The sequence below is a fragment of the Mesorhizobium sp. P170090 genome (assembly GCF_057786115.1).
Genome location: NZ_JBYNWH010000001.1, coordinates 174,166 through 229,078, shown reverse-complemented (window position 1 = coordinate 229,078; position 54,913 = coordinate 174,166). Strand labels below are relative to the sequence as shown.

Sequence of the window (54,913 nt, the reverse complement as noted above, 5' to 3'; positions counted from 1 at the left end):
GCCCGCTTCGAGCGGGCTTTTTCATTGATTATCGAAGTCTCAGCTGCGCGCCGCCCGGTCCGGCGTCATGCCATAGTCCTCCGAGCGTTCGACGGCGCGGTAGAAGTCGGCAAGCTGCTTGCCTCGCTCAGGCTTGAAGATGCGGCCGGCGATGACCACCGAGGCGATGCGGTCGATGCGGAAGGCGCGGAAATCGTCGCGCATCTCGCACCAGGCAACCAGCGTCCATACCTTGCCCCAGAACCACAGACCGAGCGGACGGATGTCACGCCCGGTGCCGCGGCCGGCCTCGTCGCGGTAGTCGATGGTCAGCACCTGTCGCTTCTCGACAGCGCGCTCGATCACGTCGATCGCCTCACGCGCGGCGTCGCTCACCACCCACATCGGCGTGTGGATCTCGGTGCGGGCGATGCGGTCCTTCTCGGCGTCGGGCAGGACGGCGCCGATCTTGACCAGCGCCTCGTCGGCCGCACGCGCCATGGCCGCGCCGCCAAAGGCCCGCACCATGCGGGCGCCGGCGACCAGCGCGACGATTTCGTCACGCGTGAACATCAGCGGCGGAAGGTCGAAACCCTCCCTCATCATGTAGCCGACGCCGGCCTCGCCGTCGATCGGCACTCCGGTCGACTGCAAATCGGCGATATCGCGGTAGATGGTCCGCTCGGAAACCTCGAGCCATGTGCCGAGCTTCTGGGCGGTGACCAGCCGGCCGCCACGCAGGTGCTGCACGATCTGAAAGAGCCTGTCGGCACGTCGCATCGTATGGTCCCTCGGCTGCTTGTCTATGAATGTCATGGGGCCAAAACCGGTTCCGGGTGACATCCATGTCCTGTTTTATGCTTGTCGTTCTCCCAAAAACCGCTGCGCACTTTTGGGCGACACGCATTATGGTTTAAGTCCTTCGCGCTTGCGCTGCACGGCGACGAATTCCGCGCCGAAGGACAACTTCTTCGTTGTCGGCGTGTTCACGTCGAGCACACGCCAGTACGGCGTGATATCGTTCAGCGTCATGCCGCGTTCGAGATCCTCATTGGCGGCTTCGGCGACGGTTCGCAGATGATAGCCGATGGTGACCGGACATGTCACTTGCGCCCCATGCTCGATGGCGAGCGCGGTGCGCAAGGCGCGTACATCCATCTCGAGGCCGTTGGGGATCGTGCGGATGAAATCATCGACCTGACGGGCCGTCGGCACCAGCATCGGCTGGCCCTCGACGACGTCGCCCATTGTGCGTGGCGTCGGCTTCACGCCGTTGACGCCCGGCGTGTTCAGCCTGTCGTTCCAGCTTTTCACCATTCATGTCTCCTGACACGTTTATGGCATGGTGCTCCTGACAGCATTCTGTCAGGAGCCTTCAGCATTGTCCGTAGCAGGCGCCAAAGTTTTTGCGCCAGCCCGAGGGGTCGCTGCCCGGGGGTCCATGTCAATGATCCGGGCGTTGCGGGGTCCGCATCCAAGCATTGTCATGTAAAACGCCTCAGATCTCGCGAATGCGGCTGTGACCCTCATACATATCCGGCCAGCCAATGTCCTTGCGGATGTCCGCCGGCAAGGAGTTCAGGAAGCGCTGGGTACGGACTTCATTGCGCATCGTGCGGATCTTGCCGACATAGTGCTGTACGCTGTTCAAAATACCAAAGCTGTTCATGACCATCTCCTCTTCTCTGATGGAGACACTATCGCATACCCCTCCTGACAGCAGTCTGTCAGGAGCATGTCAGCTCGTTGAAGAAAGCTGCGAGGTGCTTGGCGGTCGGTTCGGAAACGAGCCTTTTGTCAGGAATGGCCAAGTCGACCGAGACCATGCAAGAACCGCTTTGACAGCCTGTCGCGATGCTGCTCAAAGGCGGGCATGTCGAAACTCCTCGCGCTCGTCATCATCGGCATGATGGCCATTCAGCTGATCAAGCCGCTCGGCTGGCCGGGCCTGAAGCGGCGCGGCGATTTCTGGAAGCTGGCCCTGATCGCCATGGCGGCCATCGCGCTGGCGGGTGCGCTGGGGCACTGGGCATAGCCTTGAGGGTCAGGTCGGGTCCACCGTTCCCATGGCAATCATCCGGATGGCGTTGAGGCTGGGCACGAAGAAGTAATCGCCACCGCGCGTCGTCATGAATTCCGGCAGGTTCGCCGCAATAAAAGGCGTGCCGTTGGCCGGGCCGGCCGGAATGACATGCTTGCTCGATTCGGCGCGGTTGCCGGTCAGCGTGCAGGTGTCGTTGCCGGTTTCGGAATCCAGGCCGTAGCTCATCCATTGCTGCTGGATTATATTCTGGCTCAGATCCATTGGAAGCAGGCTGCAATCAACAGTATTTGGAAATACTCGCGTCAGTTCTCTGAAGCCCACCAGTCCGAGCTTGTGCCCCCTCAGGTCAATCGGCGAGCACCCATCCGACCAGATGTTCGGCCCAGGCGCGGTAACCGGCTTCCGAGGCATGAAAGCCATCGGAGGCAAAGCCGGCCTCAGGGTTGGTGATCGGCAGCCGTGGCGCCGGCACGGCGCCGCGCTCGAAACAGAGGCGCTCGCCCATGCGGTTCATTGCGGTAGCGCGGATTTCGAGTATCTTGCCGAGCAGCGGCGGCATGGCCGGCGCACGGGTGAATTCCAGCACCGGCGACCAGACGACGCGGGCCTCCGGCCATTTGGCGCGCAGCGCGTAAAGCAGGCCGCCGAACTCTTTCTTGAAGCGCGGCACCGAGTGGAAATTCTTGGTGTCGTTGGTGCCGATGGCCAGCACTATATGCGTCCACCGATCGGCCGACAGATTGGGCAGCACATGGTCGCGGATCTGGCCCGACGTTGCCGAGTTGAACCCGGCGGCGCGCCAGCGCACGGCAAGGCCGGTTCGTTTTGCGACCAGCATTGCAAGCTGCGCGGCAAGCCCGTTCTCGGAATTGCCGATGCCGACGGAAGCGGCCGAGGAATCGCCCAGCACCAGCAGCGAGATGGCCGGCGCCTTGCCCGATATTTCGTGCATGACCGGCCCTTGTGCCGGCAGCATGCGGGTGGTGCGGCGGCGCACGCCGAGGCCCTGCCAGACATAAACGGGGTAGGCGAGCCAGGTAAGAAGGGCCGGGAAGCGCATGGCGATACCGTTTAGAGATAAGCCGCAGCCTTAGCGCAAGTTTCGCCTGAGGTGAACGAGCTTCTAGTCGCAGCAGTTCGGCTTGTCCGCCTGCTTGTCCTGATATTCGTCATGCAGCCGCACCCAGTCCATCAGGCTATGATAAGGGCCATTTTCGCCGCGGCCCTTCGGTGTCATGTCGAGATAGTCGTAAGTGCCGATCTGGGCCTCGCCGCCGCGGGCGCGCGACATAAAGGTAAGGAATATGTCGCCGTTCTCTTCCTTGTAGAAAACACTGGTGCCGGGAAGGTCCTTTGACGTGCGCGGACGCGTCTCGAAATTGTAGGTGGTGTCGCCGGCCGCGATCTGCTTGTCGGTGAAGGAGACCTGCATGTCGAAGTTGAAATCCGAGGCGTAGGACGACACCCAGTCGAATTTCCAGCCCATACGCTGCTTGTAAGGCAGCAGTTCCGCCAGCGGCGCGCGCGCAACCACCACCAGCGACACGTCGTGGTGCCTGAGATGCTGATCGGCGCCGTCTATATGGTCGGCAAGGAAGGAGCATCCTTCGCAGCGGTGGTTCGATCCTGGCGTCATCATGAAGTGGTAGACGATCAGTTGGCTGTTGGCGCCGAACAGTCCGGCCAGGTTCTTCGGACCCTGCTCGGTCTCGAAGACATAGTCCTTGCGGATTTTCATCCAGGGCAGTTCACGCCGCTCGGCGGCGATGCGCTCACGCAACCGTGTCAATTCCTTCTCGCGCGCCAGATGCGCCTTGTGCGCCTCAAACCAGTCTTCACGCGAAACCACCTTGCTGCGAGTCATGAAGTTCTCCCTGTCTGTTCACCCAAGGACGTTTGGGGTGGGCAGAAACCGACATCGCCGTCAGCTTTTGCCGAAAGGAGATAAGGATGGACGAACTCCGTCCAAGCCGGGCTTTGCATAAACAAACCCGGGCGCACCGGCCCGGGTTGTATGACAACGGGAGGACTGCGCTCAGGCGGCCTGTTCGAGGCTCGCCGTCCATTGTCCCAGCGCCGCCAGATGGTTCATGTGGGCACGATGGGTGAAGGCGGCCTGGCCGGCGGCGACGTTCGATGCCTTGCCGCTCCAGGCCTTTTGCGGGGCGGCCTGCAAGGCGCGGCCATAGGAGAAGGTCAGCTTCCACGGATGCGGGCCGATGGCGTTGATGGCGTTGAGGTTGGCGGTAGCCTCCTCGTCCGACTGCCCGCCCGAAAGGAAGGCGATGCCCGGCACCGCTGCCGGTACGGTTTCGCGGAACAGTTTTATGGTCTTTTCCGCGACCTCTTCGGGGCTGCTCACCTTGCCCGACTTCCTGCCGGCCAGCACCATGTTCGGCTTCAGGATGGTGCCTTCCAGCACAACGCGCGCCGCATGCAGCTCGTCATAGAGCTTGATCAGCGTTGCCTTCGAGATGTCGTAGCAGGTGTCGATGTCGTGCGCGCCGTCCATCAGCACTTCCGGCTCGACGATCGGCACGATGCCGGCCTCCTGGCACAGTGCGGCATAGCGGGCCAGCGCATGGGCATTGGAGGCAATCGAATTGACCGAGGGCACGCCCTTGCCGCTGTCGATGTCGATCACCGCGCGCCATTTGGCAAAGCGGGCGCCGAGCTTGTAATAATCCGCGAGCCGCTCGCGCAAGCCGTCGAGGCCTTCGGTAACGGTATCGCCGGGAAAGCCGGCCAGCGGCTTGGCGCCGGCGTCGACCTTGATGCCGGGGATGGCGCCCGCCGCCTTGATGATGTCGACCAGAGGCGTGCCGTCGGCAGCCTTCTGACGGATGGTCTCGTCGTAGAGAATGACGCCGGAGATGTACTTCGTCATCGCGTCCTTGGCGCGGAACATCATCTCGCGGTAGTCGCGGCGGCTGTCGGCGGTCGATTCGACGCCGATGACGTCGAAGCGCTTCTTGATGGTGCCGGAGCTCTCATCGGCGGCCAGCAGGCCCTTGCCGCCGGCCACCATCGCGGCGGCAATGTCTTCGAGACGTTCGCTCATTTTTCTTCTCCTTGACGGTGTTGTTCCGCGCTTAAGGGAAGTCTACCGCCAAAGGAATGGCATCGGAAAGCTCGAATCGATTGAAAGTTTCCAGCGCCTCGTTTGACGCCCTCGTCCCGGTCAGGCTTGTTTCTTCAGCACGTCGACGCCGGGCAGCGGCTTGCCTTCCATCCATTCGAGGAAAGCGCCGCCGGCGGTCGAGACATAGGTGAAATCGTCGGCGACGCCGGCATGGTTGAGGGCGGCCACCGTGTCGCCGCCACCGGCGACCGAGACCAGCTTGCCGGCCCTGGTGCGGGCCGCCGCGTGCTTTGCCGCAGCCACCGTGGCGTGGTCGAAAGGCTCGATCTCGAAGGCGCCGAGCGGGCCGTTCCAGACCAGCGTCGCGGCGCGGTCGATCCATTCGCCGATCGTCTTCACGGTCTTTTCGCCGACATCGAGGATCATGCCGTCAGCCGGGACATCCGTAATGGCAACGGTCTCGCTGGCCGCACCCGCCTTGAATTCCTTGGCGACGACACCGTCGACAGGCAGGATGATGGCGCAGCCGGCTTCGGCGGCCTCGATCATGATCTGCTTGGCGGTCGCGGCAAGGTCATGCTCGCACAGCGACTTGCCGACAGCGGTGCCACGCGCGGCGAGAAAAGTGTTGGCCATGCCGCCGCCGATCACCAGCGCGTCGACCTTCTTCACCAGGTTCATCAACAGGTCGATCTTGGTCGACACCTTGGCGCCGCCGACAATGGCGACGACAGGGCGGACCGGATTGCCGAGCCCCTTCTCCAGCGCCTCGAGCTCGGCCTGCATGGTGCGGCCGGCATAGGACGGCAACAGCCGCGCCAGGCCTTCGGTCGAGGAGTGCGCCCGGTGGGCGGCGGAAAAGGCGTCGTTGACGAAGATATCGCCATTGGCGGCGAGCCGCTCTGTAAAGGCCGGGTCGTTCTTCTCCTCGGTCTTGTGGAAGCGGGTGTTTTCCAGCAGCAGCACATCGCCCTTGTTCATGGCGGCGACCGCACTGCCCGCCGTGTCGCCGACGCAGTCGCCGGCAAAGCCGACGGGGCGGCCAAGCACCTCCGCGGCAGCCTTGGCGATCGGCTCCAGCGAGAATTCGGGCGAGGGACCATCCTTCGGGCGGCCGAAATGCGCGAGCAGGATGACCTTGGCGCCCTTGCCGGACAGCTCGGCGATGGTCGGCGCGATGCGTTCGATGCGGGTGGCGTCGGTGACCTTGCCGTCGGCGACGGGCACGTTGAGGTCGACGCGCACCAGCACGCGCTTGCCGCTGATATTGCCGATATCGTCGAGTGTCTTGAAGGCGGCCATGCGGGTTCCTTTCCGTGGAAAATCGCCGGGACCATACCTCGCATCGATGACGATGCAAGGCTTGAGCCGGGGTGCGAGCTAAATTTTGAGATCAAGGCGAAGGCTGTCGTGATGATGCGGGACGTCAGCGTGAACCGATCGCTTGTCAGCCTTCGGTCGTTATCTTTTCCGCCGTCGGCTCAAGGGCCTTCTCATTGGCTGTCGCCTCTGCAGTCTGCGTCTCGGTCGGCTTGCGCCAGTTGCGGATGAAGGCGGAGACACGATCGCCGATCTCGCCGGCGCTCAGGAACACCGGAACCCGCGCCACCGGCGCGGTCGGCTCGAAGGAGAGGCCGAGACCGGTGATCTTGCCCTTGTCGTCGACGTCGCGGACGATCAATTCGATCGGGCCGATCAGCACCCGGTCGGCATATTCGGCATGGCCGCCGAGCCGCGCCGTCACCAGCGCGCCGACGGTGAGCTTCTGCTCGGCTTCGCTCAATCCCGGAGTGTATGCGGCCTCGAGCTCTGCGGCCGAGCGGGCGGGATCGACGGCGAAGGCGCCGAAGAAGTCGGCATCCTCGGGGTCGACCACGGCGCGGCTGGCGAACAGCTTGTCAAGCAGGCGCGGATAGCGGTCGGGCACGAAGATGTAGACCTGGTCGCCGGCCGCGAGCCGGCCCATGTCCTGGAAACGCATCGAGCGGCCGTCGCGCAGCACCAGCGAGGGCCGTGCCCAGCGCGGGATGCGCTCGCCGCGCGCCACCGGGCTGCCGGGCGCGACGCGGTAGGCGAGCAGTTCGTGGTGGGCGGAGCCCGGCAGTTCGAGTTCGACCTTGTCGAGCGGCCCGAGTCTCGCCGGCACGATCAGGCCGAGCCGGCGCGCCAGCGGACCGACCGACCAGCCCTGCACCACCAGCGATACCAGAACGATGATGAAGGCGACGTTGAAGATGGTGCGGCCGTTCTCCAGCCCTCCGAGCAGCGGAGTGATGGCAAGCAGGATGGACACGGCGCCGCGCAGGCCGACCCAGGAGACGAAGGCGATCTCGGGACGCGGCAGGCGGAACGGGATCAGGCAGAGCCAGACGGCGACAGGGCGCGCGACAAACATCAGGAACAGGCCGAGCAGCACCGCCGGCACCATGATCGCCGGAAACTGCGAGGGTGTCGCGAACAGGCCGAGGATCAGGAACATGATGATCTGTGCCAGCCACGACATGCCGTCCTGGAAGCGCTTCAGGATGGTGACGGCGCGGATGTCGGAGTTGCCGGCAATCAGCCCGGCGAGATAGACCGCCAGGAAGCCCGAGCCGCCAATGGCGCCGGCGGCGGCGAACACCATCAGCGACAGGGTCAGCACGAAGATCGGCAGCAAGCCATGGTCGAGGTTGAGCCGGTCGACGAGGCGCACGATGCCGAGCCCGCCAAGCACGCCGACGACGGCGCCGAGCCCCATATTGAGCAGGAAGCCGAGGATCAGGTCGGTGACCAGCACATGGGTCTCGGGATTGGCGTGGGCAGCGATGATCTCGACCAGCGTGATGGTCAGGAAGATGGCGATCGGGTCGTTGGTGCCGGATTCGACTTCCAGTGTCGCGCGCACGCGCTCGCGCAGATTGATCTCGCCGGCGCGCAGCAGGAAGAACACCGCAGCCGCGTCGGTCGAGGCGACCGCGGCGCCGAGCAGGAAGGATTCCAGCCAGCTGAGGTCGAGCAGGTAATAGGCGGCGGCGCCGAACAGGCCAGTGGTCAGGATTACGCCGAAGGTCGCCAGCGACACCGCCGGTCCGGCCGCCTGGCGCAGCGCGTTGAGCGGCGTGCCGAAACCGGAATCGAACAGGATGACCGCCAGCGCCAGCGAGCCGGCAAAATATGCCACGCGCGCATTGTCGAATTCGATGCCGAGACCATCGACGCCGCTGGCGAGGCCGATGCAGAGGAAGAGCAGCAGCAAAGGGGCGCCGAAGCGGAAGGCGATCAGGCTCGAGAACGCTGCGGCGACGACTAGCGCTGTGCCGACCAGCGTGACGAGATAGATCGCATGCTCCATCCGTGATTTGCCCCTCGAATTCCTCTTTCTACCGATTCACGGGAGAGTGGGGCGAAGGCATGGCCGGTGCAAGGCGCAAGGATGGCTTTTTGCCTGATGCCGCTGATTTTCCGGCGTTTGGCGGCTTGGCGCGCCTTGCCCGCCGCCCTGACGAAAAACGCCCGGACAAGCCGGGCGTTCGAAGCTGCGAGACGATGCCTTCAGGTCAGGCGATGGTCTTGCCAAAGGCGACCGAGGTGTCGGCCATGCGGTTAGAGAAGCCCCACTCATTGTCGTACCAGGACAGCACCGAAACGAAGTTGCCGTCCATGACCTTGGTCTGGTCGAGCGCCAGGATCGAAGAGCGCGGATCGTGGTTGAAGTCGATCGACACATTCGGATGATGGGTGACGCCGAGAATGCCCTTGAGCTTGCCGTTGGAGGCAGCGATCACCGCTTCGTTGATCTCCTGCACGGTGGTGGCGCGCTTGGCGATGAACTTGAAGTCGACAACCGAGACGTTGGGGGTCGGCACGCGGATCGAGATGCCGTCGAGCTTGCCCTTGAGGTCGGGCAGCACCAGGCCGATCGCCTTGGCCGCACCGGTCGAGGTCGGGATCTGCGACAGGGCAGCCGCGCGGCCGCGGTAGAGATCCTTGTGCATGGTGTCCAGCGTCGGCTGGTCGCCGGTGTAGGAGTGGATCGTCGTCATCATGCCCTTTTCGATGCCGACGGTCTCGTGCAGCACGGCGGCCAGCGGCGCCAGGCAGTTGGTGGTGCAGGACGCATTCGAGATGACGATGTGGTCCTTGGTCAGCTTGTCGTGGTTGATGCCGTAGACGACGGTGAGGTCAGCACCTTCGGCAGGCGCGGAGACGACGACGCGCTTGGCGCCGGCGGTCAAATGCGCGGCAGCCTTGTCGCGGGCGGTGAAGATGCCGGTGCATTCGAGCGCGATGTCGATGCCGAGTTCCTTCCACGGCAGTTGCGCCGGGTCCTTGATCGCGGTGACCTTGAAGGTCTCCTTGCCGACGGTGATCTGGTCGCCCGAGACCGACACTTCGTGCGGGAAGCGGCCGTGCACGCTGTCATAGCGCAGCAGATGCGCGTTGGTCTCAACCGGGCCGAGGTCGTTGACGGCGACCACGTCGATGTCCTTGCGGCCGGATTCATGGATGGCGCGCAGGATGTTGCGGCCGATGCGGCCAAATCCGTTGATGGCAACTCTGACGGTCATTTTACTCTCCCTGGGAGCTGGAGGCGGCAGATGGGTCCGCAGCTTCATAGCGGCGGATGGCACAAGAATCCAGCCGCAGAAGGCCGAATTTAAATCGATTAGGTTGGACCAGCCCCGCGAATCCGCCTTGGTGCGCGGGACTGACCCTGATCTTACTGGCCGTGCAGGCGGGCTTCCGCCGCCTTGGCCGCGGCTTCGGCGGTGATGCCGAAATGCGGGTAGAGCTGCTCGATGGTGCCGGAAGCGCCAAAGCCGGTCATGCCGATGAAGATGCCGTCGGAGCCGATCAGGTGATCCCAGCCCTGACGGATGCCAGCCTCGATCGCCATCTTGATCGGCGCGTTGCCGATCGTCTCCTTGCGGTAGGCGTCGCTCTGCTGGTCGAACAGTTCGAAGCAAGGCACCGAGACGACGCGGGTCGGGTGGCCATGCTGTTCCAGCAGTTCGCGGGCGCCGAGCGCGATCTCGACCTCGGAGCCGGTGGCGAAGATCGTCACCGCCGCTTCGCCGCTCGCCGCGGCCAGTTCATAGGCGCCCTGGCTGCTGAGGTTCCTGGCCGAGTGCTCGGTGCGCACCGTCGGCAGGTTCTGGCGGGTCAGCGCCAGGGTGGACGGGGTCTTTTCCGATTCAATGGCAATCTGCCAGCATTCGGCGGTTTCCACCGCGTCGGCCGGGCGGAAGACATTGTGGTTGGGGATGGCGCGGAGCGCCGCCAGATGCTCGACCGGCTGGTGGGTCGGGCCGTCTTCGCCCAGACCGATCGAATCATGGGTCATGACGAAGATCGAGCGGATGCCCATCAGCGACGCCAGCCGCATCGACGGACGGGCATAGTCGGAGAAGCACATGAAGGTGCCACCGTAGGCGATGAGGCCGCCATGCAGCGTCAGGCCGTTGAGGGCGGCCGCCATGCCATGCTCGCGGATGCCGTAGTGGACATAGCGCTGGCCGTAATCGTCCGGCGTGATGTTCTTGGTCTGGCTGGTCTTAGTGTTGTTGGAGCCGGTGAGGTCGGCAGAGCCGCCGATGGTTTCCGGCACCGCGCCATTGATGACTTCCAGCGCCATTTCCGACGATTTGCGGGTGGCGACCTTCGGCTTGTCGGCCGACAGCTTCTTCTTGTAGTCGGCAATGACGGCATCGAAATTCGACGGCAGCTTGCCGGCGAGGCGGCGCTCGAACTCGGCCTTCAACTCAGGCTTGGCCTTGGCCAGGCGGCCTTCCCAGTCGGTGCGCGGCTTGACGCCGGCCTTGCCGGCGGTGCGCCAGGCGTCGAGAATGTCGGCCGGAATTTCGAAGGGCGGCGAGTCCCAGTTGAAGAATTTCCGCGCGCCTGCGATCTCGTCGGCGCCGAGCGGCGAACCGTGCGCCTTGTTGGTGCCGGCCTTGGTCGGGGCGCCGAAGCCGATGGTCGTCTTGCAGGCGATCATCGTCGGCTTGTCGGAATGGCGGGCGGCTTCGATGGCGTAGGCGATCGCCTCGGGGTCGGTGCCGTCAATGTGGCTGGCGTTCCAGCCCGAGGCCTGGAAGCGGGCGACCTGGTCGGTGTTGTCTGCAAGCGAAACCGGACCGTCGATTGAGATGTTGTTGTTGTCCCAGAAGACGATCAGCTTGTTGAGCTTGAGGTGGCCGGCCAGCGCGATGGCTTCCTGGGAAACACCTTCCATCAGGCAGCCGTCGCCGGCCAGCACATAGGTGTAGTGGTCGACGAGGTCGTTGCCGAAGGCGGCGTTCATGATGCGCTCGCCGAGCGCGAAGCCGACCGAATTGGCGAGACCCTGGCCGAGCGGGCCGGTCGTCGTCTCGATGCCGGTGGCATGGCCGTATTCGGGATGGCCTGCAGTCTTGGAACCCAGCTGGCGGAAATGCTTGATCTGGTCGAGGGTCATGTCCTCGTAACCGGTCAGATGCAGCAGCGAGTAGAGCAGCATAGAACCGTGGCCGGCCGACAGGATGAAGCGGTCTCGGTCCGGCCAATGGGGGTTCTTCGGATCATATTTCAGAAAGCGGGTGAACAGCACTGTGGCGATGTCGGCGCAGCCCATGGGCAGGCCGGGATGGCCGGACTGGGACTTCTCGACGGCGTCCATGGAGAGAAAACGGATCGCATTGGCCATCCGGTCATGTTGTTCACGCGACGTCATGGTACCTCCGGGGTGGGGATTTGTGGGCTTGGCAGAGCCCAGGAAAGAGTGCGCGACACATAGCAGCCACGGGCTTTTAGTCAACAAATCGGCTGCACATTTGCCGGTCTTGTGATGGCTTTGAGACCTTATGGGGCGACCTACATTAGCGTTAGCGGGGGACAGTCGCGAGAGCTTTGTTGACGTTGCCTTCACCCGGTGCCTAATGTTTCCTTGTTAACGCGTTCTGAACGCGAAGCGATTCGGTGATGGGCAGGGCACAGGACGAAGGCCATGACCGGCGAAACCACACTCAAGGAAGTCATCCACAGGCTGGGCAAGGCCATCGAGGGGCTGGAAAACGCCGTCGCGGCCAAGCTCGAGCACGAGCGCGACTATTCCGAAGCCGAGGCTGAGGTGCAGCGCATGAACGCCGACCGTTCACGGCTGGCGCAGGAACTCGACAATTCCGAAGCCCGCGCCGAACGGCTGGAAGATGCCAACAAGGAAGTGTCGCGCCGCTTGGTGACCGCCATGGAAACCATCCGCGCGGTGCTGGACAGGTAGGAGCTGCAGGCCATGGCACAGGTCACGGTTTCCATCGACGGCAAGCAGTATCGCATGGCTTGCGACGAGGGTCAGGAAGAGCACCTGATCGACCTCGCCGAGCGGTTCGACCGTTATGTCTCGCATCTGAAGGATTCGTTCGGCGAGATCGGCGACCAGCGGCTGACGGTGATGGCCGGCATCATGGTGATGGACGAGCTTTCGGAGCTGCAGAAGCGGGTCAAGGGCATGGAGACCGAAGTGCAGACGCTGCGCAAGACGCGCGACGAAGCGCTGACCAAGGCCGACAAGAACGACACCGTGCTGACCAGCGCGCTCGGCGCGCTCGCCCAGCGCATGGAAGACCTGGCCACGTCGCTGGCGGTCAACAAGGCCTGAGCCTTCCCCGCACAAACGAAAGATTGTCGGCCCAACGTCGGTCCGTAGAACGAAAGTGCTCGTTCCGTCGCCAATAATAGTTTCCTATTGTCCTGCAGCCGCGATTTTTGCGCTAAGATGCGGGAATGCCGGAGCGTTGACGCCGTCCACGGCCGCTCCTGACGAAATCTGTTGCTGGGGAAATAATGCCATGAGCCTTCGTATCAACGACATCGCGCCTGACTTCACCGCCGAGACCACGCAAGGGCCGATCAAGTTTCATGACTGGATCGGCGACGGCTGGGCGATCCTGTTCAGCCATCCGAAGAATTTCACCCCGGTCTGCACCACCGAGCTGGGCACGATGGCGGGGCTCGAAGGCGAGTTCAAGAAGCGCAACGTCAAGGTCATCGGCATTTCCGTCGATCCCGTTGCGAGCCACGACAAGTGGCAGGCCGACATCAAGACGGCGACCGGCCAGACGGTGAATTACCCGCTGATCGGCGACAAGGACCTCAAGGTGGCCAAGCTTTATGACATGCTGCCGGCGGGCGCCGGCGAGACGTCGGAAGGCCGCACGCCGGCCGACAACGCCACGGTGCGCTCGGTCTATGTCATCGGGCCGGACAAGAAGATCAAGCTGGTGCTGACCTACCCGATGACGACGGGCCGCAACTTCGACGAGATCCTGCGCGCGGTCGATTCCATGCAGCTGACCGCCAAGCACCAGGTGGCGACGCCGGCCAACTGGAAGCAGGGCGAGGATGTGATCATCACCGCCGCAGTTTCGAACGAAGATGCGGTCAAGCGTTTTGGCGCTTTCGAGACGATCCTGCCCTATCTCAGGAAGACCAAGCAGCCGTCAGCCTAGGTTTTCTCCGTCGGAGCTATTTCGGGCTTCAGTCCTATTTCTGGCAAGGCGTGCTTGACCGGCGCGCTTTGCCAGATGACCATGCTGTTGTTCAACCCGACGGAGAAAACGGTTCCTGTCGGGCAAGGGGCAGGGGGGCCGGACATTGGACATCGCTTCGGCCAAACCTGAGGTCGCCGGCTTCTACGACAAGCCGACCGGCGCCATCCAGTATGTCGTCACCGACCCGGTGACGAGACGCTGCGCCGTCATCGACCCGATCCTCGACTTCGACGAAAAATCCGGCGCGACGGCGACGAAGAATGCCGGCGCCTTGCTGGATTTTATCCGCGAAAACGGGCTGGAGCTCGAGTGGATTCTGGACACCCATCCGCATGCCGATCATTTCTCGGCGGCGCACTATCTCCGGGAAAAGACCGGCGCGCCGACGGCGATCGGCGACAGGATCGTCGAAGTCCAGGCGCTGTGGAAGGCGATCTACAACTGGCCGGATTTCCCCGCAGACGGCTCGCAGTGGGACCGGCTGTTTGGGGAAGGCGAAACGTTCATGATCGGCAACCTGCCGGTCAAGGTGCTGTTCTCGCCCGGCCACACGCTCGCCTCGATCACCTATGTCATTGGCGACGCAGCCTTCGTCCACGACACGCTGTTCATGCCCGACAGCGGCTCGGCAAGGACGGACTTTCCCGGCGGCAGTGCCGCGCGGCTGTGGCATTCGATTGAGGGCATTCTGGCGCTGCCGGACGATACGCGCGTGTTCGTCGGCCACGACTATCAGGCCGGCGGGCGCGAGCCGTGCTGGGAGAGCACGGTCGCCGAGCAGAGGGCAAAGAATATCCACCTCGTTGCGGCGCGCAGCGAAGCCGAGTTCGTCGCCTTGCGCGAAGCGCGCGACAAGACACTGCCGATGCCGCGGCTGATCCTGCATGCGCTGCAGGTCAACATGAATGGCGGGAGGCTGCCGGAACCAGAGGCCAATGGCCGAAGGTATCTCAAGTTTCCGCTGGATGGGCTGTAGATCGGTTCATGCTGTAGGCGCCGTCGCCGAAGCTGCCAATCTCCCCACTTGAGGGGGAGATGCCCGGCAGGGCAGAGGGGGGTGCTGTCCCGCCGACCTTTGCTGTGTGCTCGAACAATTCCAGGTTGGGGATAGTTAAAATCGCAAGCTGCGATCCGTCACGCCCCCCTCTGTCCTGCCGGACATCTCCCCCTCAAGGGGGGAGATCAGCTGTTGCCCGACTTTCGCTAACCGCCGACGGACGACAAAACAAAAAAGGCGGCGCCGGTTTCCCGACGCCGCCTTCTGTTCCTTAGCCGAACCCGGCTTTACGCCGCGGGCTGCGCCTCGATCGTGCGCAGCGCCTGCATCTGGCGCTTGGCGGCGGCCTTGACCGCGTCCTGCACCTTCTCGAAGGCGCGCACCTCGATCTGGCGCACGCGCTCGCGGCTGATGTCGAACTCGGACGACAGCTCTTCCAGCGTCAGTGGCTCCTCGGCGAGGCGGCGGGCCTCGAAGATGCGCCGCTCACGATCGTTGAGCACGGCCAGAGCGCCCGACAGCATGCCGCGGCGGTTTTCCAGCTCGTCCTGCTCGATCAGCATGTCTTCCTGGCTTTCGTGGTCATCGACCAGCCAGTCCTGCCATTCGCCGGATTCACCTTCGCTGGCGCGGATCGGCGCGTTCAGCGACGCGTCGCCCGACAGGCGGCGGTTCATCGACACGACTTCGGCTTCCGACACGTTCAGCCTGGTGGCGATCTCGGTGATCTGGTCGGGCTTGAGGTCGCCATCGTCCAGCGCCTGGATCTTGCCCTTCACCTTGCGCAGGTTGAAGAACAGGCGCTTCTGATTGGCGGTCGTGCCCATCTTGACCAGGCTCCACGAGCGCAGGATGTACTCCTGGATCGAGGCCTTGATCCACCACATGGCGTAGGTCGCGAGGCGGAAGCCACGCTCGGGTTCGAATTTCTTGACGGCCTGCATCAGGCCGACATTGCCTTCCGAGATCACTTCGCCGATCGGCAGGCCGTAGCCGCGATAGCCCATGGCGATCTTGGCAACGAGCCGAAGGTGGCTGGTGACGAGCTTGTGCGCAGCGCTGGTGTCTTCATGCTCGGCGTAGCGCTTGGCGAGCATGTACTCTTCCTGCGGCTGAAGCATGGGAAAGCGGCGGATTTCTTCCAGGTAGCGGCTGAGGCCGCCTTCGCCGGAAACAATACTGGGTAGTGACTGGGCCATGATTGCGCCCCCTCTCTATTGGAGTTATGCCCCCGAAACGCGGCGGGCATGTGACGCGAGCACCAAAAGGCTCGCCCGCGGCAACTGATTTATATAGGAACAAAACCAGAAAAGACAGGCATTTGTTCAACACGAAACAGTGTGTCACGCTGAAGTGAACAATGCCGCTCAGGTTTTAGCTGGCTGGTTCAGAGCTTGCGGAAGCCGCCGACGAGTTCCTCCATGTCCCCCGGTATCGGCGCCTCGAACCTCATCGATAAATGGGTAGCCGGGTGCCGAAATGCAAGAAGCCAGGCATGCAAAGCTTGCCTGGAAAATGCCTTGACCTGACCCTTCAGCAGTTCGGGCAGCCGGTTGGCCTTGGTGCGGAAGGCCTGGCCGTAATCGGGGTCACCGATGACGGGATGGCCGATATGGGCCATGTGAACGCGGATCTGGTGGGTGCGGCCGGTTTCCAGCCGGCATTCGACCAGGCTGGCGGTGGCGAACGACTGCTGGCCCTCGCCGAAACGCTCCTTGACGGTGAAATGGGTCACGGCGCGGCGGGCATCGTCACGGCCTTCCGGCACGACGGCGCGGCGCACGCGGTCGGCGGCACGGCCAAGCGGCGCGTCGACCGTTCCGGTCGGCCGTGGAGGGATGCCCCAAACCAGCGCCAAATAAGCACGTTCGAGGTCGCCGGTGCGGCCGTGGTCGGCAAAGGCCTCCGACAGCGCCTTGTGGGCGCGGTCGGTCTTAGCCACCACCATGACGCCGCTGGTTTCCTTGTCCAGCCGATGGACGATGCCCGGCCGCCTGACGCCGCCAATGCCTGAAAGACTGTCGCCGCAGTGGTGGATCAGGGCATTGACCAGCGTGCCGGTCCAGTTGCCGGCGCCGGGATGGACGACGAGGCCGGCCGGCTTGTTGATGACGATCAGCTCGTCGTCCTCATAAAGCACGTCGAGCGCGATGGCCTCGCCTTGCGGTTCGGCCGGTTCCGGCTCGGGCATGACGACCGATACGCGCTCGCCGGCACTCATCTTGCGCTTGGTCTCGTCGACCGGCTTGCCGTCGATCGAAACGGCACCTTGCCGGATCAGCATCTGCACCCGGCTGCGCGACATGTCAGGCCCGAGGGCGCTCGCCAGCCACTGGTCGAGGCGCTGGCCGGCCGCTTCCGCGCCGGCTTCGAGCACGGTCGGCGCCGCCTCTATGAATTGTCCAGCCTCTATCAATTCAGGGGTCTCTTCGTTATGAGCGCTCATCGAAAAAGTTCCGGAAAGTTCTGCCATGGCCCGGCCCGTTGCCGATGAAGAAGAAAAGCCGCTCGATCCCGAGATCGAAAAGGTGCGCGGCAGGCTCATCCGCTTCATGGCCATCAATATCGGCCTGCTTTTGCTGGCCCTTATGGTGGTGATCGCGGCCATTGTCTACAAATCGCGCAAGGCGCCGCCCGCGAACCCGCCGCTCGCCAACGACATTCCAGTTCCGCCCGGCGAGCCGCTCGCGGCCGACATAGTGCTCCCGGTCGGAGCCAAGGTGATCAGCCAGGCTCTGTCGGGCAATCGCATTTCGATCGACGCCGAGCTCAGCGACGGCAGCCGCACCATCTTCGTCTACGACATCGCCGAGCGCCGTATCATCGGCCGCTTCGCCATCCGCAACAAATAGCCGGGCCGAAACTATGACCGGGTTTGCCGAACATCGCCGCATCGCAACCATCACGCTCGTCGTCGCCGACTATGACGAGGCGATCGCCTGGTATGTCGGCAAGCTTGGCTTTGTCCTCTGCGACGACATCGAGCTCGGCGACGGCAAGCGCTGGGTGACGGTAACGCCGGCGGTCGGGCAAGGGCCCCGGCTGCTTCTGGCGGAAGCATTGGACGATGTGCAGAAGAGCCGCGTCGGCGACCAGACCGGAGGCCGCGTGGTTTTGTTTCTCGAAACCGATGATTTTGACAGTGACCATGCGACCATGCTGGAAAACGGCGTCGACTTCCACGAAACGCCACGCCATGAGCCTTACGGTACCGTGGCGGTTTTCGCCGATCTCTACGGCAATCTGTGGGACCTGATCGAGCCGAAACGCTAGGTTCGCGAAGCGACATTACACAGAAGCGGTCCGGCCGTTCCAAGCCCAGTTGCTTTTTCCAAACCGTCAGCCTATATCGCCGGTTCTTGAACGCGCCCATCGTCTAGCGGTCAGGACACCGCCCTCTCACGGCGGGAACAGGGGTTCGATTCCCCTTGGGCGTACCAAGCAACGACTTTCCTTCCGCATCATCGAAAATTTCGGGCAGCAGCCGCGCGGATCGCGTGTGACCGCGAGGGTCGGCGCATCAGCGAAATTCGGCAAGTCCGCGCACCCGAATACACCCAATTTAAGTCAGGCCGCGACGCTTGAAAGCGTAGCGATCTCTGTTACTTGCGGTGCGGGGATAGCATCTGCGGCAACGCGGATTTGGTTTGGCATAGCAGGCATGAATTCGGCAAAAATGATATGCCCGTGCTGTCACGGCAGCGGGCAGGTTTTCGATTGCTTGAAATGGCGTGAGTCGAAAGGGCATTGCTGCCCGCAAGGCACGCACCGGGCCGGCTGTCCCGGGCAGACGATGGCATGCGCCGAATGCGCGGGCCTGGGAACGCTGGCGGAAGCCGATCTCAGAGCCGTTGCATAGCCTCAGGTCATGCAACTCAAACCCCTTTCACCATCCAGCGCCGGCAGTCTCCGCGAGCTTCTGGCGCGGCGCTGCCAATTGCACTAGCATCATGTACGAAGCCTCGCCAAAGGGCGTTGCGGCGCGCAAGACGCCGGGGAACATAGGCGAGGGTCGGCGAGGAGGAGACCGATGCAGAAACTGCAGTCGCAGGGCGTCCATCACATCACCCTCGTCGGCGCCGGGCGCCAGACTTCGATCGATTTCTGGGAGGGCGTGCTCGGCATGCCGTTCATCTTCGAGCAGCCCAACCTCGACAAGCCAAGCGAAAGTCATCTCTATTTCGATCCCGGCGACGGCAGGTTGATCACCGTCTTCACCGACGAGAGCCGCACGCCGGTCAAGCGGCGCACGCCCACCGAACCGGGCTGCGTCCATCATATTGCGTTCTCGGTGTCGCGCGTGACCTTCCTGCAGGCGGTCGCCCGGCTCGACGAGCGCGCCATCAAGCACAGCGGCGTCAAGGATCGCGGCTTCATGGATTCGATCTATTTCGAGGATCCGCTCGGCCTTCTGATCGAGCTGGCGTCCTACCGCTTCGAGCCGCCGGCCGGCTTCACCCATGCCGACGTCTTGATGCAGGCGCACAAGCTGCGCGTTGCGCGCGGCGACTACAACATCGCCGAAGTGCACCTTGCCGACGCGATCCAGACGCTGGTCGAACGGTCGCGCGCGACCTTGTCGGACGACCGGACGCCGAAGAATCCATACTGACGGCCAGCAAAAGGGGAGGACCACAATGGCAAAGACAGTTAAGAGCGCTGGCAAATCAGCGCCCAAGCCTGCGGCAAAAGCGGCTGCGAAGCCGGCGGCAAAAGCGGCGGTAAAGGCCGCGCCGAAGGCAGCCGCAAAGCCGGCCGCGAAAACCGCGACGAGGCCGGCTGCCAAGAAATCCGCGCCGAAGGCCAAGGCGGCGAAAAAACCGGCGCTGAAGCTCTCGATGCTGAAGCCAAGCGTCAACAACATGACCGTTCGGGTGTTTGCCCGTGCGGCCGGGTTCGACGCCGCCGAGACCGACGCCTGGGGCCATACCCGGTCGCCGGAATATATGGCGCGCAATCCGGCGCATCTGACGCCGATGATCGAGGACAAGGGGCTGCCGCGCGGCGTGCTGTGGGAGAGCTGCGCCATCATGCAGTATCTCGCCAACAAGCACGGGCTGGAGAAATTCTATCCCAAGGCGCCGGCCAAGCGGGCGATGGTCGACAGCGCCATGTTCTACCTGATCGGCACGCTCTACCCGTATGTGGCGCGCGCCACCTATCCGGCGCTGGGTTTCCCGCACTATGCCGGCGAGGTCGGCCATAGCGACGCCCATCCGGAGAAGAAGTCCGAGGCGCAGAAGGCCGCCATGGCGGCAATTGCCGAGCCGCTGGAGGTGTTTCACTCCTTCTTCAGGGACGGCAAGCCGTTCATCGGCGGCAAGCACCCGTCGATCGCCGACATACGCCTGGCATCGACGCTGGAGTTCCTGGCCGTCATCGACTATGCGCTGCCCAAATGGGCCATGGAGTATGTCGCTGCGATGGAGAAGAAACTCGGCCAGGCCTATGCCGAGCCGGCCGGCGACGTGCGCGGCTACATTGCCTATGTGAAGTCGCAGGCCAACGCGCAACGCTAAGGATTCATTAACCAAAACGCTGTCTATTGAAGGCACCGCGCGACCACGGATGTACTGGCGCAAGGGTGAAGGGAAAGGTCGGCGCAATGCCGGCCTTTTGCTTTTCGCCGATGCGCCATCAGGCGCGTCTCATGCCGTAAAGTCTGGCATCAGGCATATTGCCATCGTCTGCTTCGACCCTACCATCATGGTCGGCGGACGACACACGAGGAGCTTTGCGACGAAGGGCGTAGCGAGAGTGTTTGCGATTGCCGGTGTTGTGTTGGTCGGAGGCTACCCGTGCAATGCCGCGCCGCTCGACACGATGGCGGAGGTCGGCGATGCCATCCAGGCGTGCTGGACGCCGCCGGCGGGTGTTGGAAATGCCAGCGTCACCTTGAGCTTCAGCTTCAAGCGCGACGGCACGCTGATCGGTCCGCCGCGGCCGACGGCGATCAAGGTCGATGGCGATGCCGATACCAGGAAGCCGTTCGTCGACGCCGCAACCACTGCCCTGCAAAAGTGCCTCCCGTTGAGCTTCTCGCCGACGCTGGCGCAAGGCGTCGCGGGCAATGTCTTCACCGTGCAATTCGCTTCGCCCAAGCAGTAGGCGAGCGGGCGAGCGTTTCACCGTTTTCACAGAAACGGCGACCCCCTCTCTCGTTGTCTTGACGCAATTCCCAGGGGAAAGCGCTACGCGCTTTTCCCGGAAAAACGACTCACACTTTTCCTGAAGTTGCTCTGATCAGTTGTGCGGGCGTCTGATATCGACATGCCGCTGCAGTTCCGGCGTCTCGAAGACGTAGTCGGCCCAGGCGGATTCCGGAATCTGTCCGGCCAGATAGCATTCCAGCAACAGGCTCTGTTCGGGATCGAGCGCTCTCGGCGCCCGCTCATGGTCCAGCCCCAGCGAGTGGAACAGGTTCCTGGTCAGGCCAGAGACAGTGAAGTGAATAGACATCTTCGTCTCCTTTGCCCGACACAACGCGAGACACCGGAGAAAGGTTTCATCCGCAAGGGCCGATAACGCGGGATCGATGGTTGCGGGCGGCCTGGCTCGCCCGAGCTTGGCTTCGTCTCATCTTGAAACAAAAGTGTAATAGCGAATTTACAGGAACCGGCATAATACACTCGGGTGCAACGCCAGATCGCCGGCGCCGCGATTTCGCGCCGGGATACGTCCGGACTGCAGGCCAGGCTCGTCGCGCTCGGCTGCAGGCCCGCCGCCGGGCAACAAAGACAGCGTCCGGCTGGTGCCATGATCGGCAGCAATTCGATGCTGTTTTGCGTTCGTCTCTCCGACGGCTATTTCTTCCCGGCGCCGAAATCGCAGTTCGTGCAAGGCGGCGATGTCAAGGAGATGGTCGATCAGTGCCGCTACATCTGCGACGATGCCGGCGTCGACCTGTACATGCTCAGTGACCCAAGCCTTGAAACCGAAGAGATGGTCGCGCTCGATACGCGCACATCCTACAAGGACCTGCCGACGGCCTTCAAATATCGCGATGATGCGAACTTCAGGGCCTGCGACCTCAAGCGCTATCACCGGCGCGTTGCCGAACTGAGAGCGCGCACGGTGACGCCAGCCAATATGGCCAACGCGATCATTCCTTTGCCGTCAGCGAAGCCGGATCTTGGCACCGTGGCGCAACTTCTCCAGCCTGGCGCAGACGCTGCAGAGGCCAGGGGCGCCGCCCAGCGACAATCGGTCGAGCCATTGGCCGGCTCGCGGCCGGTCAGGGTGGTCGGGCCGGCTTTCTTCCCGGCGGAGTAACCTGCGCCTAGAGCGTTTCACCGTTTCACCGAAACGGCGAACCGCTCTATGTCTTTGTTTTACGCAATTCCGGACGGAAAACCGTTTCACACTTTTCCTGGAATTGCACTAGTACCAGCTATTCGCAAACCATCCTGTAGCGTTTGCCGGGTTCGCTGACATTCTTGCAGGTGAGCGGATTGGCCGGTTCGGAAGCCATGCTGGGAGGGCTGGACCTGACGTGCCGCCTTGGCGCAGCTATTTGTGTCGTGTGCCTGCGTGCCGCGGGCCGGTAGGGCTCCTGCGGCGGCGGCGTCGGAAACACACCGGCTGCCGCCTGCATCCGGCTGGCCTCAGTCTGCGACGGATCGCGATCCCAGACCCGCCTGATATCGAGCGGCTTCGGGATCACCACCGTGCCGTCATAGCTGCGTGCGCAGCCGCTGCCCGCAAGCAGCGCCATGCACAGGAAACAAGGCACGATCCAACCGGTCATCAGCAACACCCCCGCCGACTTATAGCCCGGCCGGGGTTCCGCCGACAACCGGCGGAATACCGCAGGGCAATGTGGCTCTGGCCGCAGTCTGGATTGGTTATGGTTAGCGGATCATTAATGCTTCTCGGGCACATTCCGCCGGCGAACCGCTGAGGGGGTTCGGCCTTGGCTTTCGGGGTGGGAACGGGATGGCTGACGGGACTGTTGGAACACGCGGCGGACGCGGTTCCCGAAAAGGGGTGGTGAACGGCGAGGATACGTCCGTCGGGGGTCCGCCCGAAGCGCTGCGCGAACTGGTCGGGGCCGGCGCCGACTGGGTCTGGGAGACCGACGCCGAGCTGCGCTTTTCCTGGCTTTCGGAGAACTACCAGGCCGCCACCGGCATCGATCCCGCCAGCATTCTTGGCCGTTTCCGCTTCGATTTCCTCAAGCAGATGGTGCACGGCAATCGACACGCCGCCGCGCATCTGGAGGATCTGCAGGCGCATCGGCCGTTTCGCGACTTTGTTTATGAGTTGAAGGGCGGCCGTCCCGGCTGCCGCTGGGTTTCGATCACCGGTTCCCCGCGGTTCGACGGCGAAGGCGAATTCATCGGCTATCGCGGGATCGGCCGCAACGTCACGGCACTGGCCGGTGCGCTGGACGAACTGCGGCAGGACGAGAGCGATCCGCCGGCCGGCGAGGCTACGCAGCACCTCGCCGATCTCGAGCGGACAATGGATGCCATGCATATGGGCGTCGTGGTGCTTGACGCGAAGTTCGACACGCTCATCGTCAACAAGGCCTATCGCGAGCTCTCCAGGATTCCCGACGGCGCCGTCACGGTCGGCGCGCCGTTCAGCCTGTTGATGGAACTCAACCGCCGCAACGGCATCTACGGCGATCTCGATGAACAGCAGTGGCAGCACTACCTAGCCACCCGCATCGAGGAGATCAGCGCCGGCTCGGTTGCGCCACGCGAATTTCTCCATGCCAATGGCAGGACGATGATGTTCTCCGTGACGGCGTTGTCCGGCGGCAAGCGGCTGTTGACCTACTACGACGTCTCCGAGCTCAAGCGTCGCGACGCCGAGATCGAGAGTGCCAACGCCAAAATTACGGAGACCTTCGCCAATCTTCGCACGATGGTCGACCAGATGCCGATCGGCGTGCTCGTCCTCGATGCGGAGATGCGCGCGGAGGTGATCAACCGCGCCTTCTATGATTTCTGGGAAATCGATCCCCGACGCGCCGGCATCGGCTGCGGCTTCCGCGAACTGATGCAGGCCAGCCGCGATATGGACCCTTACGGTGCTGACGATGCCGAATGGCAGGGCCACATCGCCGAGCGCGAAGCAGAAATCTCGGCCGGCCTGGTGGGCTCCAGGCAATTGCCACGCAATGACGGCCGTACGCTGATTGCATCGCTGGCGCCGCTCGCCGGCGGCAAAAGGCTGATCTCCTATGTCGACGTCACCAACATGAAAGATCGCGAGGCTGAACTCGCCCTAGCGCTGGAGAAATCGCGGCTGGCCGAGGCGGTGATCAACGGCGTCAAGGACCCGATCTTCGTCAAGGACGACAATCTGCGTTTCGTCTTCGTCAATGAGGCGTTTTCGGCACTGTTCGGACAGAGCCCGCAAGCGATGCTGGGCAGGCCCGGCGGCGACTTCCTCAAGCAAAAGGACGCCGCCCAATTCGAAGACAGCGAACGCGCCGTGCTGGCGACCGGCACGCCCTACGAGGTCGAGGAGACTTTCGACGCCGAGGGCGCCAGCCGCTCGCGCATCGTGCGCAAGAACCGCGTCGGCATGCCCAGCGGCCGCAACTATGTCGCCGGTTTCCTGTTCGACATCTCCGACATGAAGCGCCGCGAGACCGAAGCCGAGGACGCCCGCAAGAACCTCACCACGGTGCTGGAGTCGCTGCCGGCGGCCGTCATCATCTATGACCGCGACGACAAGTTCGTCTTTGCAAACCGCAAGCTGCAGGACACGCTGCCGGAGCTGAAACCGGCATGGCAGCCCGGCCGCAGCTTCCGCGAGGCCCTGGAACTCGGACATTCCGTGGGATATTTCCGCTTCAGCGGCGATCCGGAGACCGACAAGCTCTATGACGGTGATCGAGACATCTGGCTGGATGCCATTCTCGCCCGCTACCGCCTGCCGAACTCCTCCTACGAACGGTGCAATCCCGACGGCCGCTGGTATCAGGTCTACGATATGCGCACCGAGGACGGCACCTTCATCGGCGTGCGCGTCGACATCTCGGAGATCAAGAGCCGCGAAAAGGCGCTGCAGGAAAGCATGCGCCAGATCGACCTGTTCCGCCACGTCATGGACGAACTGCCGGTCGCAGCCTTCATCAAGGCGCAGGATCTGAGCATGGAATTCGTCAACAAGGCCTGGTGCGCGCTGACCGGCATCCCCAAGGAGGAAGTCATCGGCCGGACCGATCTCCAGCTTTTCGGCATCGACGACGCCGAAACCTACACCCATGACGACACCGAGGTCGTCGTCACCGGCCGCGGCCGCGAGATCGAGGAGCCCGTTACCCACCGCGACGGCACGGTGCGGCAATTGATGACGCGCAAGAGCCGGCTGGTGGCGCTCGATGGGTCGGTGCACCTGGTCGGCTCCAGCACCGACATCACCGACGTCAAGGCACGCGAGCAGGCGCTGGAAGAGAGCATGCGCGAGAACGAGGTGTTCCGCAATCTCATCGACAACGTGCCGGTGTCGATCTACGCCAAGCGCTCCGACCTCAGGCAGTTCTACGTCAACAAGGGCTGGTGCGACCTCACCGGCCTCCGCAGGGAAGACGCGATCGGCAAGACGGACATCGAGATTTTCGGCGAGGACGGCGAAGCCTTCGTCAACAGCGATCTCGCCGTGCTGCGCACAGGCGATACACAGGAGATCGAGGAAACGGTGACGCTTGCCGACGGCAGCGTGCGCCACCAGTTCGCCCGCAAGGGCGCGATGATCGCGTCCGATGGTTCGCTCTATCTGATTGGGTCGACCACCGACATCACCGAACTGAAGCTGCGCGAGGCCGAACTGCGCGAGGCGCGGCAGCGCGCCGTGTTGGCCGACCGCGCCAAGTCGGAATTCCTGGCCAATATGAGCCACGAAATCCGCACGCCGATGAACGGCGTGCTCGGCATGGCCGAGTTGCTGGCAAAATCCGACCTCGATCCCAAGCAGAAGACGTTCACCGACATCATCGTCAAATCGGGTAACGCGCTCTTGACCATCATCAACGACATACTGGACTTCTCCAAGATCGATGCCGGACAGCTGGTGCTCGACCCTGCGCCCTTCAACCTGCCCGAAGCGATCGAGGATGTGGCGACGCTGATATCGACGCGCGCCAAGGAGAAGGACCTCGAGCTCATCGTGCGCGTCGAGCCGGGCCTGGGAAGCCTGTTCGTCGGCGATGTCGGTCGCGTCAGGCAGATCGTCACCAATCTGGTCGGCAACGCGGTGAAGTTTACCGACGAAGGCCACGTGCTGGTCGACGTGACCGGACAAAGGGGGCCGACGGGGACAAAGCTTACCGTTTCGGTCACCGACACCGGCATCGGCATTCCGCAGCAGAAATTAAAGCTCGTCTTCGAAAAATTCAGTCAGGCCGACACCTCGTCGACCAGACGCCACGAAGGCACAGGGCTCGGGCTCGCCATCACCTCGCGGCTGGTCGAGTTGATGGGCGGCGAGATCGGTGTCGAGAGCGCCGAAGGCAAGGGCTCGACCTTCTGGTTCACCGTGACATTGCCCAGGGCCGAGGAACAGACCGGACGGCGGATCATGCCGGTCGACGTGACCGGCTCACGGGTGCTGATCGTCGACGACAATGCCGTCAACCGATCGATCCTGAGCGAGCAGATGGCGTCATGGACCTTCGATTCCTGCGCCGCCGAAAGCGGACCCGAAGGGCTCAAGGTGCTGGTCGCCGCGGCTGCCTACGGCGTGCCGGTCGACTGCGTCGTGCTCGATTATCAGATGCCGGGGATGAGCGGCGCCGAAATGGCGCGCGTCGTGCGCAACACCGCAGGGCTGGCCGACACGCCGATCATCATGCTGACCTCGGTCGACCAGTCGCTCGCCAACACCAGCTATCGCGATCTCGGCATCGACGCCCAGCTGATCAAGCCGGCGCGTTCCTCGGTGCTTCTGGAAACGCTGGTCGCCACCATCCAGCGGCACCATCACAATATCACGGACGGCCGTGTGCTGCCGGCGGCAAGCAGCGGTTCCGGCGGCGGCAGGAACGAACCGTCGCCGGCAAAGCCGCCGCTCGCTGCATCGGAACGCGCCTTGCTGCAACCGCCGCCGGTTCGTGCCCGCGCCCGGGCCGCCGGGGACGAACGCCGGCTCGACATCCTCGTTGCCGAAGACAATGAGGTGAACCAGATGGTGTTCACCCAGATAATCGGCGAAACCGGCTACAGTTTCGAAATCGTCGGCAACGGCCGCAAGGCGCTCGACGCCTTCGGCCGGCTTACTCCGCGCATGATCCTGATGGACGTCTCGATGCCGGAGATGAACGGGCTCGAGGCCACCGCCGCAATTCGCCGGCTGGAAGAACATACGGGTATGCATATCCCGATCGTCGGCGTCACCGCGCATGCCTTGAAGGGCGACCGTGAGCGCTGCCTGGAAGCCGGCATGGACGACTATCTGCCCAAGCCGATCAGCCCCAGGGCGCTGCTCGAAAAGGTCGAGCGCTGGGTCGGCATATCAGGCGAAGCCCAACGAGACGTTGGATAGCAACCTACGGCGCCGGCCGGGATTCGGCCGCGCCGCAACAGCCAAGGCTATGGTGCGATCGCACCATATCAAAGCTAGCGCCCAGTCAGGACAATGGTCGCAACGAAACCGCTCATTCAGTTACGGGCGGGAGCAAGCGACCGCCGACAAGAAACAGCGTCGAATCTACCCCAACGGACCTGTTTTTGGCGATGGCTCGGCCAAGATTCGCTCTGGCCACGGGCAACGCGCTCCCGTCCGGTTTTTCTTTCTCGGCATCGCGGCCTGCGGTGTGCCGGGACTTGATGCCAGCACGAATTGCGCAAGCGTCTGATTCCAGCGGCAACTTCCATTCCCACCAACCGGCTTAAAGAGTGCGGCCCACAAGACGTCTGTGCGACGTTACCGGGCTGACACGAAACTGTCATGCGACTGTAATAATCGAAGGCTATTGGCCTCAGCGGGCGCCGGTTTGAAGAGGGCGCCAAGAGACCATCTTCCGAACAGGAGCAGGCCACATGAAGAAATTCCTCGTTACGGCATCGGCCGTGGCGGTAGCGTTCGCCGCATCGTCCGGTGTCGCCGCTGCGCGTGACCAGATCCAGGTCGCCGGTTCGTCGACCGTGCTGCCTTACGCCAAGATCGTCGCCGAGCAGTTCGGCGAAACCTTCACCAACTTCAAGACCCCGGTGGTCGAGTCCGGCGGCAGCGGCGCCGGCATCAAGGAGTTCTGCAAGGGCGTCGGCGAAGACACGATCGACATCGCCAACTCCTCGCGCCCGATCAAGAAGGACGAGCTGAAGTCCTGCGCCGACGCCGGCGTCAAGGACGTCCAGGAAGTCCGCATCGGCTATGACGGCATCGTCTTTGCCACCGACATCAAGGGTCCGGACTGGGCGCTGGTTCCCGCCGACATCTACAAGGCGCTCGCCGCCAAGCTGGTGGTCGACGGCAAGCTGGTCGACAACCCGAACACCAAGTGGAACCAGGTCAATCCGAAGCTGCCCGACTGGGATATCGCCGCCTATATCCCGGGTGAGAAGCACGGCACCCGTGAAGTGTTCGAGACCAAGCTGCTCGACGCCGGCTGCGACAAGGCCGCTTTGAAGGCTGCCGGCATCGCCGACGACAAGGAAATCGGCAAGACCTGCATCGCCATCCGCAAAGACGGCAAGGCTGTCGACATTGACGGCGACTACACCGAGACGCTGGCCCGCATCGACTCCAACAAGACCGGCGTTGGCGTGTTCGGCCTCGCCTTCTACGAGAACAATGCCGATAAGCTGAAGGTCGCTACCGTGGAAGGCATCGTGCCTTCGACGCAGACCATCGCCGATGGCACGTACCCCGTGTCCCGGCCGTTGTTCTTCTACGTCAAGAAGGCGCATCTGGGCGTCGTTCCCGGCCTCAAGGAATATGTCGAGTTCTTCCTTGATGACCAGATGATCGGCCCGGAAAGCCCGCTCGCCCAGTACGGCCTGGTTTCCGCTCCCGACGCCGAACGTCAGGGCCAGCGCGACGCCTTCGCCGCTGGAAAGACAATGTAATCAACGGACGGATCAGGGCGCGGATGAACTCCGCGCCCTGACTTCGCCGCTTGCCGCAACGGCTGCGGCGATCTGAATTTTCCCTGGGGTGGGTTATGTCGTCCTTGCTCGTACTCGCCATAGTCATCGCCATAGGCGTGGTCGCTTTTGTGGTCGGCCGCCAGCGCGCCGCGGCGCAGGATACCGGCAAGGTCAAGCCGCATTCGCGCGCGCATTATCATGGCTGGTGGGCCTTTCTGCTCGCGGTCCTGCCTGCCGTCCTTTTGCTCGCCGTCTGGGATATCGGCTCTTCCTTCTATCTCGACCGGCATATCCATGCCGCTTTGCCCGAGCGCACCGCCGACACAAAGGTCGCCAGCGAAGCGCTCGACGCCAGCCTGGTGAAGAGCCTGGCCAAGGGCTTGCGCCGGCTCGATGGCGATACCGCACTTCCCGCTACTTTCGCCGAATTGCAGCCGCTGCTCGCCGCCAAGGGCGTGGCACTGGCCAGCGACACACAGGACTACATGATCCCGATCGCGGTCGAGGCGAACCAGGTCCAGGACCGGCTCGGCCTGTTCGGCGCCGTGCTGACCTTCGCGCTGTCGGTCGCCGGCGCCTTCTATGCGCTGAGGCAGATCGCGCCGCGCGCCAGGGCGCGCAACAATGTCGAGAAGCTGATGCTGTGGGGGCTGCTTGCGGCCTCGACCATCGCCATCCTGACCACGGTCGGCATCGTGCTGTCGATGCTGTTCCAGACGATCACCTTCTTCGAAAGCGTATCACCGATGAGCTTCTTCTTCGGCACGGTGTGGGATCCGCGTTTCGCCGCCGCCGGTTCCGGCGGCAGCCAGGGTCAGTTCGGCCTGATCCCGCTACTCGCCGGCACGCTCTACATCGCCGCCGTCGCGCTTCTGGTCGCAGTGCCGGTCGGGCTGATGTCGGCGGTCTACATGTCCGAATACGCCTCGCGCAGCGTCCGGTCGGTGGTCAAGCCCGCGCTTGAACTGCTGGCCGGCATCCCGACCATCGTCTACGGCATCTTCGCCGTGGTCACGCTCGGACCGTTCTTGCGCGACCTGTCGGCGGCACTCACCGGCGGCTCGCCCTTCATCCAGGGCCAGAGCATCTTCACCGCCGGCCTGGTGATGGGCGTCATGCTGATCCCGGTCGTGTCCTCTTTGTCCGACGACATCATCACCGCGGTGCCGCGCGCAATGCGTGACGGCTCGCTCGGCCTCGGCGCCACGCGCTCCGAGACGATCAAGCGGGTGATCCTGCCGGCGGCACTGCCCGGCATCGTCGGCGCCATCCTGTTGACGGCGTCGCGCGCCATCGGCGAGACGATGATCGTCGTGCTGGCGGCGGGCGTCGCCGCCAATCTGACGGCCAATCCGTTCGAGGCGATGACGACCATCACCGTCAAGATCGTCAACCAGCTGACCGGCGATCTCGAGTTCAACTCGCCGCAGACGCTGGTCGCCTTCGCGCTCGGCCTGACGCTGTTCGCGCTGACGCTGGTGATGAACATCGTCGCCCTCTACATTGTGCGCAAGTACCGGGAGCAGTACGAATGACCGACATCCCCCTGGACACGATGGCGGGTGCCGTCGCGCGTCCGCGCCGCGACATCGGGCTGAAGGCGCGCTATGCCGCCGAACGCCGGTTCCGCATCTATGGCGTGATTGCGATCTCGGTGGGCCTGGCGTTCCTGGCCATCATGTTGATCACCATCGTCTCGAAAGGCTACACCGCCTTCTGGCAGACGACGGTGACGCTTCCGATCACCTTCGATGAGAAGGTCATCGACCCCTCGAACAAGCGTGCCACAGACCCGAATGTGCTGATCAAGGCGAACTATCCCAAGCTCGCCGAAAACGCGCTGGTGGCCAAGCTCGGCATCGATCCGGCCAACAAGCCGATGATGCTGAAGCTCAAGGGCTTCCTGTCGGAAGGCGCCCGCGTCCAGCTGCGCGACATCGTCTCCGCCGATCCGTCGGTGATCGGCACGACGCGTGACGTCGACATCCTGGCCGCCGCCAATCTCGACTCGGCCTTCAAGGGCCAGATCGACCTCGGCGTCGATGAAGCGCGCCGCAAGGTGTCCAACCAGCAGATCGACTGGATGAACAAGCTCAAAGCCGAAGGCGCGATGGCCGAGCATTTCAACACCGGCCTGTTCAGCTATGGCGCCTCCAGCCGGCCCGAGACGTCGGGCATGGGCGTGGCCATCATCGGTTCGTTCTACATGATGGTGATCGTGCTGTTGCTGGCGCTGCCGATCGGCGTCGCCGCCTCCATCTATCTGGAGGAGTTCGCCAAGAAGAACCGCTTTACGGACCTGATCGAAGTCAACATCAACAATCTCGCGGCGGTGCCGTCGATCGTCTTCGGTCTGCTTGGCCTTGCCGTGTTCATCAACTTCCTCGGCATGCCGCGCTCGGCTTCCTTCGTCGGCGGCCTGGTGCTGACCTTGATGACATTGCCGACCATAATCATCGCCACGCGCGCCGCCCTTGCCGCGGTGCCGCCGTCGATCCGCTCGGCGGCCCTAGGTCTCGGCGCCTCCAAGATGCAGATGGTGTTCCATCACATCCTGCCGCTTGCCGCCCCAGGCATCCTTACCGGCACCATCATCGGCCTGGCGCGTGCGCTCGGCGAGACAGCACCGCTGCTCTTGATCGGCATGGTCGCTTTCGTCGCCGATTATCCGACGACGCCTTTCGATCCGGCGACCGCGCTGCCGGTTCAGATCTATATGTGGGCAAACGAGGCTGAGCGCGCTTTTGTCGAGCGCATGTCCGGCGCCATCATCATCCTGCTCGTCTTCCTCATGGCCATGAACATCACCGCGATCGTGCTCCGGCGCCGGTTCGAGCGGCGCTGGTAGAAAAAAGGCAATTTGGTATGAACATCATGACCGAACAGTCCCTTGAGAATGCAGTGGGCGACAAAATGAACGCCAAGTCGAACGAAGTGATCAAGATGCGCGGCGACAAGGTCGGCGTGTTCTATGGCGAGAAGCAGGCGTTGTTCGACGTCAATCTCGACGTCCGCCAGAACCAGGTGACGGCGCTGATCGGCCCCTCCGGCTGCGGCAAGTCGACCTTCTTGCGCTGCCTCAACCGCATGAACGACACCATCGATTCGGCGCGGGTGACCGGCAAGATCACGCTCGATGAAGACGACATCTACGACAAGAACATCGATGTCGTCGAACTGCGCGCACGCGTCGGCATGGTGTTCCAGAAACCCAACCCGTTCCCGAAGTCCATCTACGAGAACGTCGCCTACGGCCCGCGCATCCATGGGCTGGCCAAGCGCAAGTCCGACATGGACCAGATCGTCGAGCAGAGCCTGAAGAAGGCGGCGATCTGGAACGAGGTCAAGGACCGCCTGCAGGAGCCCGGCACCGGCCTGTCCGGCGGCCAGCAGCAGCGCCTGTGCATCGCGCGCGCCATCGCCGTGTCGCCGGAGGTGATCCTGATGGACGAGCCCTGCTCGGCGCTCGATCCGATCGCCACCGCCCGTGTCGAGGAGCTGATAGACGAGCTGCGCCAGAACTACACGATCGTCATCGTCACCCATTCGATGCAGCAGGCGGCGCGCGTGTCGCAGCGCACGGCGATGTTCCATCTCGGCTATCTCGTCGAGGAGGGCGCCACCGACAAGATGTTCACCAACCCCGACGACAAGCGCACCCAGGACTACATTACCGGCCGCTTCGGCTGAGCCGTCCGGCGGGTGAATTTTCAGGCACGAGGACCAAGATCATGGGTGAACATACCGTCGCCTCCTTCGATGAAGAGCTCGGGCAGATCAGCAAGCTGATCCGCGACATGGGCGATCTGGCAGGCTCGATGGTCAGCGGCTCGACCAGGGCGCTGCTCAATTCGGACAATGCGCTGGCACAGCGTGTCGTTTCCGACGACGCCATCATGGATGCGCGCCAGCGCGAACTGGACGACCGCGCCATCACGCTGATCGCCAAGCGTCAGCCGATGGCCAACGATCTGCGTGCCGTGGTCGGCTCGATCCGCATGGCGGGCGACCTCGAGCGCATCGGCGACCTCGCCAAGAACATCGCCAAACGCGTCGGCACCGTGGGCTTGAGCGTCACGCCGCGCGACCTCTCGCACTCCATCGACGCCATGGCGCAGCTGGTGCTGATCCAGGTGCAAGGCGTCGTCGAGGAATATGCCGCCACCGATGCGGCAGCGCTTGCAAAACTCAGGAATGACGACGAGCGCATCGACGTCAAATACACGTCCGTGTTTCGTGAGCTCTTGACCTACATGATGGAAGACCCTCGCAACATCACCGCCTGCACGCATCTCTTGTTCTGCGCCAAGAATCTTGAGCGCATCGGCGATCATGTCACCAACATCGCCGAAAATGCGTATTATGTGCTGACCGGCCAGCAACTGCCCGCCAATCGTCCGAAGCAGGACGAGACGGCGATGGCCATGCCGGCCTGATGAGGGTGAACTGCCGATGATCGCGCCACGCATCATGGTCGTGGAGGACGAGGAGCCGCTAGGCGTGCTCCTCCGCTACAACCTCGAATCCGAAGGCTATCACGTCGAGGTGGTGACACGCGGCGACGAGGCCGAGATCCGCCTGCAGGAAAACGTGCCCGATCTCCTGGTGCTCGACTGGATGGTGCCCGCTGTTTCCGGCATCGAGCTCTGCCGGCGCCTTAGAGTGCGGCCCGAAACCGAGCGGCTGCCGATCATCATGCTGACCGCGCGCGGTGAGGAAAGCGATCGCGTGCGCGGCCTGTCCACCGGCGCCGACGACTATCTGGTCAAGCCATTCTCGACGCCGGAGTTCATGGCGCGCGTGAGGGCGCTGCTGCGCCGGGCCAAGCCGGAAGTGCTGTCCAGCGTGCTCAAGGTCGGCGACATCGTGCTCGACCGCGAGTCGCACCGTGTCTACCGCAAGAAGAGCGAGATCAGGCTCGGACCGACCGAGTTCCGGCTGCTCGAATTCATGATGCGCCATCCCGGCCGCGTGTTCTCGCGCAGCCAACTGCTCGACAATGTCTGGGGCGAGACGATCTATATCGACGAGCGAACCGTCGACGTCCATGTCGGGCGCTTACGCAAAGCGGTCAACAACGGCCGCATGCCGGATGTCATCCGTACCATTCGCGGCGCCGGCTACGCGATCAGGGAAGACTAGGATGCTGCGCGTCGCGCCGTTGCCGGCCATTCAGGCGACATGCTTGCCGGATTTGGCCTGAATGCCCGGCGCGAAAATCTCCTGATCGACGAAGCCGAGCGCGCGCATGGCACAGCCTTCGCGGATCAGCGGCAGCTCGTTGGGCTCGGTGTCGAAGGAGATCGATTTCGAGTGCTGGCCGCCGGCGGTCTGGGCGATCGCTTCGCGCAATGCCGGTTCGATCAAGTCGAAGGCGGCGGCGCTGACGCCTACCATGGCGACGGGTGCCGGATCGATCAGCGCAAACAGGCTGCCGAGGCCGAAGCCGAGCGCCTCGCCGGCCTTGCGATAGGCTTCGCGCTCCGGGCCGTCGGTTTCGCGGGCGCGCGCGGCGAGTGCGCGCATATCAGCGTCGCCGATATCGACCGGCTCGGCATCCTCGCCCATCATTTTGGCGCTGCGCCAGATGGCGTAGTTTCCGGCATAGGCCTCGACGCAGCCGCGCCGCCCGCAGCGGCAGAGCGCGCCGCCCGGACGGTGGATCATGTGGCCGAACTCGCCGCCCGAGGAATGGGTGCCGGTGAAAAGTTCGCCTTTCAGCACCAGTCCCATGCCGATGCCGTGCGATAAGAGGATGGCGATAAAATTGTCGCGGTAGCGCTCGGGCTGGCGCCATTGCAGCGCCACCGCCATCATATTGCAGTCGTTCTCCATGGTGGCCGGAATGCCGAATTCCGCTTCCAACATGTCGGCGAAGGCAATGTCGGTCAGTGGCGTGATTGGCGACCACAGCATGGCCCGCGCCTGCGAATCGGTGATGCCCTGGATGCCCATGGCAATGCGGGCGATGCTCTGGACGTCCAGGTCCGGGTCCTCGAGACGCCGCCGGACGATTGCTACGCATTCGCCGATCAGTTCGTCGCGCGGCATGGTCAGCGTGTCGAGCCGGCGCTGTTCTTCCGCGACCACCTGGCCGGCATAGTCGATGACGGTGACGGAGAGGAAGTTCAGCGACAGCACCACGGTCATCACCGCCGCCGCTTCCGGATTGAGGCCAAGGCCGACCTGCGGCCGGCCGCGTTTCAGCGAGCCGGTCTCGCCAGGCTTGCCTTCAATCAGGATGCCTTCTTGAATCAGATCAGACGAGATTGCCGATATGGTCGAATGGCTGAGGCCGGTGGTCGCCGCAATCTCGGTCCGCGACGGCTGGCCGGCCCGGCGCACGGCCGAAATCACCATCGCGCGGTTGCGACGGCGCAGATCGTCGTGGCGGATTCCAACCGACATTTGTTTCCTCCCGGCCTCCTCGCGCCTCATGATAGTGAAGGCGTTCGACGGCACCAGCCAAATATTGGCAGACGCCGGCAGCCCTGTCATTGTTTATTGCGGAGCTCGAAAAAATTCGGCAAGGCCATCAGAAACCATGTTGACAGCGCTTTATCATTGAACCAGTGTTTTTTCGAGGCTCGAAAAAATGGAGCCTCTGTGTGCAGGCCTTCGGGCCAGTTTTGTCGCGCCGCGCGCGGCGCAGGGAGGGTTTATCATGAACAGATTTGCAGCCGCCATGCTGGCGGGCGCCGCCATGTCGCTGACGCTGGTCTCGGTCGCGCAGGCGAAGGACAAGGTCATCGGCGTCTCCTGGTCGAACTTCCAGGAAGAGCGCTGGAAGACGGACGAGGCGGCGATGAAGACGGCGATCGAAGCCGCCGGCGACAAGTACATTTCCGCCGACGCGCAGTCCAATCCCGGCAAGCAGCTGACCGACGTCGAAAGCCTGATCTCGCAAGGCGCCAACGCGCTGATCGTCCTGGCGCAGGACGCGTCGGCCATCGGCCCGGCGGTGCAGAAGGCGCTGGACGAAGGCATTCCGGTCGTCGGCTATGACCGCCTGATCGAGAACAAGGACGTCTTCTACCTGACCTTCGACAACAAAGAAGTCGGCCGCATGCAGGCCCGCGAAGTGTTCAAGGCGAAGCCCGAGGGCAACTATGTCTTTATCAAGGGCTCTGGCTCGGATCCGAATGCCGATTTCCTGTTCTCGGGCTCGATGGAAGTGCTCAAGGAAGCCATCGACTCGGGCAAGATCAAGAATGTCGGCGAGGCCTATACCGATGGCTGGCTGCCGGCCAATGCCCAGAAGAACATGGAACAGTTCCTGACCGCCAATGACAACAAGGTCGATGCCGTGGTTGCGGCCAATGACGGCACAGCCGGCGGCGTTGTCGCCGCGCTGACGGCGCAGGGCCTTGCCGGAACGGTTCCGGTCTCGGGCCAGGACGGCGACCATGCCGCTCTGAACCGCATCGCGCTCGGCACGCAGACGGTGTCGGTGTGGAAGGACGCGCGCGAACTCGGCAAGAACGCCGCCGAGATCGCCTCGCAGCTTGCCGATGGCAAGAAGACGGGCGACATTGCCGGCGCCAAGGACTTCACCACGCCTGGCGGCAACACCGTCAAGTCGCTGTTCCTGACCCCCGTCGCGATCACCAAGGACAACCTCAACGTCGTCATCGACGCCGGCTGGATCAAGAAGGACGAAGTCTGCACGGGCGTCGCCGCCGGCAGCGTCGCGGCTTGCAACTGATCTCGACGACTTGAAGAAATGAGGCGCCGCGGCTGTCAAGCCGCGGCGTTTTCTCTACGAGAATTGTGTGTTTCCGCCATCGGCGGCAAACTTCTAGGCTGTGGTCCGGCATCCGCGCCAGACGGCAAGCCGCTGGAGGACATCATGACCGACACGACCTCAAATCCGCAGGCCGATACGGCACGAGCGTCTGAACTCGGCGCGGTCGCCCGGTTCCTGAAAGCGACCGAGCTCGACACGCGCATGCTCGGCATGGTCGGCGCGCTGCTGGTCATCTGGGTCGGCATACATATCCTGTCGGGTGGGCTTTTCCTGACGCCGCGCAATCTTTGGAACCTGTCGGTGCAGACGTCCTCGGTCGCGATCATGGCGACCGGCATGGTACTGGTCATCGTCATGCGCAACATCGACCTTTCGGTGGGCTCCGCCGAAGGCGTGATCGGCATGATCATGGGCGTGGCACAGGCCGAATTCCTGATTCGCATCATCGGCTTCCAGCTTGGAAACCCCTGGCTCTGGATCATCGCGCTTGCCGCCGGCGTGGTGCTTGGTCTGCTGATCGGCGCGTTCCAGGGCTTCATCATCGCCTATATGCAGGTTCCGGCCTTCATCGTGACGCTTGGTGGCCTGCTGGTCTGGCGCGGCATGGCATGGCTCATCACCAGCGGGCGCACGGTCGCGCCACTCGACGCCACCTTCCAGCTGATGGGCGGCGGACCACGCGGCTCGATTGGCGCCGCTGCCAGCTGGATCGTCGGCATCGTCGCCGGCGCAGCGGTCGCCTTCGCGCTGCTCAACGGCCGCTCGCAACGCAAGCGCTTCAGCTTTCCACTGCGCCCCGTCTGGGCCGAGACCTTGCTTGGCGTGGTCGCTTGCGCGGCCATCCTCGGCGCCGTGTGGATCGCCAATTCCTATCCATGGCCGATCGGCATCGTGCGCCAGTATGCACAGCAGAACGGCATCACCGTTCCCGAAGGCGGGCTGTTCATCGCGCATGGCATCGCCATACCGGTGCTGATGGCGGTGATTGTCGGCATCATCATGACGTTCATCACCAAGCGCACGCGTTTCGGCCGCTATGTCTTCGCCATCGGGGGCAATCCGGAGGCAGCGGAACTCGCCGGCATCAACACGCGCTGGGTGACCATGAAGGTGTTCATGATCATGGGTGTGCTGGCTGCAATCAGCGCGGCGATCTCGTCGGCCCGTCTCAATGCGTCAACCAATGCGCTGGGCACACTGGACGAGCTTTTGGTGATCGCGGCCGCTGTCATCGGCGGCACGTCGCTCGCGGGCGGCGCCGGAACGGTGATGGGCGCCATGCTCGGCGCGCTTCTGATGCAGTCGCTGCAATCCGGCATGGTGCTGCTCGGCATCGACTCGCCGCTGCAGAGCATTGTCGTTGGCGCTGTCCTGGTCATCGCCGTCTGGCTCGACACCGTCTACCGCAAGCGCGTCTAGGGAGGAACGATTATGGAAAAAACTGCTCCCACTGGTACGCCACTGATCGACATGCGCAACATCTCGATCGCGTTCGGTGGCATTCGCGCCGTCGACGATGCGTCCATCGATCTTTTCCCGGGCGAAGTGGTGGCGCTGCTTGGCCACAACGGCGCCGGTAAGTCGACGCTGATCAAGATCCTGTCGGGCGCCTACAAGCGCGATGCCGGCCAGATCTTGGTCAACGGCCAGGAGGCCTCGATCTCCACTCCGCGCGACGCCAAGAAATACGGCATCGAAACGATCTACCAGACGCTTGCGCTGGCCGACAATGTCGACGCTGCCGCCAACCTCTTCCTCGGCCGCGAACTGATGACCGCGTGGGGGACACTCGACGATGTCGCCATGGAGGCCGAGGCGCGCAAGGTGATGAGCCGGCTCAATCCGCGCTTCCAGCGGTTCAAGGAGCCGGTAATCAAGCTGTCGGGCGGCCAGCGCCAGTCGGTGGCGATCGCACGCGCCATCCTGTTCAACGCCCGCATCCTGATCATGGACGAACCGACGGCCGCGCTTGGGCCGCAGGAGACGGCGCAGGTCGGCGAACTGGTCAAGCAGATCAAGGCCGACGGCATCGGCATTTTCCTGATCAGCCACGACATTCACGACGTGTTCGAGCTTGCCGACCGAGTCTGCGTAATGAAGAACGGCCAGGTCGTCGGCACCGCGCGCACCACCGATGTGACCCAGGACGAAGTGCTCGGCATGATCATCCTGGGAAAGTGCCCGCCCGGCGCCATTCCCGGTCCGGGTGCGCTGAAGATCGCGGCCTGAGACCACGCTATCGTCAGCTGTCGTATTCACTGATGCTCGAGATCGATAAGCCGGCTAAATATGCATGATATGCCAGCTGTCATTATGGCTTGGCCGCGCCATTGTCTTGCCGCGGCGACTTGCCCATAAAGGTCCCGAACCGTCCATGGGCCTGCGTTGAAGAAGTTTTTCCCGATCCTTGCCTTCATTGCCGTTGCACTGATCAGCCTGACGATGGCGGGCTTCGCCTATTTCGCGACCCAGGAAGCGGCGCGCATCAAGTTCGAGGCGACGGCCGACGACGCGCTCAACCGCATCGAAAGCCGTATCGATCTGCATCTGTCACTGCTGCGCTCGACGCAGGCGCTGTTCGACGCCCGCAATGGCGAGATTTCAGGTAGCGAATTCAAGGCCTTCTTCAGCGCCCTCGATGTCGATAACAATTTCGCCGGCCTGCGCGGCATCGGCTATCTCAGGCTGGCCAAGACCGGTGACGAAGCGGCGGTCGAGCGCGACATGTTGCGCGACCGCGGCGCCGCCCACACGGTCTATCCGGACACGACACAGCCATGGCGCACGCCCGTCGTGCTGTTCGAGCCGCTCGACCCTGCCAACGAATCCACCATCGGCTACGACATGTTCACCGAGCCGGTGCGGCGCGAGGCGATCGAAAAGGCGATGGCCGATGACGCACAGCACGCAAGCGGTCTGGTCCAGCTCGGCCAGGACACTGGCGCGGCGCAGACCTTTACCGGTTTCCTGGTCTTCGTCAGGCTCAATGTCGAAACCGCGCCGGATGGTATCAATGCGTCCAGATCATCGACATCAGGCCTTCTCTACGCGGCCTTCCGCGCCCGCGACCTGTTCCAGACCGCGCTCAGCCGCACGCCTTTGCTGCCGGTCAACACCGCGATCTATGACGGCACGGCCGACGCCGACAATCTTCTGTTCCAGTCGGAGACGCCGCCGGTTGCGAGCTTTGGCGACAGGCTGTTGGTGACGCGCAAGATCATCGTCGCCGGTCGGCCCTGGACGGTGCTGTTTCGGCCGACAAGTGCATTTTCGCAACCGTCCTCGCGCGCCATTCCGGTCATGCTCGGGCTGTTCGGCCTGCTTCTGGCCGGCGCCATAGCGTTGGTGGCCCGCTACCAGGAGCGCGCCTACGACGCCAAGTCGCTGCTGCATGAAACGACGGAAAAAAGCCTGCTCGAAAAGGATTTGATGCTGCAGGAGATGAAGCATCGAATCAAGAATTCGATCACGCGGGTGCTGGCGATTGCGCGCCAGACGGCGGCGCAAGCAACCGACGTGCAGGAGTTCTCAACTTCCTTCTCGGCCCGCCTGCAGGCAATGGCGGCTTCCCAGGACATGCTGACGCGTTCGCGCTGGCAGAAGGCCGATCTTGGCGACCTGCTGCGCATCGAGCTCGGCCAGGTATTCGGCAAGGAGCTTCCGGAAGGGATATTGTCAGGGCCTCAGGTGCTGCTCGACGAGAGGACGACGCAGGCGCTTGGCCTGACCTTTCACGAACTGGCGACGAATGCGCTGAAATATGGCGAGGCCGGCAATTCCGTGGGTGCGCTGAAGGTCGACTGGTCGTTCGAGGGGCGCGGGTCCGAGCGGATGCTGGTTCTGAACTGGCGCGAGGCCGGGCAGAAGGAACTCGAAGCGCCGGCGAAGACCGGCTTCGGCACCAAGCTGATCGACCTCAATGTCACGCGCGAGTTGCGCGGCACGATTGCCCGAGATTTTCGCGCCGATGGGCTTACGGTGGAAATCAGGATCCCGCAGCCTGATGCAGTCAAACAAACGGAGACCGGCTGACCGGTCTCCGTCGCGATTGTCTGACGCTTTTGAAGCGGATCAGCAGCGAGCGGTGTAGAGCCGGCCGCGATTGTCGCGATACTGGCAATAGCCGTTGCGCAGGTTGCGCACCAGCAGGCCGGAACCGGCGCCAACGGCTGCGCCGATCAGCGCACCCTTGCCGCCGCCGATCAGTCCGCCGGCCAAAGCACCGACACCGGCGCCGACACCGACATCCTGCTCGGTCGTGCTGCAGCCGCTGACGGCGACCACCGCAACCATGGCAATAATCAATTTCCGCATAGAATCTCTCCTCACTTTTGTCCTCACTTTAGTAAGCTCCAGCCGCTATTTAGCACGAAACAGCAGCCTTTGCCCGCTCGATCTTATTGTTGGCTAAGAGAGTCTTTTTCGCGGCGCGTGGCGTTCGACGCGACCACGACACTGGAAATCTGCAAAGACGCGTCGAGGGAACCGTCCGGGCGCACGTTCCAGACAATCTGGTCGTAATCATCCTCCAGCGCGGGGTCGACCGTAAGACATTTGGCAACGACGTGCTCGGCCTGATCCTGCACGTCGCCGGCAGCGAATGGACGTTCTGCCGTGCATGCTTCGGCGGTTTCGAAAACGCTGACCGGCACCGGCAGTTCACGGCATTCGGTCATGTTGTTCGAACAGCCAATTACCAAAAGCAAAGCGGCGATGTGTTCCACGGCGACACGTCCTCTCGCCATAAGAACGGTCCACAGCCGTCAAAGTTCCTGTGCCGCAAAGAGTGCTAATAGTTGGTTGGCTACGAACTGGACAGCTTCTGAGCCGGGCTGCTTGAGAGCGGCGTGAACCTGAGCATCTGGCTCAGGCCAATTGCGACGCCACGATCAGCACAACAGCGGCGACGAGCGCGACAGCGGCGAAGCGAAGCAAGGGATGCCAGGCGTGCTGCAAAGGCGAGGCTGAAGCATCAGGATCCTGAAAGCCGCTCATCGAGACCCGGGCGGCCTGCTCCAGCCTGTTCATATCGGCAACCGTCATGATCATTCCTCCCATACTCGCGTTGCAGGCTGCGGCCGAAACATCAGTTGAATCGGTCAAGATCCAGCAATCTCTGGGAACCACAGCATCGGATTTTATGGTGAACAGCCGGTTAAGGAATCCCGCCGCTCATTCGGTTTCGAAATTGCCGTGCGGAACGACGAGGCGATATTCGAGGCGGTCACTGGTGATCTCCAGCGTCGCCGTGCCGTTCAGCGATGCCGGCACGACACGTTCGAGGGCAACGCTGCCGAAGCGTTTCTCGGTGCGCCTGTTATCATTGGCGACAATGGCCTCGACCCAGGTCAGCGACAAAGCCGGCTTGTCTGCGGCCTCTGCGACGTTCGACAGATCTGCGGTTACCTCGACAAAGCCGTCGGGCCGCGCCAGGGCGCCGTAGCTGAATGAATTGACGGCGAGTTCGTGCATAGCCAGGCCGATATGAATGGCCGCGTTGGGATTGAGGTAGGGGTTGACGCCATTAAAGCGCAGGCTCTGCGCGGGATCGGCGCCGTAGCGGACGACCTGGCCGCGGATAAGCTCGCGAAGTGCTGCACCCCGCCAGTTCGACGACGTCACCAGATCCTGCGAGGAAGCCAGTGACTGCAGGCGGCCGCGAAAGCGCTTCAGGAAATCGTCGGGTGTCTCGGAATAGCGGCCGGTCTGGGTGGCAATACTCTGGATGATGGCCAACAGGTTCTTGGAGCGGTGGCTGACTTCGCGCAACAGCGTCTTCAGCGTCTGTTCGCGGCGTTTCTGCTCGGTGGTTTCCACCATCGTGGTGACGACGCCCTGCACGTCGCCGCGATGGCCCCGATCGGCATCGACCCATACCTGGAACCAGCGCATGCCATCACCGGCGGCAACACTCAGTTCAAGGCGTTCCGGATTGCCGGAAGCGATCACATTGCTTTTGGCGGCGGCGATTTGCTCAGCTTGCGCCGGTGGCAACGCGCCGTTGCTGTCGGCTGTGTCGGAAACCCACGGCGCACGCATGTTGCGGGCCCATACAGTCTTCAATTCACGATCCTGATAGAGGACGGAAATGCCGGCATTGTGCAGAGCGTGAAGCAAGGCCCGGCCAAGCTGCATTCCGCTTTCAGCCGGGTGCAGTGCGATCACCTCGTCGCCCTGTCCGCTCTCGCCTCCGCCAATGGAACGCATCAATCACCTGTCCACCTGATCAGGACCGAACGATTCACTTGGACTCAGTTCCTGAGTAGGTCCCCAGAAAAGGTCCGCCGGACGATGTCCCGTTGGAGGACATCGCCCGGCGGTGGCTGGAAACCGTTTGAGGGGTGCGGCTTCCAGTGTTCGCCCGCTCCTACGATGCCCGTCTGAACAGGCCGGCCAGAAGCGAGATGACGAGGAAGGCGAGAAAGATGAAGAACAATATTTGCGCGATACCGGCCGAGGTACCGGCGATGCCGCCGAAACCAAGCGCGCCGGCGATGATCGCCACGACGAGAAATACGAGCGCCCAGTAGAGCATGATCTGTCTCCTTCCGATACTGAATCAAGAACGTGAGTGATTGCTGTTTGTTCCACCATTTGCCGAAAAAGAAGGTCTTTGGAAGAGGCCCGGTGCGAATTGATTCACGCGCGTGCGCCCCATACGGAGCGACGGGCAGCCGCCGATCGCCGGGCTAGGCGATCGCCAGTGCCGGCAACGCTGCGAGGCGGCGAAAAGTTGGAGATTGAAGGCCCTACTTCACGCGGCGGCCTTGGCCTGCCGGTCGAAGAACAGCGCTTGGCTGATCAGCGCCTTGACCATGTCGGGATTGAACGGCTTGGTGACGAGGAAGGCCGGTTCAGGCCGCTCGCCGGTCAGCAGACGTTCGGGGAAGGCGGTGATGAAGATTACCGGCACCGAAGTCGACGACAGGATTTCGTTGACCGCATCGATACCCGAGCTGCCATCGGCAAGCTGAATGTCGGCCAGCACCATCTTCGGCCTTGTCTTGCCGAACATCGCCACCGCCTCGGTATGGGTGCGCGCGGTTCCGACCACGTGGTGGCCGAGGCTCTCGACCATTTCCTCGATGTCCATGGCGATCAGCGGCTCGTCCTCGATGATCAGCACATCGGTCGCCACCTGGCGAGAGATCTCGTTGCTCGCCTGGGCAAGCAGTTCGGAGAATTCCTTGGCGTCGACATCGAGAATTTCAGCTGCCTCGTCTTCACCGAAGCCTTCGACCGCGACCAGCAGGAAAGCCTGGCGTGGCCGTGGCGCAATGGCGTTCAGATTGGCGGCGGCGCGCTGCTCCCATGCCGATTGTGCCTGCTCCTGCGGAACGCGGATGGCAATGGAGGTGAACAGTTTGGCGAATACCTTGTAGAGCGCGATGCGGTCGCTTGACGCTTGCGGGAAGATGTCGACGTCGGCGATGATGGCTTCGAGCATCGCGGCGACCAGCGCATCGCCACTCTCCTGCGATCCGGATACGGCCCGTGAAAAGCGGCGCAGGAACGGCAGGTGCGGAGCGATGGTTGCGGAAAGGCTCATGGTAGACGTCTCCCTCAGATGACGTGATTGCATAGATTGCAGGTCAAGCTGATTGCAAGCCCCAACACCCAAACGCGGGTTTTGCGAAAAAGTTCCGACACTTGTGGAACGAAACTGCACGGGCGACGTTTGTGGTGCGATGGGCAACCAGACGAGGGGGCCGCTTTGCGTTGTGTAATGGGGCGGCTCGGGGCGCTGGATTTAAGGGCGAAATGAAGGACATGAATAAAGAAACGCTGGCTGGCGCCGCTGACAGGCGCCGGGCCAATTCCGGCGACCCGCTCGGGGCGAATTCGGAAATTGGCCGTAAACTCAAACAGTATTATGACGAGCTGGTCTCGGACAATGTGCCGGATCGCTTTGCCCAGTTGCTCAGCCAACTGGAAAAGGCCGAACCCGCACAGAAGAAGGACTGAGGCATGGCAGCTGTCTCACAAGGGTTCAAGACCGACCTGCTCGGCTCGATCCCAAGCCTGCGGGCCTTTGCCGTGTCGCTGACGCAGAATGCCGACAAGGCCGACGATCTGGTGCAGGAGACGCTGGTCAAGGCTTGGGACAAGCATGAGAGCTTTCAGCCCGGCACCAATCTCAAGGCATGGCTGTTCACCATCCTGCGCAACGAGTTCTATTCCCAGATGCGCAAGCGCGGCCGCGAGGTGCAGGACAGCGACGGCATCATGACGGCCAGGCTTGCCGTTCATCCGGCTCAGCACGGCCAGCTTGACCTCAAGGATTTCCGCGGCGCGCTCGAGCAACTCCCCGAGGACCAGCGCGAAGCCATCATCCTCATCGGCGCTTCAGGCTTTTCCTATGAAGAGGCTGCCGAAATCTGCGGCTGTGCGGTCGGAACGATCAAGAGCCGGGTCAGCCGGGCCCGCACGCGGTTGCAGGAGATCCTCAAAATCTCCGGCGAAGACGAATACGGGCCGGACGCGATCTCGTCCCAGGTGACGGGTTCAAACGCTGCCTGACGGCGGAGGCCCCGTTTGCGGGCCTGGGCTCTCTACACATACGCATCGAAGATATCTCAGACTGGCGCGCGGCCGCAGGCCGCCGCCAGAGCCTCGACGAGATCGGTCCCCGAATAGGGCTTGGTGACCAGGCGGATGCCGGGAAAAGACCCTTTGATCTCATCGGGGTCCGAATAGCCGGAGGCAAAGACAAACGGCAGGCCCGATTGGCGCAACCGCGCGGCAAAATCGAGTGTGGACGTTCCGCCCAGCATGAGGTCCACGATAGCGGCGTCGAACTCGCCAACGACCTTCTGCTCATCGATCTCGGCCAGAGCGCGGGCAATCACTACGTCGTTCGCGCCATGGTCGCGGCAAAGCTGCTCGACATCCATGGCGATCAGGAATTCATCCTCCAAGACAAGAATTCGCAATCCCTCAAGCAATGGCGGCACTTGGCAATCTCTCCTCAATTCTTGCAGCATCGGGTACAGTGACTCCAGTCAACCGCATCGCGGACCTTGGGGGATCGGTCAGGCCTTAATCCGAAAAGTTCGCCCACCGGCTCTACTCCACAAGCGGGCTTCGAATTCGCCTCAGTGGAGTGTAGCGAGTCATGATCGCTATTTGCCATCCTGTCATTTAAAAAAGACATGCCATCGGCAGCGGAACCGCGGCCTTGCAAAAGCGTAGCACTCAGTCTCTGGCAAGAGACGTTCGAAAGAGGGATCGAAATGTCTGGCCAGAATGGTCGTTCGTTTTCCAGCCGTCAGTACCCATGCGAGATCTGCCCGCTTCGGCCATTGCCGGTGTTCCGGGAATTCGAGAAGCAGGAGCTTGCCTATGTCAGCATGTTCAAGAAGGGCGAACTGGCCGTCGACAAGGGCGCCACAGTGCTGGTCGAAGGCAGCCAAAGTGCTCATCTCTACACCGTGCTTTCGGGCTGGGCCTTCCGCTACAAACTATTGTCGGACGGCAGGCGCCAGATCCTGAACTACTCCATGCCCGGCGATCTTATCGGGCTGCAGGGCAGCCTGATGGGCGAAATGCAGCACTCGGTCGAGGCGCTGTCGCCCATGCTGTTGTGCGTCTTCGAGCGTGAAAACCTGCACGAGCTCTACCGCAACCATCCGGGCCTTGCCTACGACATTACCTGGCTGGCGTCGCGCGAGGAGCGCATGCTGGACGAGAACCTGCTCAGCGTCGGCCGGCGTACGGCGGTCGAGCGCACCGCCTATCTCATTGCCTTCATCGCCAGCCGCGCGGCGGCAGTCGGGCTCAACGGCAAGGCGCCGGTGCAAATCCCGATTACCCAGCAGCATGTCGCCGATACGCTCGGCCTGTCGCTGGTCCACACCAACAAGACGATCCGCAAGCTCATCGATCGCAAGCTGATCGCCTGGCGCGACGGCGGTTGCGAAGTGATCGACGGGGAGGGGCTGAAGGATCTCGCGCGCTGGGAGGGCCTAAGCGAAGGTCGTCGGCCGCTGATCTGACAGGCAGGCCTCCATCTGGGGCTGGACTCGCACTTGCAAACACCCTTTCATGGATACGGTCTCCGATTTCGGAACCATGACGTGTGTCGGGCGTTTGAAGCCAAGCAAACGCAAGGAGTTTAGAATGGCAACTGCCGCAGGAAAAACCGCCAACGAAAGTCAGACGAACGCCGACCTGGAAGCCGACATTCGGCAGTTGAAGGCGGATATCGAAAAGTTGACCAAGCAATTGGCCAAGACCGGCGAACATGGTTACGGCACGGCGCGGCGCGCTGCTGCCGAAGGCGTCGACCAGTTGCGCGCCCAGGGTGAAGCCGTCTTCGACAGCCTGCGTGGCAACGCCAAGGATCTTGAGGCCCAGATCACGGCCAATGTGCGCGAGAAGCCGGTCACTTCACTGGCGATCGCGGCCGGCGTCGGCTTCCTGTTTGCGCTTCTTGCCCGGCGCTAGTTTCGACAGAGATGGGCATGCTGGCACCGCTTATCTCGGCCTTGGCCTCGGGTGAAGCCATTGCCGCCATGCGCCGCGCGCGCACGGCGGCAATCGTCTACGGGCTCGCCGCCGTGGCTGCCCTGTGCGGCCTCGGGTTTCTCCTGGGGGCGGCCTACATCTGGGCGGCTGACCGTTATGGCTCGATGGCCGCCTGTCTTGGCTTCGCCGCTGGTTTCCTGGTACTGGCCGGGCTTATCGTGCTCATTCATCAACTTGCGGCTGGAACGCGTGCACGCCGACGTGCGCGAAGGCGCAATGCCGACCTGAAGGCGCTCGGTATCACCGCGGCGCTTGCCGTGCTGCCGGCCTTGCTCAAGGGGAAAGGCGGGAAGGGCGTCATTCTCGGCCCGATGATCGCGCTCGCGGCCTATGCCATCTACCGCGAGAACGTCAAACCGGATCCGGGCGATCCAGACAGCGAAGCCGACTAAAGCGCGTCGCGCTGATACGCTGTTCCCGGGAAAACCGCTTCGCACTTCTGAAATTGCTTTAAGCCGGCAGATCTTCAAGCGGCATCGATATTTCGGCGAACACGCCTTCGCTGCGGAATTCGTGGGTCACCTCGCTCGATAAAACCTTGGCAAGGCTGCGGCGGATCAGGATAGAGCCGAAGCCCTGGCGTTCCGGCGGGTCGACTTTCGGCCCGCCGCTTTCGCTCCAGGTCAGCACAAGGCGGCGCGCGCCTTTCTTGCCCGCCGCCTTCCAGTCGACATCGACCTTCCCCGAGCCAACCGACAGCGATCCGTATTGCAGCGCGTTGCTGGCCAGTTCGTGCATGATCAAACCGAGCCCCACCGCCTGGTCGGGCGAAAGCAGCAGATCCGGACCGGAGATCACGATGCGCGGCCGTTCTGCCGAATCGAACGGCTTGACCTCGATCTGCATCAGTTCGCGAATACCGATGCCGCGCCATTCGCGATCCGACAGCAGGTTATGGGCAGCGCCCAGCGCCTGCAGCCTGGCGCCGAAGGCTTCCAGGAATTCGCTTGGGCGGCGAGCGTGGCGAACGGTCTGCGTCGCCAGCGCCTGCACCGTCGCCAGCGTGTTCTTGACCCGATGGTTGAGCTCGCGCAGCAGCAGCCTTTGCCGGTCCTCGCCGAGCTTGCGTTCCGAGATGTCGTAGTTGACGCCAAAGATAAGCGTCGGCTTGCCTTCGCCGTCGCGCTCGATGACGCGGCCGCGGGTGACTATCCAGCGCGGCGGATCGAAGCCTTTGACCCGGTATTCGCCGAAATAGTCGTCGCTGCCGGTCAGGGCATCGCGAAAGCGCGTCTCGGTCTGGTAGACGTCGCGCGGGTCGATGGCGGCCAAAATGTCGCGCGCCCGCAGCCGGTTCGAACGCGGCAGGTTGAACAGCTCCGACAAACGCACGTCGCATTCGATCATGTCGGTGCGGATATCCCAGGCCCAACTGGCGAGCGAGGCGGCATCGAGCGCTATGGCTCGGCGCTTTTCCTCCTGCGCCAAAGCAGCCGTGGCAATGGCGCCGCTGCGGGTGGCGTCCTTGAGGGTAAACAGGCTGGCGGCGAGGCTGGCCAGCGATTTCAAATGATCGAGCGCGGCAGCGGACGGAAATTCATGCGGCTCACGGTCGAGTACGCACACCGTGCCGACGCGCGCGCCGGCGACCACCATCGGCGCGCCGACATAAAAGCGGACATGGTGTTCGCCGGTGACCAGCGGGTTGCGGGAGAAGCGAGGGTCGATGCTGGCATCCGGCACCACCATGGGCTCGTCGCCGGCGGCAATGGTATGGGCGCAGAACGATATGTCGGTCGCGGTTTCGGTCTCGTTGAAGCCGACACAGGATTTGAACCACTGTCGTTCGGTGTCGAGCAGCGTGACGAGCGCGATCGGCGCCTGCATCACGGCTGCGGCAAGGCCGGTGATGCGATCGAAGTCGGGATCGGAGTCGGTGTCGATCGCGTCAAGCCCGTGCAGTACGGCAAGCCGCTCCGGCGACGCCACGGCGCGGCGGACCTCAACCGGCAAACCAGCCTGCTTCGCCACCTTGCTATCCACCAAGCCCCCTCGCTTGCAGGCCCCACCCGCGGTGGCGCGCACCTTGCGCGGCCGTCGCGCGCCGGAACTTTTGTAGCAAGCAATCGTTACCCCACCATGTTTCGCCGGCGATGGTTTTATCCACCATCCCGGTTGCACGACAGGAACGCCGCCAATGACCAAGATCGCCCCTGAAAACAAAGCCCGTCAGGGGCGCTGGGGTTGGCACGGCCTGCGCATATTGGTCGCCGCGTTGCTCCTGGCTTTCATTGCTTGGGGAGCGGCCGAGATTTATGGCCAAAAGATCGATCCAGATACCCCTGAAAGCCAGGGGCAGCCCACCGGCCAGAGCGCGCCGGCCAACCAGAGCGCGCCAGCCGGCGAGGGGCAGTCGGGCGGCTAGGGTTTTCCGCGTCATTCGTAATCGCATCAGGCGGCCTTCGCCTGGGCGGCTTGCGCCGGAACCAGGACGTTCAGTGCGCCAGGGTGGATCTGGATTGTCGTTTCGCGCTCCAGCTTGACCAGTTCGCCGTCGATGACGGCGCCGAATTTCTTGCTCCCGGTATGGATCTTCACGATTGCCTTGTCGGCCTGATGAGTTTCGACATGATCGCTGTCGCGCCACCTGCCTCGAGCCATGTCGAAGAGCGCCCTGACCAGCTCGCCACGCTGCCGCGCCACGGTGACATAGATGCCGAGCACGCCGCCGGCAGGATTGTCGGCATAAGGCAGATGGCCTTCGCCAAACAGATTGTTGGAAATCCCGATGCCGCTGATGCGGGTCACGATCTCGGCTTCGCCGACCGTCAATGTCACCTTCATGGCGGGAGGATTGTTGATCGTAGTCCAGGCGGCCTTGGCCGAAGCGCGAATCTTTCCCAGGCGCGAGGCGTATTCCATATTGTCGCGCAGCTTCACCATGCTGGCGTGCAGGCCGATCGAGAACTGATGCACGAACGGCCGGCCATTCGCGCTCGCGATATCGACCGCCATGATCTCGCCGTCGGCAAAGGATTTCAGCGCGCCATCGATGGTCTGCGGAATTCCAAGGCCGCGGGCGAACAGGTTCATTGTTCCTGCAGGCAGGACGGCCAGCGCCTTCTTGCCATTCATCAGCCGCCCCGCGGCGGCCGAAATGGTGCCGTCGCCGCCACCGGCCAGCACGACGTCGATGTCGCGCCGCGCGGCGACCTTGTCGAGCGCCGCGACAATCTCCTTGCCGGCGACGATGTCGATCTCGATGGAGTGACCAGCCGCCTCGAGCGTCTGGCGCATCCGGTCGGTTAGCGCTGAAAGATCGGTGGTCCGCAAGGTGCCGCCGTCCCGGTTCAGCACCGCTGCAAATCGCATGCCCCACTCCGTATTCTTTTTAGCGGCCGGAATGCCAGCCGCAGGCTGAAACGGGCAAGCTTGGCAAAGGTTCCATCGGCCGGGCGGGAATGTCAGGCGATTCCGCGGACTTGCCCAGGGTATTTCGATGCTCCCGTTTTTTCGGAACAAGCGCCTTGTCACAACGTTGTGATCCCATTGGAGGCGCCGCCTTCGGTCTCCCGGCAAGTGGTTTGCCGATTGCGGCGCGCACGAGATCACGCAAGAGGAGACTTAATCATGATCCGCACACTGTTCGCGACGACCGCACTCGCAACGCTGATCGCTACCGGTGCGTTTGCGCAGTCAACGACGACCCCGGCGACGACCCCAGCGCCGGCTGAAGCCCCTGCCACCATCGCGCCGGCGCCGCAACAGGCCGACGGCGCGCTGATGACCAATATCATCGGCGAGTCGGTGTACAATGGCACTGGCGACGATGCGCAGAAGATCGGTGACGTCAGCGACGTCGTCCTCGATGAAAACGGCCAGGCGAAATCCGCCATTATCGGCGTTGGCGGCTTCCTCGGCATAGGCAGCAAGAACGTCGCCTTCGACTACGGCAAGTTGCAATGGGTCGAGAGGAATGGTGACCGCTGGCTCGTCGCCGAGACGACGAAAGAAGCGTTGACGGCGCTGCCCGACTTCGACCGTAAGCCCTACGATCCGGCCTCGGCGCCTGCTTCCACGGCGCAGAACGACCCGCAGAAGCCGGTTGATCTCAACGCCGCGCCGTCAGAACCGGCGGTGAAACGCGCTGACGGCAATCTCGCAACCAACATCATCGGCGAGAATGTCTACAATGGCACTGGCGACGATGCCCAGAATATCGGCGACGTCAACGACATCGTGCTGACCAAGGATGGCAAGGCGAAGTCACTGGTGATCGGCGTCGGCGGCTTCCTCGGCATGGGTGAAAAGAACGTCACCTATGATTTCGCCAAGGCGCGGTGGGCCGAAAAGAACGGCGATCGCTGGCTGGTGGCGCAGACGACCAAGGAGGAACTGCAGGCGCAGCCTGATTTCGACCGGAAGCCCTATGATCCGGCGCCCGTGACGACAACCTCCGACGCGACGCAGCCGACTGCTCCGGCTGCCCCGACGGCCGTTGCACCGGCTGACAATGCTCAGCCAGCGGACAAGACCGCGGAAGCTCCGGCCGGGACAAAGGCTACCGATCCGACGCAAACGGCAGCGATCGACAAGTCCACATTGACCGAAATGCCGGTCGGTAACATCAGAGGCGACGACCTGAAGGGCACCACCGTCTATGGCGCCAACGACGCCAAGGTCGGCGAGATCGGCGACGTCGTGCTCACGCCCGACAGCAAGCCGGATGCCGTCATCATCGATGTCGGCGGCTTTCTAGGCATCGGCGCCAAGGAGGTCGCGGTCGGCATGGACAAGCTCAAATTCATGACCGACAAGGACGGCAACAAATATCTCTACACCAACTTCACCAAGGAGCAGCTGCAGGCGCAGGCTGCGTATGACAAGGGCAGCTATGCTGAGAAGCGCGACCAGCAGCGGATGATGGTACAGTAAGGGAATAGGCAGTAGGGATTAGGCAGTAGGCGAAAAACCAAGCGACTAGGCATCAGGCCGCCAGAACATTCTACTGCCTACTGCCTACTGCCTACTGCCTACCACATATCCACCACCCCTTCGTCCGTCAGCTCTGCAAGCGCCAACGACTGGTCAAGATGCTCGGCGCGCCAGGCAAGCAGTCGCTCGGCAAATTCAAGCCGCACGCTGAGATAGGCCGGGTCGGCGGCAACGTTGGCCAGTTCGCCCGGATCCTTCTGCATGTCGAAGAGCAGCGGCGGCAGGCCGCCGCCGAAATGCACGTATTTGAATTTTTCCGTACGGATGACGGCGAGGTTGCACTGGCGCGAGCCGATGCCGAAATGCCGTTCGGCCTCACCGCTGGCAATCGAGCGGAAGTCGAACTCCCAATGCGCCGCGTCGCGCCAATCCTTAGGCGGTTCATCTTGCAGGAACGGTTTTAGCGAGCGGCCGTCGAGATGCAGCTGGGCGTCGGCGTCCAGCAGATCGAGCAAGGTCGGGAAGATGTCGACGGCCTCGGTGAAGTGGTTGACGGTCGAGCCGGCTGCATTGCCGTGACGCGGGTCGCGCACGATCAATGGGATGTGATAGCTGCCGTCGAAGAAGCCGCCTTTGCCCAGCATGAAATGGTCGCCCATCATCTCGGCGTGGTCCGAAGTCAGCACGATGATGGTGTCATCCCATGCATTCGCCGTCTTGATCGCTTGCCAGATGCGGCCAAGCTGCGCGTCGACCTCCGAGATCATGCCGTAATAGATCGCGCGGATGGCCCGGATGTTGTCGTCGCCCCAGTCGCGCACGTGGCCGTCGGTGCCGGGGCGGAAGCTTCTCCGCTTCTGGCGACCAAGGTCGTAAGCCAGATAGGGATGCCTTTGCGCCTCGGCCTGCCAAGTCTCGACATGGCGGAAGGGCGGTCCGTCCGCCGGATCATACAGCGTGTTGTAGGGCCGCGGTACGACAAAGGGCGGATGCGGGCTGATGAAGGAGACATGCGCGAACCATGGCGAATCCTGTTCGTCCAGCCAGCGAATGAATTCGCCGGCAAGAAAAGCGGTCGGCGTCTCGTCCCTGGAATAGACAGGCGGCGCGCTGGTCACGGCGTCGCCCGCTTCCCCGCCCACGGGGCGGTGAATGCCGGGAGAGCCCGCGCTGGTGTCGACGCCACGTGCCTTCAGCCATGACAGCCATGGTTTCTGATGCTCAGGCAGGAACTGGCGAACGCTGAAGCCGGGCAGCACGCCCTCATAGCTTTTCAGCCGGGGATCGCCCGGCGCCATCGTGCGCGGATCGGGCGAGACGTCGGTGTAGCCGAACAAAGTCGGATCATAGCCGAGGGCGCGGGCCGAAAGCGCCATGTTGCCGTGGCGGGCGTCGAGCGGCGTGCCGTTGCGGCAGACGCGATTGTTCATCTGGTAGAGGCCGGTGTAGAGGCACGCGCGGGCCGGCGAGCAGGGCGCCGCGCCGCCGTAATGCCGCATGAAAAGGACGCCTTCGGCGGCGAGCGCATCGGCATTCGGCGTCTTCACCACGGCATGGCCGGCAGCCGACAGGCAATCGCCCCGCCATTGGTCGCAGGAGATCAATAGGATGTTCGGGCGTCTGCTTTTCGCGGCCAATGCTCTATCCTGTCACGTCGGGAAGACGTTCAATGAACCGGAATTTGGCGGCAGCGCAAGCCTGTCAGTCTTGCTTAAATGGTGAACGAAAATTTCCTGCTGTTCACTATTGGGATACAGTCCATTCTGAGTTTGCCGCCTTTGCCATTGCCAGGCGGCCCCTCATATAGGCGTGGACAGCGGCAAGAGCCGCAAACCGAAGGGAAGGAGCAAGACAATGCTCGACCAGATCAAGGGCCTGCATCACGTGACGTCGATGGCCGGCGATGCGCGCCAGAACAATAATTTCTTCACGCACAAGCTCGGCCTGCGCCGGGTCAAGAAGACCGTCAACTTCGACGCGCCAGATGTCTATCACCTCTATTATGGTGACGAGCACGGTACGCCCGGCTCGGTGATGACCTATTTTCCGTTCCCGGACATTGCCAGGGGCCGCCATGGCGTCGGGGAAGTCGGTACCACGGCCTATTCGGTGCCGGCCGGCACGCTCGGCTATTGGGAAAAGCGCTTCGCCGATGAAGGCGTTGCGGGTGTCTCCCGCGAAGAGACGTTCGGCGAGAAGCGGCTGGCCTTCGCCGGTCCCGACGGCGACGGTTTCGCGCTGGTCGAAGACAAGGCGGACAGCCGCGCGCCATGGTTGAAAGGCGGCATTCCCGCTGATGAGGCGATACGCGGCTTCCACTCGGTCTCGCTCAGATTGAAGGATGGTGGCGCCACGGAAGAGCTGTTGAAGTTCATGGGCTATGAGCAAGTGGACAAGTCCGGCAGTGTCAGCCGGCTCGCCATCAAGAACGGCAACGGCGCTGATGTCGTCGATATCGAATCGCTTCCTACCGCGGGCTTTGCCAATCTCGGCGCCGGCTCGGTCCACCATGTCGCCTTCGCGGTGGAGAACCGCGCCCAGCAGCTCGAAGTGCGCAAGGCGCTGATCGATACGGGTTATGGCGTGACGCCGGTGATCGACCGCGACTATTTCTGGGCGATCTACTTCCGAACGCCGGGCGGCGTGCTGTTCGAAGTCGCCACCAATGAGCCGGGCTTCGACCGCGACGAGGACACCGCCCATCTCGGCGAAGCCCTGAAACTGCCGACGCAGCACCAGCATCTGCGGCCCTATCTTGAAGAGCATCTGCAGAAGCTGGAAGGCTGAGACGATGAGCAAGGAAGCTTACATCCATAAGGCGCTGCCGGGTTCGCCCGGCGGCCCGCTGCTCTTCGTCTTTCACGGCACCGGCGCGGACGAGAGCCAGCTGCTGTCGCTCGGGCGCGACCTCGCGCCACAGGCGACGATCGTATCGCCGCGCGGCGATGTTTCCGAGCATGGTGCGGCGCGTTTCTTCCGCCGCACCGGCGAGGGCGTCTACGACATGGACGACCTCGCGCGGGCGACCGCCAAGATGGCCGGTTTCATCAAGGCGCAGGTGGCAGCGGCAAGGCCATCTTCGGTCTTGGGTCTCGGCTATTCCAACG

57 protein-coding genes and 1 tRNA gene (1 of these 58 cut by a window edge) are annotated in these 54,913 nt (G+C 63.0%); 32 read left to right on the top strand and 26 right to left on the bottom strand.

Annotated features, from left to right (window positions below; all coding sequences use genetic code 11):
- Positions 1 to 39: 39 nt before the first annotated feature.
- From AC3EML_RS01130 to AC3EML_RS01120, 3 genes are all read right to left on the bottom strand, one after another.
- Complete coding sequence (locus AC3EML_RS01130) at positions 40 to 759, bottom strand: helix-turn-helix transcriptional regulator (protein WP_023683994.1); 720 nt, start codon at positions 757 to 759, stop codon at positions 40 to 42.
- Between the two features lie 126 nt (positions 760 to 885).
- Positions 886 to 1,296 carry a hypothetical protein gene (locus AC3EML_RS01125; RefSeq protein WP_031199867.1) on the bottom strand — a complete coding sequence of 137 codons (411 nt, stop codon included), beginning with the start codon at positions 1,294 to 1,296 and terminating at the stop codon, positions 886 to 888.
- A gap of 181 nt (positions 1,297 to 1,477) precedes the next feature.
- Entirely contained in the window at positions 1,478 to 1,648 is a 171-nt protein-coding gene (locus AC3EML_RS01120) for a hypothetical protein (RefSeq protein ID WP_023670139.1), read from the bottom strand.
- Between the two features lie 204 nt (positions 1,649 to 1,852).
- Here AC3EML_RS01120 and AC3EML_RS01115 point away from each other — a divergent pair, with 204 nt between their 5' ends.
- Positions 1,853 to 2,014, top strand: coding sequence for a hypothetical protein (locus AC3EML_RS01115; protein ID WP_023683991.1), 162 nt, complete (start codon positions 1,853 to 1,855; stop codon positions 2,012 to 2,014).
- Positions 2,015 to 2,023: 9 nt separating this feature from the next.
- Here the strand turns inward: AC3EML_RS01115 and AC3EML_RS01110 are convergent, their stop codons facing one another.
- The 8 genes from AC3EML_RS01110 to tkt all read right to left on the bottom strand — a co-directional run bounded on the left by AC3EML_RS01110 (position 2,024) and on the right by tkt (position 11,799).
- Positions 2,024 to 2,248, bottom strand: a complete 225-nt coding sequence (locus tag AC3EML_RS01110) for a hypothetical protein (protein ID WP_155929767.1) — start codon at positions 2,246 to 2,248, stop codon at positions 2,024 to 2,026.
- A 121-nt stretch (positions 2,249 to 2,369) separates the two neighbouring features.
- Positions 2,370 to 3,083: an SGNH/GDSL hydrolase family protein gene (locus tag AC3EML_RS01105; protein ID WP_023706280.1), complete on the bottom strand. Its 714-nt coding sequence runs from the start codon at positions 3,081 to 3,083 to the stop codon at positions 2,370 to 2,372.
- A gap of 63 nt (positions 3,084 to 3,146) precedes the next feature.
- Positions 3,147 to 3,887 (bottom strand): DUF899 domain-containing protein, encoded by a 741-nt coding sequence (locus AC3EML_RS01100; protein WP_023693666.1) that lies wholly within the window; start codon positions 3,885 to 3,887, stop codon positions 3,147 to 3,149.
- Positions 3,888 to 4,058: 171 nt separating this feature from the next.
- Positions 4,059 to 5,084, bottom strand: coding sequence for a class I fructose-bisphosphate aldolase (locus AC3EML_RS01095; protein WP_352522068.1), 1,026 nt, complete (start codon positions 5,082 to 5,084; stop codon positions 4,059 to 4,061).
- 120 nt (positions 5,085 to 5,204) lie between these two features.
- Complete coding sequence (locus tag AC3EML_RS01090) at positions 5,205 to 6,407, bottom strand: phosphoglycerate kinase (protein WP_352522069.1); 1,203 nt, start codon at positions 6,405 to 6,407, stop codon at positions 5,205 to 5,207.
- Positions 6,408 to 6,552: 145 nt separating this feature from the next.
- On the bottom strand, positions 6,553 to 8,439 hold the full coding sequence (locus AC3EML_RS01085) for a potassium/proton antiporter (RefSeq protein WP_023683985.1): 1,887 nt from the start codon (positions 8,437 to 8,439) through the stop codon (positions 6,553 to 6,555).
- Positions 8,440 to 8,644: 205 nt separating this feature from the next.
- On the bottom strand, positions 8,645 to 9,655 hold the full coding sequence (gap, locus tag AC3EML_RS01080) for a type I glyceraldehyde-3-phosphate dehydrogenase (RefSeq protein WP_023683984.1): 1,011 nt from the start codon (positions 9,653 to 9,655) through the stop codon (positions 8,645 to 8,647).
- 152 nt (positions 9,656 to 9,807) lie between these two features.
- Positions 9,808 to 11,799: a transketolase gene (gene tkt / locus AC3EML_RS01075; RefSeq protein ID WP_352522070.1), complete on the bottom strand. Its 1,992-nt coding sequence runs from the start codon at positions 11,797 to 11,799 to the stop codon at positions 9,808 to 9,810.
- A 273-nt stretch (positions 11,800 to 12,072) separates the two neighbouring features.
- Here tkt and AC3EML_RS01070 point away from each other — a divergent pair, with 273 nt between their 5' ends.
- From AC3EML_RS01070 to AC3EML_RS01055, 4 genes are all read left to right on the top strand, one after another.
- The gene (locus tag AC3EML_RS01070; RefSeq protein ID WP_023670128.1) at positions 12,073 to 12,345 is read left to right on the top strand and encodes a DUF4164 domain-containing protein; all 273 of its coding nucleotides are present in this window, start codon (positions 12,073 to 12,075) and stop codon (positions 12,343 to 12,345) included.
- Positions 12,346 to 12,357: 12 nt separating this feature from the next.
- A complete protein-coding gene (locus tag AC3EML_RS01065) occupies positions 12,358 to 12,723 on the top strand; it encodes a cell division protein ZapA (RefSeq protein ID WP_023670127.1) in 366 nt (121 codons plus the stop codon).
- A gap of 190 nt (positions 12,724 to 12,913) precedes the next feature.
- Positions 12,914 to 13,573: a peroxiredoxin gene (locus AC3EML_RS01060; protein WP_023670126.1), complete on the top strand. Its 660-nt coding sequence runs from the start codon at positions 12,914 to 12,916 to the stop codon at positions 13,571 to 13,573.
- A 145-nt stretch (positions 13,574 to 13,718) separates the two neighbouring features.
- Positions 13,719 to 14,591, top strand: coding sequence for an MBL fold metallo-hydrolase (locus tag AC3EML_RS01055; RefSeq protein WP_023670125.1), 873 nt, complete (start codon positions 13,719 to 13,721; stop codon positions 14,589 to 14,591).
- A 308-nt stretch (positions 14,592 to 14,899) separates the two neighbouring features.
- On the opposite strand, the gene rpoH is transcribed toward AC3EML_RS01055, so the two are convergent.
- Positions 14,900 to 15,811: an RNA polymerase sigma factor RpoH gene (rpoH, locus tag AC3EML_RS01050; protein WP_023670124.1), complete on the bottom strand. Its 912-nt coding sequence runs from the start codon at positions 15,809 to 15,811 to the stop codon at positions 14,900 to 14,902.
- Between the two features lie 188 nt (positions 15,812 to 15,999).
- On the bottom strand, positions 16,000 to 17,058 hold the full coding sequence (locus AC3EML_RS01045; protein ID WP_023752902.1) for an RluA family pseudouridine synthase: 1,059 nt from the start codon (positions 17,056 to 17,058) through the stop codon (positions 16,000 to 16,002).
- 25 nt (positions 17,059 to 17,083) lie between these two features.
- On the opposite strand from AC3EML_RS01045, the gene AC3EML_RS01040 reads away from it, so the two are divergent.
- The 6 genes from AC3EML_RS01040 to AC3EML_RS01015 all read left to right on the top strand — a co-directional run bounded on the left by AC3EML_RS01040 (position 17,084) and on the right by AC3EML_RS01015 (position 20,720).
- Positions 17,084 to 17,464, top strand: a complete 381-nt coding sequence (locus AC3EML_RS01040) for a fimbrial protein (RefSeq protein ID WP_352522071.1) — start codon at positions 17,084 to 17,086, stop codon at positions 17,462 to 17,464.
- Between the two features lie 13 nt (positions 17,465 to 17,477).
- Positions 17,478 to 17,885, top strand: coding sequence for a VOC family protein (locus AC3EML_RS01035; RefSeq protein ID WP_352522072.1), 408 nt, complete (start codon positions 17,478 to 17,480; stop codon positions 17,883 to 17,885).
- A 92-nt stretch (positions 17,886 to 17,977) separates the two neighbouring features.
- A tRNA-Glu gene (locus AC3EML_RS01030) sits at positions 17,978 to 18,052 on the top strand.
- Positions 18,053 to 18,642: 590 nt separating this feature from the next.
- Positions 18,643 to 19,224, top strand: a complete 582-nt coding sequence (locus tag AC3EML_RS01025) for a VOC family protein (RefSeq protein ID WP_023711666.1) — start codon at positions 18,643 to 18,645, stop codon at positions 19,222 to 19,224.
- 25 nt (positions 19,225 to 19,249) lie between these two features.
- Positions 19,250 to 20,131, top strand: a complete 882-nt coding sequence (locus tag AC3EML_RS01020) for a glutathione S-transferase family protein (RefSeq protein WP_023828378.1) — start codon at positions 19,250 to 19,252, stop codon at positions 20,129 to 20,131.
- A gap of 187 nt (positions 20,132 to 20,318) precedes the next feature.
- On the top strand, positions 20,319 to 20,720 hold the full coding sequence (locus AC3EML_RS01015) for a hypothetical protein (protein ID WP_488505387.1): 402 nt from the start codon (positions 20,319 to 20,321) through the stop codon (positions 20,718 to 20,720).
- A gap of 135 nt (positions 20,721 to 20,855) precedes the next feature.
- On the opposite strand, the gene AC3EML_RS01010 is transcribed toward AC3EML_RS01015, so the two are convergent.
- Positions 20,856 to 21,071: a hypothetical protein gene (locus AC3EML_RS01010; RefSeq protein ID WP_023690098.1), complete on the bottom strand. Its 216-nt coding sequence runs from the start codon at positions 21,069 to 21,071 to the stop codon at positions 20,856 to 20,858.
- Positions 21,072 to 21,368: 297 nt separating this feature from the next.
- Between AC3EML_RS01010 and AC3EML_RS01005 the strand changes: the two genes are divergently transcribed.
- On the top strand, positions 21,369 to 21,884 hold the full coding sequence (locus AC3EML_RS01005; RefSeq protein WP_352462183.1) for a DUF2865 domain-containing protein: 516 nt from the start codon (positions 21,369 to 21,371) through the stop codon (positions 21,882 to 21,884).
- 118 nt (positions 21,885 to 22,002) lie between these two features.
- Here the strand turns inward: AC3EML_RS01005 and AC3EML_RS01000 are convergent, their stop codons facing one another.
- Positions 22,003 to 22,359: a hypothetical protein gene (locus AC3EML_RS01000; RefSeq protein ID WP_023670115.1), complete on the bottom strand. Its 357-nt coding sequence runs from the start codon at positions 22,357 to 22,359 to the stop codon at positions 22,003 to 22,005.
- A 242-nt stretch (positions 22,360 to 22,601) separates the two neighbouring features.
- On the opposite strand from AC3EML_RS01000, the gene AC3EML_RS00995 reads away from it, so the two are divergent.
- The 7 genes from AC3EML_RS00995 (at position 22,602) to phoB (ending at position 33,799) form a co-directional block, all read left to right on the top strand.
- Complete coding sequence (locus AC3EML_RS00995) at positions 22,602 to 27,110, top strand: PAS domain-containing hybrid sensor histidine kinase/response regulator (protein ID WP_352522073.1); 4,509 nt, start codon at positions 22,602 to 22,604, stop codon at positions 27,108 to 27,110.
- A 497-nt stretch (positions 27,111 to 27,607) separates the two neighbouring features.
- Complete coding sequence (locus AC3EML_RS00990; RefSeq protein ID WP_023670113.1) at positions 27,608 to 28,636, top strand: substrate-binding domain-containing protein; 1,029 nt, start codon at positions 27,608 to 27,610, stop codon at positions 28,634 to 28,636.
- 95 nt (positions 28,637 to 28,731) lie between these two features.
- Positions 28,732 to 30,192 carry a phosphate ABC transporter permease subunit PstC gene (gene pstC, locus AC3EML_RS00985; RefSeq protein WP_352522074.1) on the top strand — a complete coding sequence of 487 codons (1,461 nt, stop codon included), beginning with the start codon at positions 28,732 to 28,734 and terminating at the stop codon, positions 30,190 to 30,192.
- Positions 30,189 to 31,505 (top strand): phosphate ABC transporter permease PstA, encoded by a 1,317-nt coding sequence (pstA, locus tag AC3EML_RS00980; protein ID WP_352522075.1) that lies wholly within the window; start codon positions 30,189 to 30,191, stop codon positions 31,503 to 31,505. The genes pstC and pstA overlap by 4 nt, the downstream gene beginning before the upstream one ends.
- A gap of 17 nt (positions 31,506 to 31,522) precedes the next feature.
- The gene (gene pstB, locus AC3EML_RS00975; RefSeq protein WP_023670110.1) at positions 31,523 to 32,347 is read left to right on the top strand and encodes a phosphate ABC transporter ATP-binding protein PstB; all 825 of its coding nucleotides are present in this window, start codon (positions 31,523 to 31,525) and stop codon (positions 32,345 to 32,347) included.
- 41 nt (positions 32,348 to 32,388) lie between these two features.
- Complete coding sequence (gene phoU, locus AC3EML_RS00970) at positions 32,389 to 33,093, top strand: phosphate signaling complex protein PhoU (RefSeq protein WP_352462178.1); 705 nt, start codon at positions 32,389 to 32,391, stop codon at positions 33,091 to 33,093.
- Between the two features lie 16 nt (positions 33,094 to 33,109).
- Positions 33,110 to 33,799 (top strand): phosphate regulon transcriptional regulator PhoB, encoded by a 690-nt coding sequence (gene phoB / locus AC3EML_RS00965; protein WP_352522076.1) that lies wholly within the window; start codon positions 33,110 to 33,112, stop codon positions 33,797 to 33,799.
- Positions 33,800 to 33,829: 30 nt separating this feature from the next.
- Here phoB and AC3EML_RS00960 read toward each other — a convergent pair whose 3' ends face one another.
- Positions 33,830 to 35,065, bottom strand: a complete 1,236-nt coding sequence (locus tag AC3EML_RS00960) for an ROK family protein (protein WP_352522077.1) — start codon at positions 35,063 to 35,065, stop codon at positions 33,830 to 33,832.
- Between the two features lie 256 nt (positions 35,066 to 35,321).
- Between AC3EML_RS00960 and xylF the strand changes: the two genes are divergently transcribed.
- The 4 genes from xylF to AC3EML_RS00940 all read left to right on the top strand — a co-directional run bounded on the left by xylF (position 35,322) and on the right by AC3EML_RS00940 (position 40,436).
- A complete protein-coding gene (gene xylF / locus AC3EML_RS00955) occupies positions 35,322 to 36,362 on the top strand; it encodes a D-xylose ABC transporter substrate-binding protein (protein WP_023822587.1) in 1,041 nt (346 codons plus the stop codon).
- A gap of 144 nt (positions 36,363 to 36,506) precedes the next feature.
- Positions 36,507 to 37,823, top strand: coding sequence for a sugar ABC transporter permease (locus AC3EML_RS00950; protein ID WP_023734645.1), 1,317 nt, complete (start codon positions 36,507 to 36,509; stop codon positions 37,821 to 37,823).
- Positions 37,824 to 37,835: 12 nt separating this feature from the next.
- Positions 37,836 to 38,633, top strand: coding sequence for an ATP-binding cassette domain-containing protein (locus AC3EML_RS00945; RefSeq protein ID WP_023734644.1), 798 nt, complete (start codon positions 37,836 to 37,838; stop codon positions 38,631 to 38,633).
- A gap of 156 nt (positions 38,634 to 38,789) precedes the next feature.
- Complete coding sequence (locus AC3EML_RS00940; protein WP_352521766.1) at positions 38,790 to 40,436, top strand: CHASE domain-containing protein; 1,647 nt, start codon at positions 38,790 to 38,792, stop codon at positions 40,434 to 40,436.
- Positions 40,437 to 40,475: 39 nt separating this feature from the next.
- On the opposite strand, the gene AC3EML_RS00935 is transcribed toward AC3EML_RS00940, so the two are convergent.
- The 6 genes from AC3EML_RS00935 to AC3EML_RS00910 all read right to left on the bottom strand — a co-directional run bounded on the left by AC3EML_RS00935 (position 40,476) and on the right by AC3EML_RS00910 (position 43,953).
- On the bottom strand, positions 40,476 to 40,718 hold the full coding sequence (locus tag AC3EML_RS00935) for a YMGG-like glycine zipper-containing protein (protein WP_023670102.1): 243 nt from the start codon (positions 40,716 to 40,718) through the stop codon (positions 40,476 to 40,478).
- Positions 40,719 to 40,801: 83 nt separating this feature from the next.
- Positions 40,802 to 41,128, bottom strand: a complete 327-nt coding sequence (locus AC3EML_RS00930) for a hypothetical protein (protein WP_352521767.1) — start codon at positions 41,126 to 41,128, stop codon at positions 40,802 to 40,804.
- A 142-nt stretch (positions 41,129 to 41,270) separates the two neighbouring features.
- Positions 41,271 to 41,447, bottom strand: coding sequence for a hypothetical protein (locus AC3EML_RS00925; protein ID WP_023690108.1), 177 nt, complete (start codon positions 41,445 to 41,447; stop codon positions 41,271 to 41,273).
- Between the two features lie 129 nt (positions 41,448 to 41,576).
- Positions 41,577 to 42,611 (bottom strand): sensor histidine kinase, encoded by a 1,035-nt coding sequence (locus AC3EML_RS00920; protein ID WP_023734641.1) that lies wholly within the window; start codon positions 42,609 to 42,611, stop codon positions 41,577 to 41,579.
- A gap of 160 nt (positions 42,612 to 42,771) precedes the next feature.
- Positions 42,772 to 42,939 carry a DUF1328 domain-containing protein gene (locus AC3EML_RS00915; RefSeq protein WP_023670098.1) on the bottom strand — a complete coding sequence of 56 codons (168 nt, stop codon included), beginning with the start codon at positions 42,937 to 42,939 and terminating at the stop codon, positions 42,772 to 42,774.
- A 219-nt stretch (positions 42,940 to 43,158) separates the two neighbouring features.
- A complete protein-coding gene (locus AC3EML_RS00910) occupies positions 43,159 to 43,953 on the bottom strand; it encodes a response regulator (protein ID WP_023670097.1) in 795 nt (264 codons plus the stop codon).
- 212 nt (positions 43,954 to 44,165) lie between these two features.
- On the opposite strand from AC3EML_RS00910, the gene AC3EML_RS00905 reads away from it, so the two are divergent.
- Both AC3EML_RS00905 and AC3EML_RS00900 read left to right on the top strand, forming a co-directional pair.
- Positions 44,166 to 44,369: a NepR family anti-sigma factor gene (locus AC3EML_RS00905; protein ID WP_023670096.1), complete on the top strand. Its 204-nt coding sequence runs from the start codon at positions 44,166 to 44,168 to the stop codon at positions 44,367 to 44,369.
- 3 nt (positions 44,370 to 44,372) lie between these two features.
- Positions 44,373 to 44,924, top strand: a complete 552-nt coding sequence (locus AC3EML_RS00900) for a sigma-70 family RNA polymerase sigma factor (RefSeq protein ID WP_023670095.1) — start codon at positions 44,373 to 44,375, stop codon at positions 44,922 to 44,924.
- Positions 44,925 to 44,980: 56 nt separating this feature from the next.
- Here AC3EML_RS00900 and AC3EML_RS00895 read toward each other — a convergent pair whose 3' ends face one another.
- Positions 44,981 to 45,298, bottom strand: coding sequence for a response regulator (locus AC3EML_RS00895; RefSeq protein WP_050485906.1), 318 nt, complete (start codon positions 45,296 to 45,298; stop codon positions 44,981 to 44,983).
- Between the two features lie 339 nt (positions 45,299 to 45,637).
- Between AC3EML_RS00895 and AC3EML_RS00890 the strand changes: the two genes are divergently transcribed.
- The 3 genes from AC3EML_RS00890 to AC3EML_RS00880 all read left to right on the top strand — a co-directional run bounded on the left by AC3EML_RS00890 (position 45,638) and on the right by AC3EML_RS00880 (position 47,323).
- Positions 45,638 to 46,399 (top strand): Crp/Fnr family transcriptional regulator, encoded by a 762-nt coding sequence (locus AC3EML_RS00890; RefSeq protein WP_023670093.1) that lies wholly within the window; start codon positions 45,638 to 45,640, stop codon positions 46,397 to 46,399.
- A gap of 124 nt (positions 46,400 to 46,523) precedes the next feature.
- Positions 46,524 to 46,850, top strand: a complete 327-nt coding sequence (locus AC3EML_RS00885) for an ElaB/YgaM/YqjD family protein (protein ID WP_023670092.1) — start codon at positions 46,524 to 46,526, stop codon at positions 46,848 to 46,850.
- Positions 46,851 to 46,861: 11 nt separating this feature from the next.
- Positions 46,862 to 47,323: a hypothetical protein gene (locus tag AC3EML_RS00880; RefSeq protein WP_023683962.1), complete on the top strand. Its 462-nt coding sequence runs from the start codon at positions 46,862 to 46,864 to the stop codon at positions 47,321 to 47,323.
- A 58-nt stretch (positions 47,324 to 47,381) separates the two neighbouring features.
- Here the strand turns inward: AC3EML_RS00880 and AC3EML_RS00875 are convergent, their stop codons facing one another.
- Positions 47,382 to 48,902 (bottom strand): sensor histidine kinase, encoded by a 1,521-nt coding sequence (locus AC3EML_RS00875; protein ID WP_488505136.1) that lies wholly within the window; start codon positions 48,900 to 48,902, stop codon positions 47,382 to 47,384.
- Positions 48,903 to 49,068: 166 nt separating this feature from the next.
- Here AC3EML_RS00875 and AC3EML_RS00870 point away from each other — a divergent pair, with 166 nt between their 5' ends.
- Positions 49,069 to 49,296, top strand: a complete 228-nt coding sequence (locus tag AC3EML_RS00870) for a hypothetical protein (protein WP_023683960.1) — start codon at positions 49,069 to 49,071, stop codon at positions 49,294 to 49,296.
- Between the two features lie 26 nt (positions 49,297 to 49,322).
- Here the strand turns inward: AC3EML_RS00870 and AC3EML_RS00865 are convergent, their stop codons facing one another.
- Positions 49,323 to 50,243 (bottom strand): diacylglycerol/lipid kinase family protein, encoded by a 921-nt coding sequence (locus AC3EML_RS00865; RefSeq protein WP_352521769.1) that lies wholly within the window; start codon positions 50,241 to 50,243, stop codon positions 49,323 to 49,325.
- A 258-nt stretch (positions 50,244 to 50,501) separates the two neighbouring features.
- Between AC3EML_RS00865 and AC3EML_RS00860 the strand changes: the two genes are divergently transcribed.
- Complete coding sequence (locus tag AC3EML_RS00860) at positions 50,502 to 51,806, top strand: PRC-barrel domain-containing protein (protein WP_352521770.1); 1,305 nt, start codon at positions 50,502 to 50,504, stop codon at positions 51,804 to 51,806.
- Between the two features lie 98 nt (positions 51,807 to 51,904).
- Here the strand turns inward: AC3EML_RS00860 and AC3EML_RS00855 are convergent, their stop codons facing one another.
- On the bottom strand, positions 51,905 to 53,443 hold the full coding sequence (locus AC3EML_RS00855; protein WP_031197104.1) for an alkaline phosphatase family protein: 1,539 nt from the start codon (positions 53,441 to 53,443) through the stop codon (positions 51,905 to 51,907).
- A 217-nt stretch (positions 53,444 to 53,660) separates the two neighbouring features.
- Between AC3EML_RS00855 and AC3EML_RS00850 the strand changes: the two genes are divergently transcribed.
- The gene (locus AC3EML_RS00850) at positions 53,661 to 54,593 is read left to right on the top strand and encodes a VOC family protein (RefSeq protein ID WP_023724468.1); all 933 of its coding nucleotides are present in this window, start codon (positions 53,661 to 53,663) and stop codon (positions 54,591 to 54,593) included.
- Positions 54,594 to 54,597: 4 nt separating this feature from the next.
- Positions 54,598 to 54,913: the 5' portion of an alpha/beta hydrolase gene (locus AC3EML_RS00845; protein ID WP_023727286.1), read on the top strand. It continues 317 nt past the right edge of the window; only the first 316 of its 633 coding nucleotides appear in the window; it begins with the start codon at positions 54,598 to 54,600; the stop codon falls past the right edge of the window.

Excerpts from the sequence above, each read along its gene's own strand:
- AC3EML_RS01125 (WP_031199867.1), bottom strand. The coding sequence starts at position 1,296 with ATGGTGAAAAGCTGGAACGACAGGCTGAACACGCCGGGCGTCAACGGC.
- AC3EML_RS00950 (WP_023734645.1), top strand. The coding sequence starts at position 36,507 with ATGACCGACACGACCTCAAATCCGCAGGCCGATACGGCACGAGCGTCT.
- AC3EML_RS00910 (WP_023670097.1), bottom strand. The coding sequence starts at position 43,953 with ATGAGCCTTTCCGCAACCATCGCTCCGCACCTGCCGTTCCTGCGCCGC.
- AC3EML_RS00880 (WP_023683962.1), top strand. The coding sequence starts at position 46,862 with ATGGGCATGCTGGCACCGCTTATCTCGGCCTTGGCCTCGGGTGAAGCC.
- gap (WP_023683984.1), bottom strand. The coding sequence starts at position 9,655 with ATGACCGTCAGAGTTGCCATCAACGGATTTGGCCGCATCGGCCGCAAC.
- AC3EML_RS01115 (WP_023683991.1), top strand. The coding sequence starts at position 1,853 with ATGTCGAAACTCCTCGCGCTCGTCATCATCGGCATGATGGCCATTCAG.
- AC3EML_RS00900 (WP_023670095.1), top strand. The coding sequence starts at position 44,373 with ATGGCAGCTGTCTCACAAGGGTTCAAGACCGACCTGCTCGGCTCGATC.
- AC3EML_RS01005 (WP_352462183.1), top strand. The coding sequence starts at position 21,369 with ATGATCGGCAGCAATTCGATGCTGTTTTGCGTTCGTCTCTCCGACGGC.
- AC3EML_RS00915 (WP_023670098.1), bottom strand. The coding sequence starts at position 42,939 with ATGCTCTACTGGGCGCTCGTATTTCTCGTCGTGGCGATCATCGCCGGC.
- AC3EML_RS01085 (WP_023683985.1), bottom strand. The coding sequence starts at position 8,439 with ATGGAGCATGCGATCTATCTCGTCACGCTGGTCGGCACAGCGCTAGTC.
- AC3EML_RS00850 (WP_023724468.1), top strand. The coding sequence starts at position 53,661 with ATGCTCGACCAGATCAAGGGCCTGCATCACGTGACGTCGATGGCCGGC.
- AC3EML_RS01020 (WP_023828378.1), top strand. The coding sequence starts at position 19,250 with ATGGCAAAGACAGTTAAGAGCGCTGGCAAATCAGCGCCCAAGCCTGCG.
- AC3EML_RS00945 (WP_023734644.1), top strand. The coding sequence starts at position 37,836 with ATGGAAAAAACTGCTCCCACTGGTACGCCACTGATCGACATGCGCAAC.
- AC3EML_RS00935 (WP_023670102.1), bottom strand. The coding sequence starts at position 40,718 with ATGCGGAAATTGATTATTGCCATGGTTGCGGTGGTCGCCGTCAGCGGC.
- AC3EML_RS01000 (WP_023670115.1), bottom strand. The coding sequence starts at position 22,359 with ATGACCGGTTGGATCGTGCCTTGTTTCCTGTGCATGGCGCTGCTTGCG.
- AC3EML_RS00885 (WP_023670092.1), top strand. The coding sequence starts at position 46,524 with ATGGCAACTGCCGCAGGAAAAACCGCCAACGAAAGTCAGACGAACGCC.
- AC3EML_RS01070 (WP_023670128.1), top strand. The coding sequence starts at position 12,073 with ATGACCGGCGAAACCACACTCAAGGAAGTCATCCACAGGCTGGGCAAG.
- rpoH (WP_023670124.1), bottom strand. The coding sequence starts at position 15,811 with ATGGCCCAGTCACTACCCAGTATTGTTTCCGGCGAAGGCGGCCTCAGC.
- AC3EML_RS00870 (WP_023683960.1), top strand. The coding sequence starts at position 49,069 with ATGACCAAGATCGCCCCTGAAAACAAAGCCCGTCAGGGGCGCTGGGGT.
- AC3EML_RS00960 (WP_352522077.1), bottom strand. The coding sequence starts at position 35,065 with ATGTCGGTTGGAATCCGCCACGACGATCTGCGCCGTCGCAACCGCGCG.
- AC3EML_RS00890 (WP_023670093.1), top strand. The coding sequence starts at position 45,638 with ATGTCTGGCCAGAATGGTCGTTCGTTTTCCAGCCGTCAGTACCCATGC.
- xylF (WP_023822587.1), top strand. The coding sequence starts at position 35,322 with ATGAACAGATTTGCAGCCGCCATGCTGGCGGGCGCCGCCATGTCGCTG.
- AC3EML_RS00925 (WP_023690108.1), bottom strand. The coding sequence starts at position 41,447 with ATGACGGTTGCCGATATGAACAGGCTGGAGCAGGCCGCCCGGGTCTCG.
- AC3EML_RS01095 (WP_352522068.1), bottom strand. The coding sequence starts at position 5,084 with ATGAGCGAACGTCTCGAAGACATTGCCGCCGCGATGGTGGCCGGCGGC.
- AC3EML_RS00920 (WP_023734641.1), bottom strand. The coding sequence starts at position 42,611 with ATGCGTTCCATTGGCGGAGGCGAGAGCGGACAGGGCGACGAGGTGATC.
- tkt (WP_352522070.1), bottom strand. The coding sequence starts at position 11,799 with ATGACGTCGCGTGAACAACATGACCGGATGGCCAATGCGATCCGTTTT.
- AC3EML_RS01025 (WP_023711666.1), top strand. The coding sequence starts at position 18,643 with ATGCAGAAACTGCAGTCGCAGGGCGTCCATCACATCACCCTCGTCGGC.
- AC3EML_RS00860 (WP_352521770.1), top strand. The coding sequence starts at position 50,502 with ATGATCCGCACACTGTTCGCGACGACCGCACTCGCAACGCTGATCGCT.
- AC3EML_RS01035 (WP_352522072.1), top strand. The coding sequence starts at position 17,478 with ATGACCGGGTTTGCCGAACATCGCCGCATCGCAACCATCACGCTCGTC.
- AC3EML_RS00895 (WP_050485906.1), bottom strand. The coding sequence starts at position 45,298 with ATGGATGTCGAGCAGCTTTGCCGCGACCATGGCGCGAACGACGTAGTG.
- AC3EML_RS01130 (WP_023683994.1), bottom strand. The coding sequence starts at position 759 with ATGCGACGTGCCGACAGGCTCTTTCAGATCGTGCAGCACCTGCGTGGC.
- AC3EML_RS01110 (WP_155929767.1), bottom strand. The coding sequence starts at position 2,248 with ATGAGCTACGGCCTGGATTCCGAAACCGGCAACGACACCTGCACGCTG.
- AC3EML_RS01010 (WP_023690098.1), bottom strand. The coding sequence starts at position 21,071 with ATGTCTATTCACTTCACTGTCTCTGGCCTGACCAGGAACCTGTTCCAC.
- AC3EML_RS01015 (WP_488505387.1), top strand. The coding sequence starts at position 20,319 with ATGGTCGGCGGACGACACACGAGGAGCTTTGCGACGAAGGGCGTAGCG.
- pstA (WP_352522075.1), top strand. The coding sequence starts at position 30,189 with ATGACCGACATCCCCCTGGACACGATGGCGGGTGCCGTCGCGCGTCCG.
- AC3EML_RS00905 (WP_023670096.1), top strand. The coding sequence starts at position 44,166 with ATGAAGGACATGAATAAAGAAACGCTGGCTGGCGCCGCTGACAGGCGC.
- AC3EML_RS01065 (WP_023670127.1), top strand. The coding sequence starts at position 12,358 with ATGGCACAGGTCACGGTTTCCATCGACGGCAAGCAGTATCGCATGGCT.
- AC3EML_RS01100 (WP_023693666.1), bottom strand. The coding sequence starts at position 3,887 with ATGACTCGCAGCAAGGTGGTTTCGCGTGAAGACTGGTTTGAGGCGCAC.
- AC3EML_RS01060 (WP_023670126.1), top strand. The coding sequence starts at position 12,914 with ATGAGCCTTCGTATCAACGACATCGCGCCTGACTTCACCGCCGAGACC.
- AC3EML_RS01090 (WP_352522069.1), bottom strand. The coding sequence starts at position 6,407 with ATGGCCGCCTTCAAGACACTCGACGATATCGGCAATATCAGCGGCAAG.
- AC3EML_RS01105 (WP_023706280.1), bottom strand. The coding sequence starts at position 3,083 with ATGCGCTTCCCGGCCCTTCTTACCTGGCTCGCCTACCCCGTTTATGTC.
- AC3EML_RS00865 (WP_352521769.1), bottom strand. The coding sequence starts at position 50,243 with ATGCGATTTGCAGCGGTGCTGAACCGGGACGGCGGCACCTTGCGGACC.
- pstB (WP_023670110.1), top strand. The coding sequence starts at position 31,523 with ATGAACATCATGACCGAACAGTCCCTTGAGAATGCAGTGGGCGACAAA.
- AC3EML_RS01120 (WP_023670139.1), bottom strand. The coding sequence starts at position 1,648 with ATGAACAGCTTTGGTATTTTGAACAGCGTACAGCACTATGTCGGCAAG.
- pstC (WP_352522074.1), top strand. The coding sequence starts at position 28,732 with ATGTCGTCCTTGCTCGTACTCGCCATAGTCATCGCCATAGGCGTGGTC.
- AC3EML_RS00990 (WP_023670113.1), top strand. The coding sequence starts at position 27,608 with ATGAAGAAATTCCTCGTTACGGCATCGGCCGTGGCGGTAGCGTTCGCC.
- phoB (WP_352522076.1), top strand. The coding sequence starts at position 33,110 with ATGATCGCGCCACGCATCATGGTCGTGGAGGACGAGGAGCCGCTAGGC.
- AC3EML_RS01040 (WP_352522071.1), top strand. The coding sequence starts at position 17,084 with ATGGCCCGGCCCGTTGCCGATGAAGAAGAAAAGCCGCTCGATCCCGAG.
- AC3EML_RS01045 (WP_023752902.1), bottom strand. The coding sequence starts at position 17,058 with ATGAGCGCTCATAACGAAGAGACCCCTGAATTGATAGAGGCTGGACAA.
- phoU (WP_352462178.1), top strand. The coding sequence starts at position 32,389 with ATGGGTGAACATACCGTCGCCTCCTTCGATGAAGAGCTCGGGCAGATC.